At 71.4% G+C, this 53,773-nt stretch carries 52 protein-coding genes, 2 tRNA genes and 2 pseudogenes; 29 read left to right on the top strand and 27 right to left on the bottom strand.

What is annotated here, in order from left to right; all coding sequences use genetic code 11:
- The 4 genes from Q8W71_RS24230 to Q8W71_RS24215 form a co-directional block, all read right to left on the bottom strand.
- Positions 1-193, bottom strand: a 193-nt coding sequence (locus Q8W71_RS24230; protein ID WP_305527973.1) for a transposase, incomplete at its 3' end; no start/stop codon positions are given.
- 63 nt (positions 194-256) lie between these two features.
- Complete coding sequence (locus tag Q8W71_RS24225; RefSeq protein ID WP_305527972.1) at positions 257-481, bottom strand: hypothetical protein; 225 nt, start codon at positions 479-481, stop codon at positions 257-259.
- Positions 481-693: a hypothetical protein gene (locus Q8W71_RS24220; protein WP_305527971.1), complete on the bottom strand. Its 213-nt coding sequence runs from the start codon at positions 691-693 to the stop codon at positions 481-483. The genes Q8W71_RS24225 and Q8W71_RS24220 overlap by 1 nt, the downstream gene beginning before the upstream one ends.
- Positions 694-1,168: 475 nt before the next feature.
- Positions 1,169-1,336 (bottom strand): hypothetical protein, encoded by a 168-nt coding sequence (locus Q8W71_RS24215; RefSeq protein WP_305527970.1) that lies wholly within the window; start codon positions 1,334-1,336, stop codon positions 1,169-1,171.
- Between the two features lie 205 nt (positions 1,337-1,541).
- Here Q8W71_RS24215 and Q8W71_RS24210 point away from each other — a divergent pair, with 205 nt between their 5' ends.
- Together Q8W71_RS24210 and Q8W71_RS24205 are read left to right on the top strand one after the other, a co-directional pair.
- The gene (locus Q8W71_RS24210) at positions 1,542-1,796 is read left to right on the top strand and encodes a hypothetical protein (RefSeq protein WP_305527969.1); all 255 of its coding nucleotides are present in this window, start codon (positions 1,542-1,544) and stop codon (positions 1,794-1,796) included.
- A 602-nt stretch (positions 1,797-2,398) separates the two neighbouring features.
- Positions 2,399-3,049, top strand: coding sequence for a PAS domain-containing protein (locus Q8W71_RS24205; RefSeq protein WP_305527968.1), 651 nt, complete (start codon positions 2,399-2,401; stop codon positions 3,047-3,049).
- A 14-nt stretch (positions 3,050-3,063) separates the two neighbouring features.
- On the opposite strand, the pseudogene Q8W71_RS24200 reads toward Q8W71_RS24205, so the two are convergent.
- Positions 3,064-3,525 (bottom strand): annotated as a pseudogene (locus Q8W71_RS24200) (IS5 family transposase); the annotation flags it as partial.
- Here Q8W71_RS24200 and Q8W71_RS24195 point away from each other — a divergent pair.
- Positions 3,430-3,777 (top strand): hypothetical protein, encoded by a 348-nt coding sequence (locus Q8W71_RS24195; RefSeq protein ID WP_305527979.1) that lies wholly within the window; start codon positions 3,430-3,432, stop codon positions 3,775-3,777. The pseudogene Q8W71_RS24200 and the gene Q8W71_RS24195 sit on opposite strands and share 96 nt — an antisense overlap.
- Positions 3,778-4,135: 358 nt before the next feature.
- On the opposite strand, the gene Q8W71_RS24190 is transcribed toward Q8W71_RS24195, so the two are convergent.
- From Q8W71_RS24190 to Q8W71_RS24180, 3 genes and pseudogenes are all read right to left on the bottom strand, one after another.
- On the bottom strand, positions 4,136-4,789 hold the full coding sequence (locus Q8W71_RS24190) for an IS630 family transposase (protein WP_305527978.1): 654 nt from the start codon (positions 4,787-4,789) through the stop codon (positions 4,136-4,138).
- A pseudogene (locus tag Q8W71_RS24185) lies at positions 4,723-5,199 on the bottom strand (helix-turn-helix domain-containing protein); the annotation flags it as partial. The gene Q8W71_RS24190 and the pseudogene Q8W71_RS24185, both read right to left, overlap by 67 nt.
- A gap of 84 nt (positions 5,200-5,283) precedes the next feature.
- Complete coding sequence (locus tag Q8W71_RS24180) at positions 5,284-5,622, bottom strand: hypothetical protein (protein ID WP_305527967.1); 339 nt, start codon at positions 5,620-5,622, stop codon at positions 5,284-5,286.
- A 288-nt stretch (positions 5,623-5,910) separates the two neighbouring features.
- On the opposite strand from Q8W71_RS24180, the gene Q8W71_RS24175 reads away from it, so the two are divergent.
- Together Q8W71_RS24175 and Q8W71_RS24170 are read left to right on the top strand one after the other, a co-directional pair.
- Positions 5,911-6,135 carry a helix-turn-helix domain-containing protein gene (locus Q8W71_RS24175; RefSeq protein WP_305527966.1) on the top strand — a complete coding sequence of 75 codons (225 nt, stop codon included), beginning with the start codon at positions 5,911-5,913 and terminating at the stop codon, positions 6,133-6,135.
- A gap of 123 nt (positions 6,136-6,258) precedes the next feature.
- Complete coding sequence (locus Q8W71_RS24170) at positions 6,259-8,298, top strand: ATP-binding protein (RefSeq protein ID WP_305527965.1); 2,040 nt, start codon at positions 6,259-6,261, stop codon at positions 8,296-8,298.
- Positions 8,299-8,402: 104 nt separating this feature from the next.
- Here the strand turns inward: Q8W71_RS24170 and Q8W71_RS24165 are convergent, their stop codons facing one another.
- Together Q8W71_RS24165 and Q8W71_RS24160 are read right to left on the bottom strand one after the other, a co-directional pair.
- Complete coding sequence (locus tag Q8W71_RS24165) at positions 8,403-10,175, bottom strand: site-specific integrase (RefSeq protein ID WP_305527964.1); 1,773 nt, start codon at positions 10,173-10,175, stop codon at positions 8,403-8,405.
- A gap of 92 nt (positions 10,176-10,267) precedes the next feature.
- Positions 10,268-10,357 (bottom strand) — tRNA-Ser (locus Q8W71_RS24160).
- A 198-nt stretch (positions 10,358-10,555) separates the two neighbouring features.
- On the opposite strand from Q8W71_RS24160, the gene Q8W71_RS24155 reads away from it, so the two are divergent.
- Positions 10,556-10,629 (top strand) — tRNA-Gln (locus Q8W71_RS24155).
- A gap of 419 nt (positions 10,630-11,048) precedes the next feature.
- On the top strand, positions 11,049-13,973 hold the full coding sequence (locus Q8W71_RS24150) for a bifunctional [glutamine synthetase] adenylyltransferase/[glutamine synthetase]-adenylyl-L-tyrosine phosphorylase (protein ID WP_305527963.1): 2,925 nt from the start codon (positions 11,049-11,051) through the stop codon (positions 13,971-13,973).
- A gap of 13 nt (positions 13,974-13,986) precedes the next feature.
- On the opposite strand, the gene Q8W71_RS24145 is transcribed toward Q8W71_RS24150, so the two are convergent.
- From Q8W71_RS24145 to Q8W71_RS24115, 7 genes are all read right to left on the bottom strand, one after another.
- Entirely contained in the window at positions 13,987-15,726 is a 1,740-nt protein-coding gene (locus Q8W71_RS24145) for a DEAD/DEAH box helicase (protein ID WP_305527962.1), read from the bottom strand.
- 160 nt (positions 15,727-15,886) lie between these two features.
- A complete protein-coding gene (locus tag Q8W71_RS24140; RefSeq protein WP_305527961.1) occupies positions 15,887-16,174 on the bottom strand; it encodes a hypothetical protein in 288 nt (95 codons plus the stop codon).
- A 75-nt stretch (positions 16,175-16,249) separates the two neighbouring features.
- Positions 16,250-16,486: a DUF6894 family protein gene (locus Q8W71_RS24135; protein ID WP_305527960.1), complete on the bottom strand. Its 237-nt coding sequence runs from the start codon at positions 16,484-16,486 to the stop codon at positions 16,250-16,252.
- Positions 16,487-16,597: 111 nt separating this feature from the next.
- Positions 16,598-16,855: a hypothetical protein gene (locus Q8W71_RS24130; protein ID WP_305527959.1), complete on the bottom strand. Its 258-nt coding sequence runs from the start codon at positions 16,853-16,855 to the stop codon at positions 16,598-16,600.
- Between the two features lie 118 nt (positions 16,856-16,973).
- Positions 16,974-17,693, bottom strand: a complete 720-nt coding sequence (locus Q8W71_RS24125) for an FAD-binding oxidoreductase (RefSeq protein ID WP_305527958.1) — start codon at positions 17,691-17,693, stop codon at positions 16,974-16,976.
- Positions 17,686-18,291, bottom strand: a complete 606-nt coding sequence (locus Q8W71_RS24120) for a sulfite oxidase-like oxidoreductase (protein WP_305527957.1) — start codon at positions 18,289-18,291, stop codon at positions 17,686-17,688. The genes Q8W71_RS24125 and Q8W71_RS24120 overlap by 8 nt, the downstream gene beginning before the upstream one ends.
- 55 nt (positions 18,292-18,346) lie before the next feature.
- Positions 18,347-19,207, bottom strand: coding sequence for a DMT family transporter (locus Q8W71_RS24115; protein WP_305527956.1), 861 nt, complete (start codon positions 19,205-19,207; stop codon positions 18,347-18,349).
- 260 nt (positions 19,208-19,467) lie between these two features.
- On the opposite strand from Q8W71_RS24115, the gene Q8W71_RS24110 reads away from it, so the two are divergent.
- The gene (locus tag Q8W71_RS24110) at positions 19,468-19,770 is read left to right on the top strand and encodes a hypothetical protein (protein WP_305527955.1); all 303 of its coding nucleotides are present in this window, start codon (positions 19,468-19,470) and stop codon (positions 19,768-19,770) included.
- On the opposite strand, the gene Q8W71_RS24105 is transcribed toward Q8W71_RS24110, so the two are convergent.
- The 3 genes from Q8W71_RS24105 to Q8W71_RS24095 form a co-directional block, all read right to left on the bottom strand.
- Positions 19,740-20,690, bottom strand: coding sequence for a DMT family transporter (locus Q8W71_RS24105; RefSeq protein ID WP_305527954.1), 951 nt, complete (start codon positions 20,688-20,690; stop codon positions 19,740-19,742). The genes Q8W71_RS24110 and Q8W71_RS24105 overlap by 31 nt on opposite strands.
- A gap of 1 nt (position 20,691) precedes the next feature.
- A complete protein-coding gene (gene infA, locus Q8W71_RS24100; RefSeq protein WP_305527953.1) occupies positions 20,692-20,964 on the bottom strand; it encodes a translation initiation factor IF-1 in 273 nt (90 codons plus the stop codon).
- 263 nt (positions 20,965-21,227) lie between these two features.
- Positions 21,228-22,352, bottom strand: coding sequence for a branched-chain amino acid ABC transporter substrate-binding protein (locus tag Q8W71_RS24095; RefSeq protein ID WP_305527952.1), 1,125 nt, complete (start codon positions 22,350-22,352; stop codon positions 21,228-21,230).
- Positions 22,353-22,619: 267 nt separating this feature from the next.
- On the opposite strand from Q8W71_RS24095, the gene Q8W71_RS24090 reads away from it, so the two are divergent.
- The 3 genes from Q8W71_RS24090 to Q8W71_RS24080 all read left to right on the top strand — a co-directional run bounded on the left by Q8W71_RS24090 (position 22,620) and on the right by Q8W71_RS24080 (position 27,227).
- Positions 22,620-23,825 carry an amino acid aminotransferase gene (locus tag Q8W71_RS24090; protein WP_305527951.1) on the top strand — a complete coding sequence of 402 codons (1,206 nt, stop codon included), beginning with the start codon at positions 22,620-22,622 and terminating at the stop codon, positions 23,823-23,825.
- A gap of 136 nt (positions 23,826-23,961) precedes the next feature.
- Complete coding sequence (locus tag Q8W71_RS24085; protein WP_305527950.1) at positions 23,962-25,593, top strand: ABC1 kinase family protein; 1,632 nt, start codon at positions 23,962-23,964, stop codon at positions 25,591-25,593.
- 272 nt (positions 25,594-25,865) lie between these two features.
- Positions 25,866-27,227 (top strand): sensor histidine kinase, encoded by a 1,362-nt coding sequence (locus Q8W71_RS24080; protein WP_305527949.1) that lies wholly within the window; start codon positions 25,866-25,868, stop codon positions 27,225-27,227.
- A 24-nt stretch (positions 27,228-27,251) separates the two neighbouring features.
- On the opposite strand, the gene Q8W71_RS24075 is transcribed toward Q8W71_RS24080, so the two are convergent.
- Together Q8W71_RS24075 and Q8W71_RS24070 are read right to left on the bottom strand one after the other, a co-directional pair.
- Positions 27,252-27,593 (bottom strand): Hpt domain-containing protein, encoded by a 342-nt coding sequence (locus Q8W71_RS24075; RefSeq protein ID WP_305527948.1) that lies wholly within the window; start codon positions 27,591-27,593, stop codon positions 27,252-27,254.
- A 188-nt stretch (positions 27,594-27,781) separates the two neighbouring features.
- Positions 27,782-27,994, bottom strand: a complete 213-nt coding sequence (locus Q8W71_RS24070; RefSeq protein ID WP_305527947.1) for a hypothetical protein — start codon at positions 27,992-27,994, stop codon at positions 27,782-27,784.
- Between the two features lie 153 nt (positions 27,995-28,147).
- On the opposite strand from Q8W71_RS24070, the gene Q8W71_RS24065 reads away from it, so the two are divergent.
- From Q8W71_RS24065 to eda, 3 genes are all read left to right on the top strand, one after another.
- A complete protein-coding gene (locus Q8W71_RS24065) occupies positions 28,148-29,269 on the top strand; it encodes an asparaginase (RefSeq protein WP_305527946.1) in 1,122 nt (373 codons plus the stop codon).
- Between the two features lie 166 nt (positions 29,270-29,435).
- Complete coding sequence (gene edd / locus Q8W71_RS24060) at positions 29,436-31,259, top strand: phosphogluconate dehydratase (RefSeq protein WP_305527945.1); 1,824 nt, start codon at positions 29,436-29,438, stop codon at positions 31,257-31,259.
- A gap of 15 nt (positions 31,260-31,274) precedes the next feature.
- Positions 31,275-31,898, top strand: coding sequence for a bifunctional 4-hydroxy-2-oxoglutarate aldolase/2-dehydro-3-deoxy-phosphogluconate aldolase (eda, locus tag Q8W71_RS24055; RefSeq protein WP_305527944.1), 624 nt, complete (start codon positions 31,275-31,277; stop codon positions 31,896-31,898).
- Between the two features lie 65 nt (positions 31,899-31,963).
- Here eda and Q8W71_RS24050 read toward each other — a convergent pair whose 3' ends face one another.
- The 3 genes from Q8W71_RS24050 to Q8W71_RS24040 form a co-directional block, all read right to left on the bottom strand.
- Positions 31,964-32,263, bottom strand: a complete 300-nt coding sequence (locus Q8W71_RS24050; protein WP_305527943.1) for a hypothetical protein — start codon at positions 32,261-32,263, stop codon at positions 31,964-31,966.
- Between the two features lie 173 nt (positions 32,264-32,436).
- Positions 32,437-34,545: an ABC transporter ATP-binding protein/permease gene (locus tag Q8W71_RS24045; RefSeq protein WP_305527942.1), complete on the bottom strand. Its 2,109-nt coding sequence runs from the start codon at positions 34,543-34,545 to the stop codon at positions 32,437-32,439.
- Positions 34,546-34,721: 176 nt separating this feature from the next.
- The gene (locus Q8W71_RS24040; protein WP_305527941.1) at positions 34,722-35,039 is read right to left on the bottom strand and encodes a hypothetical protein; all 318 of its coding nucleotides are present in this window, start codon (positions 35,037-35,039) and stop codon (positions 34,722-34,724) included.
- Positions 35,040-35,319: 280 nt separating this feature from the next.
- On the opposite strand from Q8W71_RS24040, the gene Q8W71_RS24035 reads away from it, so the two are divergent.
- The 6 genes from Q8W71_RS24035 to Q8W71_RS24010 all read left to right on the top strand — a co-directional run bounded on the left by Q8W71_RS24035 (position 35,320) and on the right by Q8W71_RS24010 (position 42,136).
- The gene (locus Q8W71_RS24035) at positions 35,320-35,952 is read left to right on the top strand and encodes a 2OG-Fe(II) oxygenase family protein (RefSeq protein ID WP_305527940.1); all 633 of its coding nucleotides are present in this window, start codon (positions 35,320-35,322) and stop codon (positions 35,950-35,952) included.
- 64 nt (positions 35,953-36,016) lie between these two features.
- On the top strand, positions 36,017-36,718 hold the full coding sequence (locus tag Q8W71_RS24030) for a peptidase inhibitor family I36 protein (protein ID WP_305527939.1): 702 nt from the start codon (positions 36,017-36,019) through the stop codon (positions 36,716-36,718).
- Positions 36,719-36,883: 165 nt separating this feature from the next.
- Positions 36,884-38,050 carry an FIST signal transduction protein gene (locus tag Q8W71_RS24025; protein ID WP_305527977.1) on the top strand — a complete coding sequence of 389 codons (1,167 nt, stop codon included), beginning with the start codon at positions 36,884-36,886 and terminating at the stop codon, positions 38,048-38,050.
- A gap of 80 nt (positions 38,051-38,130) precedes the next feature.
- The gene (locus Q8W71_RS24020) at positions 38,131-39,393 is read left to right on the top strand and encodes an ATP-binding response regulator (RefSeq protein WP_305527976.1); all 1,263 of its coding nucleotides are present in this window, start codon (positions 38,131-38,133) and stop codon (positions 39,391-39,393) included.
- 473 nt (positions 39,394-39,866) lie between these two features.
- A complete protein-coding gene (locus tag Q8W71_RS24015) occupies positions 39,867-41,261 on the top strand; it encodes an MFS transporter (RefSeq protein WP_305527938.1) in 1,395 nt (464 codons plus the stop codon).
- 77 nt (positions 41,262-41,338) lie between these two features.
- Complete coding sequence (locus tag Q8W71_RS24010) at positions 41,339-42,136, top strand: SDR family NAD(P)-dependent oxidoreductase (RefSeq protein ID WP_305527937.1); 798 nt, start codon at positions 41,339-41,341, stop codon at positions 42,134-42,136.
- 96 nt (positions 42,137-42,232) lie between these two features.
- Here the strand turns inward: Q8W71_RS24010 and Q8W71_RS24005 are convergent, their stop codons facing one another.
- The gene (locus Q8W71_RS24005) at positions 42,233-42,601 is read right to left on the bottom strand and encodes an SWIB/MDM2 domain-containing protein (RefSeq protein ID WP_305527936.1); all 369 of its coding nucleotides are present in this window, start codon (positions 42,599-42,601) and stop codon (positions 42,233-42,235) included.
- Positions 42,602-43,064: 463 nt separating this feature from the next.
- Between Q8W71_RS24005 and Q8W71_RS24000 the strand changes: the two genes are divergently transcribed.
- Both Q8W71_RS24000 and Q8W71_RS23995 read left to right on the top strand, forming a co-directional pair.
- A complete protein-coding gene (locus Q8W71_RS24000) occupies positions 43,065-43,550 on the top strand; it encodes a DUF2721 domain-containing protein (RefSeq protein WP_305527975.1) in 486 nt (161 codons plus the stop codon).
- A 58-nt stretch (positions 43,551-43,608) separates the two neighbouring features.
- Positions 43,609-44,043: a PRC-barrel domain-containing protein gene (locus Q8W71_RS23995; protein ID WP_305527935.1), complete on the top strand. Its 435-nt coding sequence runs from the start codon at positions 43,609-43,611 to the stop codon at positions 44,041-44,043.
- A 7-nt stretch (positions 44,044-44,050) separates the two neighbouring features.
- On the opposite strand, the gene Q8W71_RS23990 is transcribed toward Q8W71_RS23995, so the two are convergent.
- Positions 44,051-44,446, bottom strand: a complete 396-nt coding sequence (locus Q8W71_RS23990; RefSeq protein WP_305527934.1) for a hypothetical protein — start codon at positions 44,444-44,446, stop codon at positions 44,051-44,053.
- Positions 44,447-44,747: 301 nt separating this feature from the next.
- Between Q8W71_RS23990 and Q8W71_RS23985 the strand changes: the two genes are divergently transcribed.
- From Q8W71_RS23985 to Q8W71_RS23955, 7 genes are all read left to right on the top strand, one after another.
- Positions 44,748-45,443, top strand: coding sequence for a PRC-barrel domain-containing protein (locus tag Q8W71_RS23985; protein WP_305527974.1), 696 nt, complete (start codon positions 44,748-44,750; stop codon positions 45,441-45,443).
- Positions 45,440-46,861, top strand: coding sequence for an MFS transporter (locus tag Q8W71_RS23980; protein ID WP_305527933.1), 1,422 nt, complete (start codon positions 45,440-45,442; stop codon positions 46,859-46,861). The genes Q8W71_RS23985 and Q8W71_RS23980 overlap by 4 nt, the downstream gene beginning before the upstream one ends.
- 233 nt (positions 46,862-47,094) lie before the next feature.
- Positions 47,095-48,864 carry an ABC transporter ATP-binding protein gene (locus tag Q8W71_RS23975; RefSeq protein WP_305527932.1) on the top strand — a complete coding sequence of 590 codons (1,770 nt, stop codon included), beginning with the start codon at positions 47,095-47,097 and terminating at the stop codon, positions 48,862-48,864.
- Positions 48,865-48,977: 113 nt separating this feature from the next.
- The gene (locus tag Q8W71_RS23970; RefSeq protein ID WP_305527931.1) at positions 48,978-49,907 is read left to right on the top strand and encodes a glutaminase; all 930 of its coding nucleotides are present in this window, start codon (positions 48,978-48,980) and stop codon (positions 49,905-49,907) included.
- 70 nt (positions 49,908-49,977) lie between these two features.
- Entirely contained in the window at positions 49,978-51,393 is a 1,416-nt protein-coding gene (locus Q8W71_RS23965; protein ID WP_305527930.1) for an MFS transporter, read from the top strand.
- 32 nt (positions 51,394-51,425) lie between these two features.
- Positions 51,426-51,986: a Uma2 family endonuclease gene (locus Q8W71_RS23960; RefSeq protein WP_305527929.1), complete on the top strand. Its 561-nt coding sequence runs from the start codon at positions 51,426-51,428 to the stop codon at positions 51,984-51,986.
- Positions 51,987-52,055: 69 nt separating this feature from the next.
- Complete coding sequence (locus Q8W71_RS23955; protein ID WP_305527928.1) at positions 52,056-53,069, top strand: adenosine kinase; 1,014 nt, start codon at positions 52,056-52,058, stop codon at positions 53,067-53,069.
- Positions 53,070-53,773: the final 704 nt, after the last annotated feature.

Raw genomic sequence — 53,773 nt, 5'->3', positions numbered from 1 at the left:
CCACCGCCGCCCGCTGTTCAGCCAGGACCGCGCGGCGCCAGCGAAACAGCAGGCTGGAATGCAGCCCGTGCCGGCGTGCCACCGCCGAGGCCGACGTGCCCGGCTCGTCCGCCTCGGCCAGGATCGCCCGCTTCTGCTCCGGCGACCACGCCCGGCGCGTGCCGGCGACCACGACGTGCGAGGGAAAAGTCATAGATCCAGACCCAGGGCCGATACAGCGCCATCCGACGCCAGCACCTGTATCCAGAGCGCGCCACTATCCGCGCAAGGCAGCCGTCACCGAGCGCTTACCCAGGTCCCTGCGCGCGGCCTCGATCGCGGCCTCGATCAGCGCACAATCGGCCTGGACGAGCGCACCGTCGCTGTCCCGGCGGTCGAGTAGGCGCTTGAGCGCCGCCAGCCGGACATCCAACGTGTGCAGGCTGGCCTTGGCGGCGCTTTCGATGCCGGTCCGGCCCTTCGCCTCATCGTCGCTGGTCATCAGGCTTGGCGCGTCTGTACGGAGCCCAGCGGCGGCATCTCCGACAACTCCAGCAGCACGCGCGCGCCCTTGATCGCGGCCAGCGTCGTCGCAGGCGCTCCATCACGGCGGGCTTCCGCGTCCAGGCAGTCGAGGTGGTCGCCGACCTCCACTGCCCGCTGCCGGTTACGATCCGATGGCATGTCCCCAAGCAGGTCGATCAACTGCGCCATGAACCGGCACGGGACGGGGTCGACCTGGGCGTTTGACAGCATGCGCAACGTGGGCCTCGGTGTCGAAGGGCGGCCCCTCTACCCGGCCTCGGTTCCGGTCGCAGTCACATGGATCACTCACCCTGCCGATATCGCCGGGGCGCTGCTGCGACGCTCGGCGAACGTGCCACCATGATGCTGGGGCCTGCGGCCCTAGCCGGACTTCTCGGCTGATGGTGCTATCTGAGCACAGCGTTCGCAACGGCGCGACGCTACACCTCAAGCAACTCGCCGGGAGGGCCCCGATCAGCCCACCGGGCCGAGCCGCGGCCTCACGGTTCGCGGGGCTTCGTCGTCCAGGTCATCCACCGTGACGCTGCCCTGCGCGTGCCGCCGTGGCTCGCTGTCACGGCTGAGGTTATACGCCTTCCTCTTCCTCCAGAGAGACCACCTCAAACCCGCTCGGCAGTCTGCCGTGGCGGGTCTTTTTGAGGCTTCACGCGTCGTCGACCCGAAGCGGACGAATGGACGGGCGGCGAACCCACACGGTCTCGCGGGTCCACCCGCCCTCGGCATCGGGGTTGCGAAGCTCGCGCCCGCGCGGGGCGTGGCCGTCGATCAGGCAGATCATCAGGGTCAGGGCGAGCCAGATCTGGGCACGCATGGACACAACACCTCGAACGCGACAAGCGGGCGGTGTGCGCCGGAATGGTTGTCAGGATCTTGTTCTACGGCTGCGCTTGGGTCAGGGCGGCCATGCGCCGCCCGGCGGCCGATCCTGGGCCGGACCTGCTACGTGCCCGGTCCACCCGCCCCACTCGCCGGTCATGGGGCTCGTTCAGTCGCGTCAAGTCGCCGAGGCACAGCCCATGAGGAAGCTCCTCGCGATCACGGTAATGATGCTCGCGTGTACCGCTCCAGCCCTCGCCCAGGCCGATCGGCTCGACCGGGCCTGCGACCCGCAGACGACGGGCTCGCTGCACGTCGGGCCGCAAGGTCCACATCCGATGGGTGCGAGGACGGACAAGATCGAGGTGACCCCGCCGGAGGAGAGTTGGCAGGAGGAGGCTCAGGAGGAAGCTGAACGGCGCAGGCAGCATCTCATCGAATGCGGCGTGGACTGAAGCTCGTGCGCGGTTCACCGCATGGCGCTGCCGCTGGGCGACGCTGCTCAAGCAGAAGGCGTCAGGCGAACTCTTCGGCGGCCCCTACGCTCGATCTGGTGAAACCGGTTTCACTGGCCGACATCAACTCCGGGAGCTGCGTGGCACCGGAAGACGCACACCGGCTGTTCGTCCCTGCCTGATGAGATGCACGGAATGAGAGCCACCGCGCTCTGCGTCGTATCTCGATCAGCGCAGGTCTGGCGGATCTACGGAGGTCCCTGCCGCACGGGACCGGCCGCTACTTCTTCGGGGGCGTGGCGTCCGCTTGCTGCGGCTGCTCCTCCTGCTCCGTCAACCTCTCGCCCTCAGCCGGTCCGAAAAAGGAGGCGACTGGCACGCTCAACACATCGGCGATCCGGCGGAGGAGGCGCGCTGAGCGCACCTGCTCAGCGACCGTCCGTCCATCGTCAACTGCGTCGGTGGGGCGATACTCGGACATGGCATACCAAGTTGTGGCCGAGCGCGGCCGTTCCACGCTGAGGTTGCGCGCCGCAGTTTGGAACAATCTTAGTGCACGCAGTTAACGCAGGTTGGGATCTGAGCTGCCGGATAGGACCATTGTGACGATCGAACCGACGCCGTCCATCCGGCCCTATGTGCCCGCGGCGCTTGCTGCATCCAAAGTCGGGACTTGGGAGTACGATATCCCTGCCGATCGGTTCCACATGGACGCGATCATGGCCCCCCTCTACGGGCTGACCTTGGAGGAAGGTGAGCTGGGCGTGCCCATCTCCCGTATCCGGACGGCCATCCATCCCGAGGACCTGCCCCGCCACCTCGCCCGCTGCGCGGAGATGTTCCGCCACGGGGGCCTGTTCATCATGGAGTACCGCACCCGGCCTTGGCCCGGGACGGAGCACTGGTTGATGCTACGTGGCAGCTACGAAGCAAACGCGAGGGGTCAGGTGGTGATCGGTCGCGGCATCGCCATCGACATGACCGAGAGCAGGCAGGACGGCTACGCCGAGGGTCAGGCGCACTTCATGTCCCCGAGTTTGAGGGAAGGCCTGGGAAACCCGCTCGATCAGCTCGCGGAGCATGCGCTGCAAGCCCGCTCCGCGACCGATCGGGTCGGCGGGCGGGTGGGTGCGCTCCTACGCCCTCTCGTGGATGCGCTGCTGTACGGCATCGGGCGGCAGCTCGCTGCGCGGTTCGATGGGCCGGAAGATGTGCAGGACGAACCGGAGCGTAAGTCTGGGCGTCCGCACTAAGAGTCTGTCTGGGATCATATTGTTGTCTGACAGAGCTTTCGGGTCATGAGGCGGATGGAGGCCAGCAGCAAGAAGGCGCGCGCGGTGCGCGAGGGGCACTCCCAGTCCTTGGCCAGACGCCGACAGCGGTTGAGCCAAGCAAACGTCCGCTCGACGATCCAGCGCTTGGGCAATACGACGAACCCCTTGGCCTGGTCGCTGCGCTTGACGATGGTCAGCTTGAGCCGGCGGCAGACCCGGCGCAGCCCCGCCCTGAACGCCGGTCCCTGGTAGCCGCCATCCGCATACAGCCGCAGCAGGAACGGATAGAGACCGAACAGCGTGGCCATCACCCACACGCCGCCGGTGCGGTCCTGCTCGCTGGCCGGATGGACCAGGGCGTGCATCAGCAGGCCCTGCGTGTCGACGAGGATGTGCCTCTTCTTGCCCCGGATCTTCTGGCCCGCGTCGTAGCCCGGCGGGTCGACGGCACGCCCCCTTTTTCCGCCCCCTTCTGCGAAGTGAAGATCGACGGGATGTGGCAACCAATCGACATGAAGGAGGCGGCCGGGCGTTTCCGGCTCGCGCCCAAGCGCTGCCCGGTCTGTCACGGGCCGGTGATGACGACGAGCACCTACGTCCAGCCCGTCCAATACCGGGTGACCCACCGCAGGGCGCACACCGGCTGCCCGCTCATTGGCCCCCGGTACGTCGGCACGCCCTCACCTCACCCGGACGCGCTTACCTGAAAAATTGGGCTCGGCCCCGCTCGGATCCGCTCACCGGGCGGGGGAGCCCTGACTCTCACCAGCTTCGAGCCCAGACCGTTACGCGACGCGGCTCACCCCTGACGATGCTGGGGCCGGGTTAAGACGGTGGTCGAACGCGGCCATGGTCCCCGTCCCGAACCGGGAGGGGATCGACAAACGGCTACGCTCGGCTACACGGCGGCCATGCGAATGCTCTGCCTCGCCCTGGTCCTCGCCGCCCTGACCATGCCAGCGGTGGCGCACTGGGGACGACCCGGGTGTCCGGCTCCGGCGGGCTTGAGCGGCTGGTGAAACCGGTTTCACCGGAGAGCTCCCACCTCATACCATTTCCGGTTGATTAGTTCGGTATCGGCCGCTGTGGCCACCAGCGGAAGAGGGTGTTGGCCCGTACGGTGTCTTGTTGGGCTTCGAGGTCGCGGCAGCGCTGCTCGATGCGGTCTTGGATCTCGGCCAAGCGGTCGAAGTGGTGGTTGACGATGGGTTCGTCGACGAGGCGCCAGAGGTGCTCGGCGGGCTGGAGTTCGGGGGTGTAGGGCGGCAGGTAGACGAGCCGCAGACCGTCCGGCACGCGCAGTCCGGGTTCGGTGTGCCAGCCGGCGCCGTCGAGCAGCAGGATGATGGTGCGCTGCGGGCCTGCGCCAGCCTCGCGGGCGAACAGCGCGAGCAGGCCCTCGAAGAGCGGCTTGGAGACGCCGTTGCCGACGTACCAGTGGCTCTCGCCGGTGGCGGGTGCGACGAAGGCGGTGACGTAGAGCCACTCGTAGCGGTGATGGCCGAGCGCGGCCGGCCTCTGCCCGCGCGGAGCCCAGACGCGGCGGATGATCGGCTTCAGCCCGATGCGGTGCTCGTCCGTGCAGAAGAGCGCGACGGGGCGGTCGGGATGGCGCGCTTCTTCCTCGGCGAGCGTATCGGCGAGTTTTTTTTGAAGGCGGCCTGCGCCTCGGGGCTGGCGGCGGCCGGGTTCTTCGGGCGCGGCGCCTGGATCGACCAGCCGATCGCCTGCAACGCGTCCCAGGCCCGCTGCGGGTAGACCGAGACGAGCCCGAGTTCGCCCGCCATCCAGGCGGCGATCTTGGTCGTGGTCCAGACCCCGCCGTCGGGCGGCGGCGTCTCCAGGCGCGTGCGCAAGCGATCCAGCAGTTCGGGCGTCAGAAGCCGGGCCTTCGTGCCGTTGTGCCGACGCCGGTCACCCAGCGCGTCCGGGCCGAACTGGTTGTAGCGGCGAGCCAGTTGCTCAAGCCAGCGCGGCACGAAACCGGTCACGGCGGCGACCTCCGACACCGTCTGTCCCTGGGCCAAAAGCCAGATCGCCTGGTAGTGCCGCGCCGCGCAGGCGTCTGCCTGCGTGCGAGCCCGCCGGCCCAGTTCCTCGACGCTCAGATGCTCGGCGATGTGAGCCATGTCCGCCTCCGTAAGACGATGCGCAGGCTAACCCCAAGACGCCTCAACGGGAATCCGCCACGAATCAATCAGCCGGAAACAGTATCACTCGTCAGCTTCGATCGGCCTTGCAGACATGCCGACATAACCCTCCTGAACGTCGAAACTCATTTGATAGCCTCCGAAATCCTCCAGGCCGCTCCCTCGCGCGTAACTCTCGCCCCGAGCTTTTGCCGTCACGAACTCCTTCTTGGCGGTCAGAGACATCGTCTTAATACGCTTCTCAATCTGAGGTGCGCTCAACGCAGGATCGAAAGATTTTGCTAGAGCCCTCGAAAATGCAAGCCATCTGGTCGCAGTCACTTCTCCTTTTCCGCGGATAGTCCCGTTCAGGCTTGTGATGAGACCATTCTTGCAGTCGGCAATCAAATCGATGTCGTCCATGCCGGAGATCTCGAAAGTGACCTTTTCCGTCCGCTGAAAACTGATCGGTGGGAGCAAGCGTGTCTTAGCCGCTTCAGCTATCAGGCGCTCCTTCCACTGATCGCATGCGACTGGTGAGGGTTTCGCTGTTACCGGTTGCACCGCCCCAAGCGCCATTGCGACTGACACGGCGGTCGCACCGACCCAATACCAACCCATCGACCCGTACCCTCCCCGCGGCGCTTCCCGCACCGTTTATTACTCATAGTCTATGGATGGATCGCGGCCAAGCTCGCTTCCGTCCTTGGCATGGACGCGCGGCGAAGGGTGGGGCTGAACATCCAACGGATCAGGCGCAGCCGTGGCCTGTCGCAGGAGGAGTTGGCGGCACGAGCGAACGTGCACCAGACCTACCTTAGCGGCGTCGAGAGCGGCAAACGCAACCCGACCGTGCTGGTGCTAGACCGCTTGGCGAGCGCCCTGTCGGTCGACCTGGCAGACCTGACGGCGCTGCCGCATCTCCCGACAGGGTAGTGGAGCCAGGCCGGCGTCGAGCCCGCAACGCGTCTGTGCGCCGCGCGATTACGACCGGTGCTTGGTATGGGAGGCGATCAATTGTTCCTATAGGGTTCCGCCCCGGCGATCGGGGCGGAAGCGATGACTGTGGGAACCGGGGTACGGACCGTCCCTGTCGAAATTCAGGACGACTTTGTTGAGCATCAGGCTCGCGCCGCCCCGTTGCAGGCCCTGGCGGAGTTTGTGTGGAACGCCCTCGACGCCGACGCGACTGAGGTCGACATCGCGCTTGATCGTAGCGAGTTGGGGCTCACGCACATCACGATCCGCGACAACGGTACAGGCATTCCGTACGACGACGCCCCCAAGCTGTTTAGCCATCTTGGCGGCTCGTGGAAGAAGATGCGTGGTACGACACTGCGGGATGGGCGAGCACTCCACGGGCGAGAAGGGCGGGGGCGCTTCAAGGCGATCGCGCTCGGCGGCGCCGCAGACTGGCACGTCACCTACGAGCACCCAAATGCCAAAGAACTACGCAGTTTCAGTCTTGCTCTGCTCGCCTCTCACCCGAAACAGATACGCCTTACAGAGGAAAAGCCGGCGATATCACCTCGATCGGGCGTTGAAGTTGTAATAACTGAACCGAAGCAAGACTTTCGATCTTTGCAATCAGAAGATACGGCTCAAGATCTCGCCGAGATATTTGCGCCTTATCTAAAAAACTATCGAGCGGTGACGATCTCTTATCAGGGTGTCAAGCTCGATCCAGGATCTGTCACGACTGGAACTAAAGCTTATAATCTCAATGATATTGATGTTGAGGGAAAAACCTATTCCATCCGGCTGGAGATAGTCGAATGGCGCAGGATGAACAAGCGAGCTTTGTATCTCTGCAACGGCAAGGGATTTCCTTTAGCGACCGCCGATGCTCGTTTCCACGTTGGCGGGTATTTCTTTTCTGCATACTTAATTTCGTCTTATATTGAAACGTTACATGACAACAACATGCTTCAATTGGGCGAAATGACGCCCGGTCTAAGTGGAGCTATCGATCAAGCCCGCGATCAGATTAAGGATCACTTTCGGCGACGATCAGCGGAGGCTGCTCGTGGCGTTGTGGAAACATGGAAGGCCGAACGAAGCTATCCGTATGTGAACGCTCCACGGACCGCCCTGGAGGAAATCGAGCGCCAGCGATTTGATATTGTGGCTGTCACAGCCAGCGAGCACGTACCAGAATTTCTAACAGCTACGCCAAAAGCGCGGGCGTGGCACTTGCGCCTTCTGCGACAGGCGATCGAACGCAGTCCCGATGATTTACAGCTGATCTTTAGCGAAGTGCTCAAGCTGCCCCAACGTAAGCAGGAGGAGATGGCAAGCCTGCTGAGGGAGGCGGAACTAACATCGATCATTGGTGCAGCTCACGTGGTCGCTGATCGATTAAAGTTCCTAGCGGGCATCGAGGCTATCTTGTTTGCTCCTGACCTCAAACCGCACCTCAAAGAACGTTCGCAGCTTCATCGCATCGTCGCCGAGAATACTTGGCTGTTTGGCGAAGAATTTAACCTAATGGTAGATGATCGTAGCCTGACGGAATGCTTGCGGCAGCACGCCAAGAGCTTGAAGAAGAAACTTGTTATCGACGCACCAGTCAAGCACCCGACGAAAGCTCGCGGTATCGTCGACCTAATGCTGTCAAAGCAACGCCGATTGCATCGAGTATCAGATGTGGAACACCTTGTTGTGGAGTTGAAGGCCCCAACTGTTCCGATTGGTCGGAAAGAAGTTGTGCAGATCGAGGAGTATGCTCAAGCAATAGTATCTGATGCGCGTTTTGATGTAACAAACACTAAGTGGAAGTTTTGGGCGCTGTCGAACGAGGTTGATGAAGCTGCGCTAGGTATGCGTCAGATCCCAAACGCGCCTGAGGGAACTATCGTTGACAACAATGGTGTGACGATTGTAGTTCGCCGCTGGGGGCAAATTATTAATGAAAACAAGGCTCGCCTTCAGTTTTTTCAGGAGCGACTCAATCACAGCGTCGATAAAGCATCTGCCCTCAAACATCTTCGCGAGCGTTACGATACTATTCTAACGACTACTGTGACTGAGGATGCGATCGAGGCCGCCGAATTGGCTGAAGCGACTGCGGGCGATCTTTCAGAAGACGCACATGTATAGAAGTGTGTGGTGTTGGCTGCGAAGGGCTGGTCCCGCAGTGAAACCGGTTGCACTGGAAAACGCCTATCGCTTCCCATGCCCCATGGCGGCAGCACCGCACTTAGTCAGGTTGTGAGATGTTCCAAGTCGAGCCCGTCATACCGGATGCGCTGCATATGCTCTTTGAGTACGGACGCGGTGATCCGACCGCTTCCATAGTGCTCCTCCATCCCTCCGCGGACCCAACCGCCTAGCGCCGTCACCACGTCGGGCGGCACGCTTGCCTCGCGCATCGCATCTCGGAAAGTGTGCCGGAATGAGTGGAAGGCGTTGCGCTCACGCTTGACCCCGGCGTCCGCTAGGAACCGCGAGAACCACTTCGAGAACGGACTGAAGTATCCATCGGCGCCGCGGACGATGTCCGGGAACAGCCGCTCGGCGCCGGCCTTGCGCATCCGCTCAACATGCTGGGCGAACCCGATCCGCACCAGCATCGGGTGCACAGGAATGTACCGCTCACCAGCCTCGGTCTTCACACGCTTGCGGTCGGCCTCGTCAACGTCGTCGCCGTCGGCCGAGATGAAGATGCAGAGGACGCCCTGGAACAGGCGCACGTCCTCCGTGCGAAGCTGCGCGATCTCCCCTTGGCGCATACCGGTATAGAGCCCCACCAGCGGGATCCAGAACCGCCCCCGCCGTGGCCGGTTCGGTCCCGGCTTCGCATACCCGTTCTCGTCATCCTGACAGCCGATGTAGAGCAGTGCCTGAAAGATTGCGGTGAGTTCGGCGACAGTGAACGGGTCGCGCCGATGGCGTTTCTTCACGCCCTTGAGGGCGAGGCGCTTCGCGGGGTTCTGCGAGATCCAGCGCTCGCTCTCGGCGTAATTGAAGAGGGTCGCCAACGAGTCGATGTAGTGGTTGATCGTGGACGGCCGAAGACGGTCGGCCTCCGGCAGACCGAGCTTCGACACATCGACAAGCGACTTTCCCGGGAACCGCTTCGTCGCATTCGGTGGCAGAGCTTGGACGATCGCCCGGAACGCTTTGCAATCCTCGCGAGAAACGTCGCGGATTGGCTGGTCGGCTCCAAATAGCTCAATAGCGAGGCGGAAAACCGCGTCATATGTCTGCTGGAGCTTCGTGATCTGGCCCGCCCGCTCCGGCTCTGCGCGAAAGGCAGCGATCACCTGGGCCAGCGTTTTACCCTTCGGTTCGCCACTCGGCTCGAAGACAGGATCGAACGCGACCGCCCGATAGTTGCCCATCAGGCGGGCTCGGCAGCGTTTGATGTCTTCTAGCTGTCCACGGCGCAACATCGCCAGCAATCGGCGAAACTGGGCCGACGCCGCATCCTCTTTGGCCACCACGAATGGCATCCGGGAAACGGCAGCCCGGATTGGATCGAGCTGGCGCCGGACGAGGCGCACATTGTTTGCCCGAAGCAGGCGGACCGCAATTTGATAGGCTGCATCGAGGCCGAGGTCGTTCGGATCATCCAGCGCGGCTTCGTCCTGAGCCAAGTGAATGAGGGCTTCGTCTCGATCCAACGGGACCGCCATCTCGTGCCGCCGTTTTCCCTCTTCGTTTGCGGTCTCGAACCACGCGATGGCCATTTCATCGATGGCAGCATCTTCGAGCGAGGTCAGGGCTACGCTGCCGATTGTATCTAGGGGATCCGTTGCCACCCGATCGCGGAGGGCCCGGCACTGACGGTCGAATGCGTCCGCTTCATCGCGCACTCGGCGCTTTGCCTCCGCGAGATCGGTTGTGCGGAGGGACTTCCACACCTGCTCTCGCCCGAAGGTAGCTACGAGATCGCGTGGGACTTTGGCCTTGAAGTACCAGTTCGCGCTGCCCTTGCGCTGCGCGAGATAGGTGTGGCGGCTCACGTCGCTCATGCTCCCGGATAGCACCACGGGGTAGCAATCGCCTAGTCGTAAGCCGTTGATTTCGGTGAGCTTCGTGGTGGATCAGCCACTTAGCGAAGCGCTGGCGGAAGGGGTGGGATTCGAACCCACGGTGGAGTCGCCCCCACGGCGGTTTTCAAGACCGCTGCCTTAAACCACTCGGCCACCCTTCCCGGCCCCGCGCCCCGGTCTTGGGCCCGGCACGGAGCGCCGTCAACACCGGACCGCGAATTGCCGGGCCTCGCTGGGCCGCACGGACCGGACACGGTTGACCTGCCCGGGCATTCCGCCTATTCGACCCCCGCACCGGACGCCGCGCCTTGCGCAGCACGCAGCGCGCCCGGTCGACACGGCGCGATGTCGCCGCGGATTGGGGGATAGTTTAACGGTAGAACGGTGGACTCTGACTCCTCTAGTCCTGGTTCGAATCCAGGTCCCCCAGCCACCGCCTGACGCTTTACACACAATCGAATCGCCGCTCACAAAACGAGCGCGTGACGTCTGCTCCCGCTGATGACGCGATGATGCCTTGCGTCGGCTTCCGTCAGGGTTCTTTGGCTACACGCCATCCCGCAATCCGGCCGCGATCGCACGCCGAAGGCCTTCGACGATTCACTCGATCTGTCGAGGTCGATCGCGGGCGAGGCCGCCCGATCGCGCCCCCCATCTCGCGTGACCACGACAGGCGACCTTCATCCGGCACCGCGCGGGTCCGCATCATCGCTTCATCCGGAAATCCGACCCACCCGCGGTGACGTGCGAACCGGCCCGGGAGACGCTTATATCGCTGCCTGAGACGGGCTGTCGGCCGGCCGATCCGCACGGCGGCCGGACGGCGGGGCCCGGATGGACGGGGATATGAGCATGCGGATCGACGGCGCCCTGCGCGAGAGGCTGCAACCTCGCATCCATCCGACCCCTTCGCCGCTCGCGGAGGCGCGGTTGGCCGAGATCGAGGCGGCCTTCGCGCCCGGCCTGCTGACCCCGCCGCTGCGCACCCTGCTGCTCGGGCTCGCCGACCACTCCCCGTTTCTCTGGCAGGCGATCGTGCGGGCACCCGAGCGGCTGGCCGCGCTGGTGACGCAGCCGCCGGAGGCCGCGAGTGCGGCGCTCATCGCCCGCCAGCGCGCGGCGGGCGCCGCCTGCGCCACGGACCGCGATCTCGTCGAGGTCGGGCGCCGGCTCCGGATCAACCGGACGGAGCACGCGCTGCTCGTCGCGCTGGCCGATCTCGGCGGCTGCTGGGACCTCGATGCGGTGACGGCCGCGCTGTCGGACTTCGCCGACGCCTCGGTGACGGCGGCGCTCGACGCGCTGATGCGGGGGGCGACCGCCGCGGGCCGCCTGCGCCCGGGGGATCCGGACGCGCCGGCCCGCGGGTCGGGGCTGTTCGTCCTCGGCCTGGGCAAGCTCGGCGGGCGCGAACTCAACTACTCCAGCGATATCGACCTCGTGATCTTCTACGATCCCGAGCGCGCGGCCGCCCTGGCCGGGGCCGAGGCCAAGCCGGTCTTCGTCAAGCTGGCGCAGGGCCTCCTGAAGCTCCTCGCCGAGCGGAACGCGGACGGCTACGTCCACCGCGTCGATTACCGGCTGCGGCCCGATCCCGGATCCACCGCGATCGCGCTCTCGACCGCCTTCGCCTTCGACTACTACCAGTCCATCGGCCAGGACTGGGAGCGGGCCGCCTTCATCAAGGCCCGGCCGATCGCCGGGGACATCGAGGCGGGCGAGGCCTTCCTCGCCGAGCTCAAGCCGTTCATCTGGCGCAAGCACTTCGACTTCGCCGCGATCGCCGAGATCCATGCGCTGAAGCGCCAGATCCACGCCGTGCGGGGCTACGGCGAGATCGCGGTCGCTGGCCACGACATCAAGATCGGCCGCGGCGGGATCCGCGAGATCGAGTTCTTCGCGCAGACGCAGCAGCTCGTGTTCGGCGGCCGCCAGCCGCTGCTGCGCGGCCGCCGGACGGTCGAGACGCTCGGCGGCCTCGTCGAGGCGGGCTGGATCGACGCCCGCGCCCGGGACGAGCTGACGGATGCCTACACGTTCCTGCGCACCGTCGAGCACCGCGTGCAGATGGTGCGCGACGAGCAGACGCAGCGCCTGCCCACGGAGCCGGAGGCGCTCGCGGCCTTCGCGCAGTTCTGCGGGTTCGCCTCGCGCGCCGCCTTCGACGCGGCTCTGCTCGGCCACGCCGCCCGCGTGCAGGCGCATTACGGCCTGCTGTTCGAGGCGGGTCCCGGCGAAGGGCCCGAGGACGGCCTCGTGTTCGGCCCGAGCGAGGCCGAGGCCGCCACCGTCGCGGCGCTCGGGCGGCTCGGCTTCCGGGAGGCCCAGCGCGCCTACGGGATCGTGCAGGAGTGGCATCTCGGCCACCGTCCGGCGCTGCGCGGCGGGCGCGCCCGCGAGGCGCTGATCGACATCCTGCCGAGCCTGCTGCGGGCGCTGTGCGGGACGCCCGATCCCGACGGCGCGCTGCTCACCCTCGACCGGGCGTTCGCGCGGATGCCCGCCGCCGCCGAGCTGCTGTCGATCCTGCGCTCGCACGAGCGGCTGCGCCTCCTGTTCGCGGACCTGCTCGGCGCGTCCCCGCGCCTCGCCGACGCCGTCGGCCTCAGCCCCCACATCCTCGACGCGGTGCTGGAGCCCGACTTCGTCGCGCCGGCCCCCGATCCGGGCGACGTGCGCGAGCCCTACCGGGCGCTGGTGGGCGAGCCGGAGACCCACGAGGAGTTCCTCGATCGATGCCGCGACGCGACGCGGCGGATGACCTTCGTCACGGGCGCGCGCCTCGTGTCCGGCCTCATCACCCCGCGGCAGGCGGGCGCGGCGTATACGGGGATCGCCGAGGCGACCATCGGACTGGTGCTGGAGGCGGAGGAGCGGCGGTTCGCCCGGGAGCACGGGCGGGTGCCGCGGGGGCGGTGCTGCGTCCTGGCGCTCGGGCGGCTCGGATCGCGCCAGCTCGCCGCGTCCTCCGACCTCGACCTCGTCGCCCTGTACGACTTCGACCCGGAGAACCGCACCAGCGACGGTCCGCGCCCGCTCGACGCCGTCGTGGCCTACAACCGGCTCGCGCAGCGCGTCCACGCGGCGCTGACGGTGCCGACCCGGCGGGGCCGCCTCTACGCGGTGGACCTGCGCCTGCGCCCCTACGGCAGTCACAGCCCGCCGGCGGTGCAGCTCCAGAGCTTCGTCACCTACTACCGCGACGACGCCGAGCCCTGGGAGCACATGGCGCTGACCCGAGCCCGCGTCGTGGCCGGCGACGCCGGCCTCCGGGCCGCGGTCGAGGCGGCGATCGCCGAGCGGATCGCGCAACCCCGGGATCCCGGGACGGTCTGCGCCGAGGCCGGCACGATGCGCGCGCTCGTGGCGCGCGAGCGCGGCTTCGCCGGCCCGCACGACCTCAAGCTGGCGCCCGGGGGGATGTTCGACCTCGATTTCCTGGCGCAGGCGATCGTGCTCGGTGCGGGCGCCGCCGATTGCACCGGCCTCGACGGCGCCACCGTCCTGCGGCGGGCCGGCGCGCGGGGCCTGATCCCCGCGGAATGCGCGGAGCCGCTCGCGGAGACCTACGACGTCCTCGACGCCGCCTACCACTGGCAGCGGCTGGTGCTCGACGACCTGACCAAGCCGCCGCCGGAGAACGCGGCGCGGCGGATCGCCCGGGCGATGGGCCTGCCGGACGCGGGCGCACTGGCCGCCGAGCTGCGGCGGCATCGCCGGACCAGCCTCTCGCTGCTCGCCCGGATCAAGGCGTCCGTGACCGCGCCGCCGCGCTGAGCCGACGCGCGGCTCAGCCCCGGCCGGACTCGCGGTGCGGCCGGGGACCGGCCCGGTCGGCCTGCCGCCGGTGCCGGTCCGCGCGCGGGCTGCCGAACCCCTTGCCGCCCCCGGGGCGGCCCGCGCGGGGGGCGGGCGCGGCGTCCGCGCCCAGGGCCTCCACGTGGATATCGGGCGAGCCGTTGCGGGCGAACGCCTCGGCGAAGCGCTGCGCCGCGTTGCCGCGCACCTCGAACTTGGTCTCGCGCTCGAAGATGCGGATCGCGCCGATCTCCTGCCGGTCGAGGCCGCCGCGGCGGCTCAGCATCGGCAGCAGGCGGCGGGGATCGGCGTTGTCGCGCCGGCCGACGTTGAGCCGGAACCACACCGCCGGGCCCATCGCGGCGATGCGCTCGGGCGCCAGCGGGTCGTAGGGCGCCCGCTCGGGTCGGACGCGGCCCTCGCCCGGATCCGTCACCTCCTCGGGCGCGGGCAGGCGGGTGCGGTAGACGCGGGCGAGCAGGGCGGCCAGCTCCTCGGGAGTCTTCTGGGCGAGCAGCGCCTCGGCGAGCGCCGCATCCTCCTCGGCCGGCGGCTCGGTGAAGAGCGGGTCGGACAGCATGCGCTCGCCGTCGAGGCGGCGGATCTCGTCGGCCGAGGGCGGACCGCCCCAGTCCGGGCTGACCTTGGCGATGGCGAACATCTGCTCGGCCCGGCGGCGGCGGGCATTCGGCACCAGCAGCACCGAGGTGCCCTTGCGGCCGGCGCGGCCGGTGCGGCCGCTGCGGTGCTGGAGCACCTCGGCGTCGTGGGGCAGGTCGGCGTGGATGACGAGGCTCAGCGAGGGCAGGTCGATGCCGCGGGCGGCGACGTCGGTGGCCACGCAGACCCGGGCCCGGCCGTCGCGGAGCGCCTGGAGGGCGGCGTTGCGCTCCCCCTGCCCCAGCTCGCCCGACAGGGCGACCACGGAGAAGCCGCGCTCGGTCAGGCTCGCCTGGAGATGGCGCACCGCGTTGCGGGTGTTGCAGAACACGATCGCGGTCGGCGCGTCGGCCTCGCGCAGCAGGTTGAGCACCACGTGCTCGGTCTCGCGCGGCAGCACCCGCACCGCCCGGTAGGCGATGTCGGCGTGGCCGCGCGTCTCGCTCTTCACGGCGAGCCGCAGCGCGTCGCGCTGGTAGCGCTCGGCCAGCGCCTCGATGCCCTTCGGCAGCGTCGCCGAGAACAGGTAGGTCGCTCGCTCCGGGGGCGTCGCCGAGAGGATGAACTCGATGTCCTCGCGGAAGCCGAGGTCGAGCATCTCGTCGGCCTCGTCGAGGACGACGGCGCGGAGCGCGCTTGGGTCGAGGTTGCGCCGCTCCAGGTGGTCGCGCAGGCGGCCCGGCGTGCCGACGACGATGTGGACGCCGTCGGCGAGCCAGCGCGCCTCGCGGCGCGGGTCCATGCCGCCGACGCAGGCCATGACCCGGCCCCCGGCCGGCCCGTAGAGCCAGAACAGCTCGCGCTGGACCTGGAGCGCCAGCTCGCGCGTCGGGGCGATCACGAGGGCGAGCGGCGCGCCCGGCGGCGGCAGCGCTTCGGCCTCGCCGACCAGGGCGCCGGCCATGGCGAGCCCGTAGGCGACGGTCTTGCCCGAGCCGGTCTGGGCGGAGACGAGCAGGTCGCGGGTGCCGGCGGCGGCCTCCAGCACGGCGGCCTGGACCGGGGTCGGCTCGGCGTAGCCGCGATCGGTGAGCGCCCGCGCGAGGGGGGCGGGCAGGGTCGGGAACGGCAAAGGATTCTGGCTTTCGACGGCCGCGCCCGGCGCGAGGATGCGGCGAGTCGGGCGGCGGATTCCATTCGGATCGCCGTTATTTACTCTCTCCGGCGCCCGGTGACCACAGCCGCGGCGGCATGGGGCGGTTGCGCGGGAGAAGCGGCCGGGCGGGGCCGGCTCACCACGGCTTCGGGATGATCTGGTAGAAGGCGATCCAGTACGGGGCGGCGACCGGGGCGGCCCGCCACAGCGGCCAGCCCCAGTGGCGCCACGTCAGAGCCAGGACCAGCACGCCGACGACGAGGTTGCCCGCGAGGCTGGTGAAGCCGGCGAGCACGAGGAAGGCGACGTAGCCGACGACGACCACCGGCGCCCACAGCCAGGGCGGCGCCCATTCCGCACCGATCCACCGGTTGGTGACCAGCATCTCGCACAGCCCGACGCCGAACAGGCACGCGGCGGCCACGCCCCGCCCCCAGGACCGTCCCCCCGCGCCCGACGCGGACCCGCGGCCCGTCGAGTCCTGAGGTGCGGCCACGCGCTAATCGACCGGATCGGGATCGAGCGACATCCGGAGGCGCAGGCGCACCGCCCCGCCCGCCTCGCGCACGGCGACCACGTAATCCTCGCGGCCGGCTGCGTGCGAGAAGCCCTGCGCCACCCGCGTCAGGATCCGCACGGCCGTGGCGCGGGCGGCGTCGAGGTCGGGCAGATCGTGTCCCTCCCGGTCGCGCACGAGGTGCGCGCCGTCGTGGAGGTCGATGAAGTAGCGGGGCACGTTCGAGAACTCCGCGGGCGCCGTCCCCGCGGGTTCGCTTCTACGTTGATTCTACGCAGTCGTCATGGCGCGACGGCGTCGCGGGCCACGATCGCCGGCCCCTGTTACGGCTCAGAAGGACCGGCCGTAATACGGCTTCGAGACCGGGCGGTAGCGGTCCGAGACCGGCCAGTCGTAGGGCTGCTGCGGCCCCGAGACGCGCGTGTTGGCGGAGTAGTGCGGCATTGCCATCTTGCCGGCGCCCTTGCCGGCACTCTTGCCGAAGCCCTTGCCCTTGAAGCCGGGATCGGCGTCGCGGGCGGACGCCGCACCGGCCATGGCGAAGCACGTGAGCGCCGCGAGACAGACGCGGCCGAGAGTACCGTTCATCAACGCCTCCTGCCCCGGCCCAGGTGCCGAGACATGGTGAACGGCAGCGCTTGCCCGCGGTTCCCGGACCGGGCGCGGTCGCGAAGGCCGGGGTGGGCCGACGGTCCGGGGCGCGGCCTCAGGCGCCGAAGCGCTCGGTGCGGATCAGCCCCGGCGCGACGCCCGCGGCGACGATCAGGTCCGAGGCGGTGCCCACGAACCGGTTCGAGCCGCAGATGAACACTCGGCCCGGGGGCCCGAGGCGCGCCATCGCCGCGGCGACGAGATCGGCATCGACGCGCCGCGCCCGGTCCTCGCGGGTGGTCGTCAGGTGCAGCGAGAAGCCAGGCTCGGCGCGGTCGCGCGCCTCCAGCTCGGCGAGGGCGATGGCCTCGGCGCGGGTGCGGGCCGAGTAGATCAGGGCGGCCGGGATCTCCGGATACGCCTGCGCCCGGCGGCGCAGCATGGCGAGCAGGGGCACGACCCCCGAGCCGCCGGCCGCGAGCAGGAGGGGGCCGCCGTCCGGCCCGTCCCAGGAGAACGAGCCGCCGATCGGCCCGCGCAGCTCGACCGTGTCGCCGACCGCGGCGACCTCGGAGAACCAGCCCGAGACCTCGCCGTCGGGCAGGCCCTCGACCATCAGCTCGAAGGTGCCGCTGCCGTCCGGCACGGAGGCGACCGAGTAGCTGCGCTGCGCCCGGTAGCCGTCCTCGGCCGTGAGACGCACGTCGACGTGCTGCCCGGCCCGGTAGCTCTTGGCGAGATCGCAGGCGAGCCGGACGCTCTTCACCCAGGGGGTGAGGGCCTCGACCGCCGTGACGACGGCCGGGTGCCAGCGGAAGACGACGGGCTCAGTCACCGATGTACCGCTGCTCGCGCCAGGGATCGCCGTACATGTGGTAGCCGCGCAGCTCCCAGTAGCCGGCGGTGTCCTCCTGCGTGAAGCGCAGGCCCTTCACCCACTTCGCGCTCTTCCAGAAGTACAGGTGGGGCACGAACAGCCGCGCCGGGCCGCCGTGGTCCGGGTGGATCGGCTCGCCCCGGTAGCGGGTCGCGACCATGGCCCGGCCGCCGAGGAGGTCGGCCACCGGCACGTTGGTCGAGTAGTCGTCGTAGGATTCGGCGAGCAGATACCCGGTCGGCGCCGCGATGCCGGCAGCGGCCAGCAGGTCGTCGATGCTGACGCCTTCCCAGTCCGTGTCGAACTTCGACCACTTGGTGACGCAGTGGATGTCGCCGTGCCACGCGGTGCGCGGCAGCGCCTCGAACTCCGCCCAGGTCCAGGACGTGATCGGCCGGGCGCCCTCGCGGAGCGTGAAGCGCCACGTGGCGAGGTCGACCGCCGGGTTCGGGCCGATCTGGAGGATCGGGAAATCCTGCGTGAGGTACTGCCCCGGCGGCAGGCGCGCGCCGGTCTCGGGCGGCTGCCTGCGCCCGACGAAGCCCCGTGTCACCATCTCGGTCTCCCTCACCCGCCCGGTTTCGGGCGCGGCGGGGGCGGCGTCAAGCCGGTCAGGCGAAGCGCTTCGCGCCGGCCACGCACAGCACCACGAGCCCGGTCGCGGCGAGCATGGTCCAGGCGACCGGCTCGCCGAGGATGAGAGCGGCGAGCGCCAGCCCGAAGAATGGTTGCAGGAGCTGGAGCTGGCCGACGCCGGCGATGCCGCCGAGCGCCAGACCGCGATACCAGAACACGAAGCCCACCAGCATGCTGAACACCGACACGTAGGCGAGCCCGACCCAGGCCGGCGCGCCGACCGCGCCGAGATGCGCCGGCAGCGTCGCGAGCGCGAGCGCCGCCATGGCCGGCGCGGCGAGCACGAGGGCCCAGGAGATCACCTGCCAGCCGCCGAGCCGGCGCGACAGCACCGCCCCCTCGGCGTAGCCGAGCCCGCACAGCAGGATCGCCGCGACCATCAGGGCGTCGCCGACTGGCGAGGCGGTGCCCCCCTGCCCCAGCGCGAAGCCGGCGACGGTGGCGGCGCCGACCGCGGAGAACAGCCAGAAGGCCGGGCGCGGCCGCTCGCCGCCCCGCAGGGTCCCGAACAGCGCGGTGGCCAGCGGCAGCAGGCCGACGAAGACGACGGCGTGCGCCGCCGAGACGTGGCGCAGCGCCAGCGCCGTCAGCAGGGGGAAGCCGATCACCACCCCGAGCGCGACGATCCCGAGGGGCACGAGATCCGCCCGCGCCGGCCGCCGCTGGCGCAGGCCCCACAGGAGCAGGAGGCCGAGGGCGGCGGCGATCACCGCCCGGGCCGAGGTGAGGAACAGGGGCGAGAAGCCGCCGACCGCGACCCGGGTCGCCGGCAGCGAGCCGCTGAAGATGATGACGCCGAGGAGCCCGCTGCCCCAGCCTTCCGTCGTCCGCCCCATCGCGTCCCGCCCCAATCAGACCGACCAGCCGTAGGACGCCGCGCGAGCCGGGGTCCAGGCACGGTCCATCCCCCGTGCGCCGGACCGTACGGCCCCGGCGACCCGGACGGCCGAAGCCTCCTGAACCGATCGGGCTCGGCGAGCGGGTGCTCGCCGCATCGGTCGTGCCGGCCGTGCGCCGAACAATCGCCCAAAATCTCGGCTGTTCTGGCCCTATCGCGACGGGCAATCCGCGCGGCTCGCAACCCAGAGGGGGACAGATGCGAACGATACGTGCGACGGCCCTGGTTCTCGCCGGGCTCACCGCCCTCGCCCCGGCCGCGCAGGCCCGCGACGGCATCGGCGCCGGCGGCGCGGCGGCCCTCGGCGTGCTCGGCGGCCTCGCGGTCGGCGGCGCCATCGCCTCGGCCAACAACGGCTACTACCCCGGACGGCCGGTCTACAGGGCCCCGCCGCCGCCGGTCTACGTCGAGGAGTACGGCCCGGTCTGCCACTGGGAGCGGCGCCGCTCGATCGACCCCTACGGCGACGTCTACATCCGCCGCGTCCGCGTCTGCGAGTAGGCGCCGGTCGCCTCCGGGGGCGGGGCGGGCTTCAGGCGCTCGGCGCAGGCGATGCCGCCGAGCACGAGTGCCAGGGCCGCGGCCTCCGTCAGGCCGAACCGCTCGCCGACCAGGGTGACGGCGAGCCCCGCGCCGAAGATCGGCACGAGGTTGACGAACAGCCCGGCCCGGTTCGGGCCGATCAGCTCGACCCCGCGCATGAACGAGAGCTGCGACAGCAGCGAGGGCCCGAGGCCGACGAAGGCGATCATCAGCCAGCCCTCGCGCGAGGGCCAGATCGCCCGGCCCGCCGCCCATTCCGCGGCGAGCAGCGGCAGCGACGTGACGAAGGCGGCGAGCGCCATCGCCGTGAAGAAGGTCAGCCCCGAGACCTTCGGCCGGGTCGGCAGCAGGATCGTGTAGCCCGCGTAGAGCACGCAGCCGAGGAAGATCAGCACGTCGCCGCGGTTGAAGGCGAGGCCGGTGAGCACCGCGAGATCGCCGTGCGTGGCGGCGAGAGCGGCCCCGCACAGGGTCAGCGCCACGCCGAGCGCCGGCCCGGTGCCGACGCGGGTGCCGTAGACGAGGCGGTTGAGCAGGATCACCAGGACCGGGATCGCCCCCTGGAACAGGGCGAGGTTGACCGCGCTGGTATAGGCGCCGGCCGCGTAGAACAGGCTGGCGAACACGGTGTAGCCGAGCCCGCCCATCAGGGTCACCCGCAGCCAGTGCGGGCGCAGCACCGTCCACTCGGCCGCGAACCGGCGGCCCGCGAGCGGCAGCAGCAGACCGCAGGCGATCGCCCAGCGCAGGGTGGTGATGACCTGGGGCGAGACGTGGCCCGGTGCCCAGCGGCCCGCCACGGCGTTGGCCGCCCACAGGAAGGCGGTGAAGGTCAGCAGACCGTAGGCGGTCGCCGCGGCGGCGCCGCGCGGGGTCACGTCAGCGGCGGCGGAACTGACCGCCGCGCACCGGCGGCCGCGGGCCCGAGCGCTCGTCCTTGTGCCGGAACACGAGGCGGCCCTTCTCCAGGTCGTAGGGCGACATCTCGACCGTCACCCGGTCGCCGGCCAGGGTCTTGATGCGGTTCTTCTTCATCTTGCCGGCCGTGTAGGCCACGATCTCGTGGCCCTGATCGAGCTGCACCCGGTAGCGGGCGTCGGGCAGGATCTCGATCACGAGACCGTCGAACTGCATCAACTCTTCTTTTGCCATCCACCTTCTCCAGTCGGACCGTCCGGCAGCAGGCGTTCCGGCAATCTTTTCGGGGTTGCAGTCGTGTCGCGGGGACGCGCAGGGACGAGCAGGTCCGATCCGAGATCGGTCCCGTCAGCCCGGTTACGCCGCCCGCATTTAGTCGTCGCGGCAACCGGCGGCAAGGCGCCGGGCCGCGCGGGCGGCCGTCATCGACATGAATCCGTACCGCGGAGCAATCCGTACCGCGAGGCGGACGGGTCGGCCCACTCAGGCATCCGCCCTCACAGCGCCGGCTCGTTGCCGGCGTAGTCGAGGCGGCCGTCGGCGCCGCGGCGCCAGACGCGCAGGGTCACCGGCTCGCCGACCTGATCGCCGCGGGCGTCGAAGCTCACCGGGCCGAGCAGCGTGCGCAGCGGCGCGCCCCGCAGCGCCTCGGCGACCTTGCGCCCGTCGACCCGCCCGGTCCGCGCCTCCACCGCGCGGGCGCGCTCGGCCGCCTGCGCCAGGAGCTCGACCGCGGCGTAGGCCGCGGCCGCGACCGACTCGCCCTCCGGCGTCCGCGGCGCCGCCCGGCCGCCGCGGGTCTCGGGCAGGCGCGGCGGATCGGCGGGCAGCGTCATCACCGTGCCCTCGCCGGCCGACCCCGCGCCCGCCGCGAAGACGGGATCGAGCACCCCGTCGCTCGCCACCAGCACGGCGCCGGAGCCGGCCTCGCGCAGGGCGCGGGCGAGGCTCGCCGCCTCGGGGGCGAGCGCGCCGACATACACCGCCGCGACCCCCGCCGCCTTGAGACGGCCGACGAGATCGCCGAGGTCGCGGCTGCCGCGGTCGAACCCCTCGAACACGGCCTCGTGCGCGCCGGCCTGCCTGAGGCGCGCCGAGACGGCCTCCGCCAGCCCGCGGCCGAAGGTGCTGCGGTCGTGCACGATCCCGATCGGCCTGCCCGCGAAGGCGCGGGCGAGGTAGGCGCCCGCCGCCCGCCCCTGCTGGGCGTCGCTCGCAGCGAGACGGAACAGGGTGCCGAGGCCGCGGCCTGTGAGCGGGCCGTAGGCCGCGCCCGGCGTGATCGCGACCGCGCCGGCTTCGTCGTAGACCGGGCTCGCGGCGGCGACCGACGAGGATTCGAGCGGGCCGACCACGAGCCGGATCCCCTCCCCCGCGAAGCGCTTGGCCACCGCCGCCGCCTGCCGCGCCTCGCCCGCGTCGTCGGCCGTCACCAGGGCGTAGCGCCGCCCGCCCCCGGCCCGGTTGAGATCGGCGACCGCCTGCTCGGCGCCCAGGCGCAGCCCCTGCCCGTAGGCCGCGTCCGGTCCGGTGAGCGGGGCCGACAGACCGATTCGGACCGGCGCCTGCGCGGCGGCCGGCGTCGCGAGCAGGAGGGCGGCGAGCAGGGCGGCGGGGCGCATCGGGTCCGGTCCGGAAGTCGGGCCCGCGCGCGGCGGGTTCGTGGGGGTCTGGCTAGGGGGAGTCTAGCCCGCACAGCGGCGCTCCCGGAAGACCCGTGTAGAAGACCCGCACCATCCGTCGCCCGCACGATCCGGCCGCAGACGTGTCCCGCTCCGCGCACGGGTCGCGGTCCGCGGCGATGTGCGCGATAAGGCGCGCGGCCCGGCGCGGGCGGCCATCACCGTCCCGTCCCCGCCGCGCGCCCGACGTTCTGGGACTGAAGATCGATGACCTCGCTGTTCGCCGGCATCCAAGACGCGCCGCTCGACCCGATCATGCGCCTGTTCGAGGCGTTCAACGCCGACACCCGGCCCGGGAAGCTCAACCTCGCCATCGGCGTCTACACCGACGCGGAGGGCAAGGTGCCGCGCCTGCGGGCCGTGCAGGAGGCCGAGCGCCGCTGGATCGACAAGGCCCTGCCCAAGACCTACCGGCCGATCGAGGGCACCAAGCCGTTCCGCGACGCGGTCCAGGCGCTGCTGTTCGGCTCCGGCGCGGCGATCCTCGGCGAGAGCCGCGCGGCGACGCTCCAGAGCGTCGGCGGCACCGGCGCGCTCAAGATGGGCGCGGACGTGCTCGCCCGGCTCAAGCCCGGCGCCACCGTGGCGGTGAGCGACCCGACCTGGGAGAACCACCGCGCCCTGTTCGCGCAGGCCGGCTTCACGGTCGTCGACTACCCGTACTTCTCGGCCGACACCGGCGGCGTCGACTACGGGGCGATGCGCGCGGCGCTGGAGCGGCTGCCCGCGGGCGCGATCGTGGTGCTGCACGCCTGCTGCCACAACCCGACCGGCGCCGACCTGACGGCGGAGGAATGGGCCGACCTCGTGCCGCTGATGGCCGAGCGCGGGCTGATCCCGTTCCTCGACATCGCCTACCAGGGATTCGGCCTCGGCCTCGACGCGGACGCCGCCCCGGTCCGGCGGTTCGCCGAATCGGGCCAGGAGTTCCTCGTAGCCTCCTCGTTCTCGAAGTCGTTCTCGCTCTACGGCGAGCGGGTCGGGGCGCTGACGATCGTCGCGGCCGATTCGAGCCTGCGCGCCAAGGTCGAGGCGCTGGCCAAGCGGCTCGTGCGGGCGAGCTACTCGAACCCGCACACCCACGGCGCGGCGATCGTCGAGACCGTGCTCACCGATCCCGCGCTCCGCGCCGACTGGGAGCGGGAACTCGCCGAGATGCGCGAGCGCATCCAGGCGATGCGGGTGCGGATGGCCGACAGCCTCCAGCAGCGCCATCCGGATCGCGGTTTCGCGGCGATCAAGGTGCAGAAGGGCATGTTCTCGTACACGGGCCTGACCCCCGACGAGGCGACCCGCCTGCGCGAGGACCACGAGGTCTACGCCCTGGAGACCGGCCGCGTCTGCGTCGCGGCGCTCAACGCCCACAACATCGACCGGGTGCTCGACGCGATCGACGCGGTGGCGAGGCGCTGATACCCGCAGCCGTTGCAGGCGTGCACGCCCGCCGCCCGGCCGCGGGCGTGCGCGCAGTTCGGTCCGCGGCGGTCCCAAAAAAGTCCGGAAGATCGGGCTGTCCCCGTTCACTCGCGTTCAGGGATCGCCCGGCACCATGCTGAAGACCGCCTTCGTCGCAGCCCGCGATCGTCAGCGCCTGTCTGAGATCGCCTCGATCCTGATCGGCTTCGGCGTCACCCGCGTGGTCGATCGCCTCGGCCTGCGCGCGCTGCCGCTGCTGCCGCGCCGCCAGCCGCGGCTCGACGTGACCCGCCTGTCCGAGCCCGAGCGCCTGCGCCGGGCGATCGAGGCGCTCGGGCCGACCTTCATCAAGTTCGGGCAGGTGCTCGCGAGCCGGCCCGACCTGCTGTCCCCCGCCTGGACCGAGGAGTTGCAGAAGCTCCACAGCCAGGTGGTGCCAGTGCCGTGGGAGCAGATCCAGCCCCACCTCGAACAGGATCTCGGCGGGCCCGCCACGGAGGTGTTCGCGAGCTTCGACATCGAGCCGATCGCCTCGGCCTCGATCGCGCAGGTCTACCGGGCGCGGCTGCACAGCGGCGAGGACGTGATCGTCAAGGTCCTGCGCCCGAACCTGCGCAAGATCATCGAGGCCGACCTGCGGCTGATGGCGCACGGCGCGCGCATCGTCGAGAACGAGTGGCCGGACATGGCCCGCTACCAGCCGCGCGAGCAGATGCGCCACCTCGCGGACGGGCTGAACGGCGAGCTCGACCTGCTCAACGAGGCCCGCAACTGCGAGCTGCTGGCGCAGATCTTCGAGGACCGGGACGACATCGTCTTCCCGAAGATCCACTGGGATTACTGCTCCGAGCGGGTGCTGGTGCAGGACTTCATCCACGGCATCCCGCCGAACGACGAGGCGGCCCTCCAGGCGGCGGGCATCGACAAGAAGCTGCTCGCCCAGAAGGGGACCGACGCCTTCCTCCAGATGGCGCTGATCGAGGGCGTGTTCCACGCCGACCCGCATCCCGGGAACATGCTGGCGCTGCCCGGCAACCGGATCGGCTTCATCGATTTCGGCATCATCGGGCGGCTGTCGCAGCGCCGCCGCTCGCAGCTCCTGATCCTGATCGGCGCGATGCTGAAGCAGGACGCCGACGGGCTGATGGCGGTGCTGCTCGACTGGACCGGCGCCAGCAACCCCGACCTGACCAAGCTCCAGGTCTCGGCCCAGGCCTTCGTGGAGAGCCATTCCACGATCCCGCTCAACCTGGGGCTCGTGCTCACCGACTTCATGAACATGGCCCGCGAGAACGACCTCGCGATGCCCACCGACCTCGCGATCCTGTTCAAGGGCCTCGTCACCGCCGACGGGGTGATGCGCTACCTCGACCCGAACTTCGACCTGTTCGCCGCCGCCGGGCCGACCGTGCGGGCGACCATGAAGACGCAGTTCTCGCTCGCGGGCCTCAAGCAGAAGGCCGAGGCGCTGGGCGTCGGCCTCTACGGCGCCGCCTCCGAGCTGCCGACCCTGATCCACCTGATGCTGGTGCGGCTCAAGCAGGGCCGCGTCACGGTGGAGATCGAGATCAAGGGGCTCGACAAGATCACCCGCGGCATCGAGCGGGCCGCCGCCCGCGTCGCCGTCGCCCTGGTGGTGGCCGCGTTCGCGACCCAGCTCGCCCCGCGGCTGATCGACCTCGGCACGCCCGTCTTCGTGTCGATCGGGCTCGTCGTCTTCATCCTCGGGATCGGCTGGCTCGTGCTGCTCATGCGAAACAAATGATGCATTGCGCCGTAACGCCGCAACGGTTTCGTAGTTTTCGTGGGGAACCGAATACACGCAGGTCTTGCGATCCGGCGGCCGCGTGGTAGCGTGATCGGACCCATCGAATCGCGAGGATGCGGGCGAGGGTGCGGCCGAGAAGCGGGATGACCCGCCGGGGCGCGCCCGAGCATCGACGACCCATCGCCGCGCCTCGCCCTCGGCGGGTCGACGCGACGGCGCGCGCCCTCACGGCGGCGTCCCGCTCGGAACGAGCTGGAGGGGGCCGTTCGATGAGTGCTGGCATCGTGTTGCCGGGAGCGGACGCGACCGCGGGTCGCCTCGACCGGCTGGAGGCCGAGAACCTGTACCTGCGCACGCTGCTGAGCCGGGCGACGTCGCACGCCGACGCCGAGTCCGAGCGCAGCCGCCGCCTCGGCCGCATCGTGGAATCCGAGCGCAGCGCCATCCGCCTGGAAGCGGAGCGGTTCGCCGCCGAGCGGCTGGTCGCGGAGGAGAGCGTGGCCACGTTCCGGCGCGACCTCGCCGACGGCGCGGCGCGGCTCGCCGACGCCGAGGAGCTGAACGCGCAGCTCCGCGCCAGCGAGGAATTCACCCGCCGCATCCTCTGGACCACCACGGATTTCGTGAAGGTGCTCGACCTCGACGGCCGGCTGATCACCGTGAGCGAGAACGGCCCGGCGGTCCTCGGGGCCACCAACTTCGCCGGCCTGATCGGCCGGTGCTGGGCGGATTTCTGGACCTGTCCCGAGAGCCGCGCCGGGGTGCTCGCGGCCCTGCACGCGGCGCGGCTCGGCCGCCCGAGCCGGTTCCAGGCGATGCTCGACGGTGTGGGATCCGGCGCGGGGACCACCACGTGGTGGGATATCGCGGTGACGCCGATCGACGGCGCGGACGGCCGGCCGGAGCGCATCCTGGCGGTCTCGCGCGACATCACCGAGCTGAAGCAGACCGAGGCGCGCCAGACCCTGCTGATGCAGGAACTCGCCCACCGGATGAAGAACACCCTGGCGCTGATCCAGGCGGTGGCGGCCCAGACCCTGCGCAACGCGGGCTCCCTGGAGGCGGCCGGCGAGGCGCTGGCCGCGCGCCTGCTGGCGCTCGCCCAGGCCCACGACGTGCTGCTGCAAGGCTCCTTCGCCAGCGCCTCGCTGACCGCCCTGGTCGACGGCGCGGTGGCGCTGCACGGCGACGGCGTGCCCGGCCGCTTCCGGGTGACGGGACCGGACCTGACGCTCGGGCCGCGCCACGGGATGACGCTGGCGCTCATGCTGCACGAACTCGGCACGAACGCCGCCAAGTACGGGGCCCTCTCCTCGGCGGCCGGGCACGTGGCGATCACCTGGGCGGTGAGCGACGCGGAGGCGGCTGGCGGAGAGCCTGCCGCGGCGCCCGGGGTGGACGAGGCGCCCGAGGGCCCGCGGCTGCGGTTCCGCTGGGAGGAGGTCGGAGGTCCGACCGTGACCCCGCCGACGCGGACGGGCTTCGGCAGCCGGCTGATCGCCCGCAGCCTCGCCCACAGCTTCGGCGGCACGGTGCGGCTGAGCTACCCGCCGACCGGAGCGGTGCTGACCATCGAGGCGCCGTTGGACGCGGTCGCCGTCGATCCCGCCGGAGCGGCGCGCGGGGCGTGACGTAGCGCCCCGCCGACGCGCCCATCAGCGCGCGGGACCCGCCTCCGCCCGCATCGCGCGCAGTTCGGCGACCGTCCGGTCGCGCAGGGCGCGCAGGGCTGTCAGCGGCGCGGAGACGTCGCCGCCGGCCTTGGCCTGCTGCTCCAGATCGCGACAGGCCTGCGACAGGGCCTCGCAGCCGAGCATGCCCGACATCGAGATCAGGGTGTGCGCTTCCCGGGCGCACGCATCGCCCGACCCGGCCGGGCCCGCGAAGGCCGAGCCGAGGCTCTCGACGAAGCGATCGACCAGGCGATCCAGCTTCTCCCGGCCGATCACGTCGGCGAGTTCGTCGAGGGTCGAACGGCTGACGAGCGGCAGGGACACCGTAAGAGCCTCCGGGCATCGCGCGCGAAACCGCGCACCGTGAGCAAAGCCCTGTTCGGCGACGGCGTCCAGACCGGCCGTGCGATTCGGAGAGGGCACGGCGCATGCGCCCGTCGATCGAGCGCCGCGCGGGCGGACTGACAGGCCCTCCTGACAGGCCCTGCCGCCCCGAATAAGCGGCGGGCGTATCAGGCCCGCAGGGCGGCTTCCGCCGCGTCCACCGCCGGGACCGTCGTCTCCGGGGGCGCCTTGCGCGAGACGTAGTACAGGTCGACGGCGTGCCAGAAGGCGCCCTGCTCCTCGGTGCTCCGCCGGGCGAGCGCGGATTCCAGCATGGTCATCGCGGCGCGGGCGGGCTCGCTGCGCTCCAGTTCGTCGAGCAGTCCGGCGAGGTGCAGCATGAGTCGAGCCTCCCAACGGGAACCAGCATACAGAACGGCCCAAGCTTGGCGAAGATCCGCCGGGAGCCCGCGCACGCGTCTTGCGAGCCTTGCCGGCGCCGCTACGTTCGCGGGCGCAAGCCCCGCTTCGAGCCCCATTCAGAGGATCCTTCGATGCTCGCCAGCCGCTCCGGCGCGTCCGGCCGCCTCCGCGCCGCCGCCCTCGCGCTCACCCTCGCCGGTCCCTTCGCGGCGGGTCCCCTGGCCGCGCGCGAGATGCCCGACGCGGCGACCCAGGCGCCGGCGCGCAAGCCCAACGTCGTGATCCTCGCCACCGGCGGCACCATCGCGGGCGCGGGGGCGGACGCGGCCAACAGCGCCACCTACACGGCGGCCAAGGTGCCGGTCGACAAGCTGATCGCGGCGGTGCCGCAGATGGCCAACGTCGCCAACGTGCGCGGCGAGCAGGTCTTCCAGATCGCCTCCGAGAGCTTCACCGACGTGCAGCTCGTCCAGCTCGCCAAGCGCGTGTCGGCGCTCCTCAAGCAGGACGACGTCGACGGCGTGGTCGTCACCCACGGCACCGACACGCTGGAGGAGACGTCGCTGTTCCTCGACCTCGTGATCAAGAGCGACAAGCCGATCGTGGTGGTGGGCTCGATGCGGCCGTCCACCGCGATCTCCGCCGACGGCGCCCTCAACCTGCTCGACGCGGTGACGGTCGCTGCCAGCAAGGAGGCGGTCGGCCAGGGCGTGACGGTCACGATGAACGACTACATCCAGTCCGGCCGCGACGTGACCAAGCGGACCAACGTCGTGCCGAGCGCCTTCTACAGCCAGTGGGGGCCGCTCGGCATGGTGGTGGAGGGCAAGACCTACTTCTTCCGCTCGCTCACCAAGCGCCACAACATGACGTCCGAGTTCGACATCGACCAGATCGACAGCCTGCCGCTGGTGGCGATCGTCTACGGTTCGGGCAACATGCTGGCGGCCTCCTACGATGCGGTGGTCCAGGCCGGCGCCAAGGCCGTGATCCACGCCGGCACCGGCAACGGCTCGGTGGCCGGCTACATCGTCGACAAGCTCAAGGAGATCCGCGCCAAGGGGATCCCGATCATCCGCTCGGCGCGGGTGCCGGACGGCTTCGTGATCCGCAATGCCGAGCAGCCCGACGACACCTACGATTGGGTGGCCGCCCACGACTTCAATCCGCAGAAGGCCAAGATCCTCGCCGCGGTCGCGCTGACCAAGACCAGCGATGCGAAGGAGCTGCAGCGCATCTTCTGGCAGTACTGATCTCGCCGTCGGGCGCGGGTCGGCCCGGTCCTGTCTGTCACGGCCGCGGCGGCGGGGGCGGTTTGCGATCGCGGCGTCCCACCCTAGACTCTCTCCAATCGCCCGGCCGCGATGCCCTCGCGGACGGGCGCGGCGAAGCGGCCGCAGGCCGCTGCGGAGAGGATCCATGACCGAGCTTCATCCCGAGGTCGCGGCCGTCACGGCCCGCGTCGTCGAGCGCTCGCGGGGCAGCCGGCGCGCCTATCTCGACCTGATCGCGCGGGAGCGCGAGTCCGGCGTGCACCGTCCGAGCCTCGCCTGCGGCAACCTCGCCCACGGCTTCGCCGCCGCCGGCGAGGACAAGCCGGCGATCCGGGCGGGCAAGACGATGAACATCGGCATCGTCACCGCCTACAACGACATGCTCTCGGCCCATCAGCCCTACGGGCGCTATCCCGACCAGATCAAGCTGTTCGCCCGGGAGCGCGGCGCCACCGCCCAGGTCGCGGGCGGCACCCCGGCCATGTGCGACGGCGTCACCCAGGGGCAGCGGGGCATGGAGCTGTCGCTGTTCTCCCGGGACACGATCGCGCTGTCGACCGCGGTCGGCTTGAGCCACGGGATGTTCGACGGGGCGGCGCTGCTCGGCATCTGCGACAAGATCGTGCCGGGCCTGCTGATCGGGGCGCTCCGCTTCGGCCACCTGCCGACCATCCTGATCCCGGCCGGGCCGATGCCCTCGGGGCTCGCCAACAAGGAGAAGCAGCGGATCCGCCAGCTCTACGCCGAGGGCAAGGTCGGCCGCGAGGAACTGCTCGAATCCGAGTCCGCCTCCTATCACGGGGCCGGAACCTGCACCTTCTACGGGACCGCCAATTCCAACCAGATGATGATGGACATGATGGGCCTGCACATGCCCGGCGCGTCGTTCATCAACCCCGGCACCAAGCTGCGGCAGGCGGTGACCCGGGCGGCGATCCACCGGCTCACCGAGATCGGCGCCGCGGGCAACGATTACCGGCCGCTCGGGCTGTGCGTCGACGAGAAGGCGGTCGTCAACGCGGCGGTGGGGCTGCTCGCCACCGGCGGCTCGACCAACCACGCGATCCACCTGCCGGCCATCGCCCGCGCCGCCGGAATCCTGATCGACTGGGAGGATCTCGACCGCCTGTCGGCGGCCGTGCCGCTGATCTGCCGCGTCTACCCGAACGGCGCGGGCGACGTGAACCACTTCCACGCCGCGGGCGGCATCAGCTTCGTGATGGCCGCCCTTCTCGACGCGGGGCTCCTGCACGACGACATCCTCACCGTCGCGGGCTCCTCCCTGCGCGACCACGCCCGCGATCCGAAGCTCCACGGCGACGACCTCGCTTTCGAGGACGCGGTGCCGGAGAGCCTCGACGACGGCATGATCCGCCGCCCGGACAACCCGTTCCAGCCGGACGGGGGCATGCGCCTCGTCAAGGGCAATCTCGGCCGGGCGACCTTCAAGACCAGCGCGGTGGAGGAGCACCGCCGCACGATCGAGGCGCCGGCCCGGGTGTTCTCCGACCAGGACGACGTGCTGAAGGCCTTCAAGGCGGGGGAGCTGGAGCGCGACGTGGTGGTGGTGGTGCGCTTCCAGGGGCCGCAGGCCAACGGCATGCCGGAGCTGCACAAGCTCACCCCGCCGCTCGGCGTCCTCCAGGACCGGGGGCACAAGGTGGCGCTCGTCACCGACGGACGGATGTCGGGCGCGTCGGGCAAGGTGCCGGCGGCGATCCACCTGACCCCGGAGGCGCTCGGCGGCGGCGTGATCGGCCGGATCCGCGACGGCGACGTGGTCCGCCTGTCGGCGGCCGAAGGCCTGCTGGAGGTGATGGTCGACGACGCCGAGCTCGCCGCCCGCGAGCCTGCGCCGACGCCCACGCCCCAGCCCGGGACCGGCCGCGAGCTGTTCGCCTTCATGCGCCACGGCGCCGACGCGGCCGAACGGGGCGCCTCGGCGCTGCTCGCCGCCGCCGGGCTCTGATTCGGAGACACCACGATGACCGGTATCGATGCGCTGATGCGCGCCAACCCCGTGATCCCGGTCCTCGTGATCGAGGATCCGGCCCACGCCGAGCCGATCGCCCGGTCCCTGGTCGCCGGGGGATTGACGGCCCTGGAGGTCACGCTGCGCACGCCCGCGGCGCTGGAGGTGATCCGGATCATGTCCCGGGTCGAGGGGGCGGTGGTCGGCGCCGGCACCGTGCTGAACGCCCGCGACCTCGACGCGGCGATCGACGCCGGCTCGCGGTTCATCGTCAGCCCGGGCCTCACCGCGCCGCTCGCCGAGGCGGCGATCGCCTCCGGCGTGCCCTACCTGCCGGGGGTCGCCAACAGCGCCGACATCATGCGCGGCCTCGACCACGGGCTCGACCGCTTCAAGTTCTTCCCGGCCGAGGCCGCGGGCGGGATCAAGGCGCTGAAGGCGCTGACAGCCGTGTTCGGCAAGGTCCGGTTCTGCCCGACCGGCGGCATCACCGAGGCGACGGCGCCCGAGTGGCTGGCGCTGCCCGCCGTGCTCTGCGTCGGCGGGAGCTGGGTCGTGAAGGCCGGGACGCCGGACCCCGCGGCGATCGAGCGGGCGGCGCGGGCGGCCTCGGCGCTGCGCAGGGCTGCGGGCTAGCTCTCACGGACGCGCCCGCCGCGGCGGGGCCGGGCGGGCGCGAAACACGCTGGGTACGGCTTGGATCAGCAGTCGTTGCCGCCCTTGGCCGCCTGGGCCGCGGTGGGCTTGCCCTCGGACTGGCGCTGCACGTCGCCGGGCGAGGTCGGCGTGGCGGAGCCGGCGTTGTTCATCGCGCCGACCGTGCCGGGGGACTCGGACTTCGCGCCCGGCGTCGTGTTGGCGGTGGCGTTCGGGTCGACGGTGGAGGACTTGCTGGCGTCGCTGCTGCGGTTGACGGTGGTGCCGGTCGAGCACGGCGCGGCGAAGGCGGCCGTCGACAGGAGCAGAAGGGCGGCGCCCGCGAGGGTCGTGGTCTTGGTCATGCGTTCCTCCGTATCGTTGAGCGCCTTACAAACGGAGGTTGCCGTCACATGTTCCGCACCCGGTCAAATTCGGCAAGGCCGGCCGATATTTCTCCCGGCGCCGCGGCGGGCGCCGCGTTCGAGCGCTGCCGGGCGTCGCGCCGCCCCGCGCGCGAACGGCGCTCGAACGCCGGCTACTCGGCCGGGACCGCCCGCCGCTCCCGCGGCACGAAGCGGTCGCCCTCGGGCTCCAGCACCACCCGACGGTCGTGGAAGGCGTCGAGCGTCGAGCGGTGCCCGATCGAGACGATCGTCGTGCCGGGCAGCCGCTCGCGGAGCATCCGGTAGAGGGTGGCCTCGGACGGCTCGTCGAGGGAGGCGGTCGCCTCGTCGAGGAACAGCCATTCCGGCTTGGCGAGCAGCGCCCGGGCGATCGCGAGCCGCTGCTGCTCGCCCCCGGAGAGGCGGCGCTCCCAGGTGTCGGTCTCGTCGAGGTGATCGACGAGGTGCGGGAGCTGCGCGGCGGTGAGCGCCTCGCGGATCGCCGCGTCGGTGAACTGGTCTGCGCCGTTCGGGTAGACCACCGCGCCGCGCAGGGTGCCGAGCGGGATGTAGGGGCGCTGCGGCAGCAGCAGCGCCGACTGCCCGGCGGGCACGTCGATGCGGCCCCGGCCGAACGGCCAGATCCCGGCGATCGCCCGGAACAGGGTCGATTTGCCCGAGCCCGAGGGCCCGGTCACCAGGGTGGCGGCGCCCTTGGGCAGGGCGAGCGCGTCGGCCTGGATGATCTCGCGGCCCCCCGGCAGGGCCAGGGCGAGGCCCTTGGCGGTCACGTCGCCCGCCGTGTCGTTGCCCTGCGCGAGACCGTAGCCCGCCGCGGCCAGCGCCTCGGCCTTGGTCATCGCCCGCCGGAAGGAGCCGAGACGGATGGTGTTGGCCTTGTAGGCCGCCAGCGTCGTGTAGGCGTTCACGAAGAAGGACAGCGAGTTCTGCACGTTGCTGAACGCGTCGCCGGTCTGTTGCAGTGCGCCCAGGGTGATCTTCTTGGCGAAGAACGACGGCGCGGCGATGATCAGCGGGAAGACCACGCTCAGTTGCCGGTAGCTGAAGGTGAAGGCGATCAGCTTGATGCGGCGATAGATGATCTGGACGTAGTTGGCGATGATCGCGTGGAACAGCCCGGCCAGGCGGCTCGACTCGGCGCGCTCGCCGCGCAGCAGCGCGATCTGCTCCGAGTAGATGCGGTTGCGGGCGAGCGAGAAGCGGAAATCCGCCTCGACCTTCTCCTGCCTGAAGTCGAGCCCGATCAGGGGCCGGCCGATGATGTGGGTGAGCCACGTGCCGACCACCGCGTAGGCGATGACCAGCCACACCAGGAAGCCCGGCACCACCGTGTCGGTGAACGGCAGCACGAAGTCGCGCGACAGCGTCCACAGGATGACGATGAACGAGACGAGCTGCGCCGCCTGGGAGAGCAGCCGGATCGACAGGCTCGCGGTCTGCTGGATGAAGGCGTTGACGTCCGCCTGGATGCGCTGGTCGGGGTTGTCCGCCTCCTCGTCGGTGAACGGGATGCGGTAGTGGGTCCCCTGTCCCAGCCAGCGCTCGTACAGGCTGTGGGTCAGCCACGTCCGCCAGCGGATGTGCAGCGAGGAATCGACGAACAGGTCGAACATGCCGATGGCGATGTTGAGCGCCGCCAGCGGCACGAAGATCCACAGGAGCTGGTGCCAGAACGCGTCCGCGTTGTACTCCTGCAGCGAGTTGTACATGTCGCGGTAGAAGAAGTTGAACCGCAGGGTCAGCGCCACGTCGGCGAAGTTCACGAAGATCGACAGCGCCACGAGGTTGCGGCCGATGCGGCCCTCGGTGGTGCCGAACAGGCGGAACAGGCCGATCTCCTTGGTCGGCTTGTCGCGGTTGGCGAAGTACGGGTCGGCGATGGCGGTGATCGCGCGGATCGGCTCCAGGAACGAGATGCCGAACACGATGCCGGCGAACACCACCGCGCCGGTGGCGGCGAAGGCCGGGGGCAGCAGCGCGGCGATCACCGGCGGCAGCAGCCCCATCGCGGCGAGCGTCTTCGTGCCGGCGAGCAGCAGGTAGCCGACGCCGTAGACCGAGACGAACACCTTCAGGTAGGCCGAGATGGAGTTCGCCGCGATCAGGATGCCCGCCATCGCGAAGCCGGCGAGCGAGACGTAGAGCGGCGGGCTCGGGATGCCGGGCATCGCCAGCAGGATCAGCGCGGCGAGCGCCGTCAGAACGGCCTGGATGCCGAGCCCGGTCCGGATTGACGCCACGCCTCACCCCCACGCCGATTCGTGGCCGCCGCGCGGGCGACCCGACCCGCCGGCAATGGCCGCGGGTCGTGGCGAGATAGCGGCACCGGCCGCCGCCTGTCGCGTGAAACTTCGGTCAGATGCCTGCGGGTGCGGCGATTTACGCGAGGCGGTCCGGCCCCCGGGTCCGCCGGGTGCTACCAGTTCCACTCCTCGAAGCCCGGCTCCCGGCAGCGGTAGCCGATCGGGCATTGCGGGTTGTCGCGGGTCGGCACGAAGCGCAGCTCGGCGATCTCGGACAGGTCGCACAGGCTGCGGTCGCGCACGAAACGCTCCGGCGCGGCGCCGGCCGCGATCACCACGTCGCCCTCGCGCCGCACGATGTTCATCGCATCGGCGCAGGTCATCCGCGCCGTGGCCGAGCCGCGCGCGGCGCGCGGCTGCGCGAGCGCCGCCGCCCCGACCGCATCGACGGCGAGGTGGACACACAGCAGGGCGAGGACCAACGGCCTCATCGCGGATCGACCGGATCTCGAAAACGCACGCGCCGGGGGCCCCGGACAGGCGGGCATCCTGCACAAGCCCGGGGTCCGCGACTGTCACCGGAATGCGCCACCCCCGCGCCTTTCGCCCCGCAGGCGCCGCAATCGCGGGGTTTTGCATTCTGCGCAGGCACGGCAGGGTTAAGATCCCGTCACCGGCATCCGCTTGCGGGGCGCGCCGGCCCGTGCTTCCCGTCGGATCCACAGGTTCCGGGCCCCGTGCCCGCGCAAGCGCCAAGGGACGATCACGCCGATGTCCGCCCTCTCGATTCTCGACATCCAGGCGGTGCGGGCCGCGCCCGTCGCCCGGGAGCCCTATCCCTACGCGCTCGGCACCAACGTCCTGAATCCGGCGGCGATCGACGAGATCCGCCGCGATTTCCCCGACATCGCCAAGCCGGGCTACCTCACCGTCGACGAGGTGGCGCTGAAGGGGCGGTTCAAGGCGCTGATCGACGAGCTGGAGAGCGATGCCTTCTCGGCGATCCTCGGCGAGAAGTTCGGCATCGACCTCGTGTCCTGCCCGCGCCTCACCACGATCATGAAGCGCAGCCAGCTCAAGTACGGTTCGATCCACACCGACGGGCCGTCGAAGGTGCTGACCCTGCTGGTCTACATGAACGACGCCTGGGACGCGCCGACGGCCGGCCGCCTGCGGGTCCTCTACGACGGCAGGAACTACGAGCCGTTCGCCGTCGAGGTGCCGCCGACGATGGGCACGATGTTCGCGTTCCTGCGCGCCGACAATTCCTGGCACGGCCACGAGCCGTTCGAGGGCGAGCGCCGGGTGGTGCAGGTGGCGTGGCTCAAGGACGCGGCCGAGCTGGAGCGCAAGCGCAAGCGCAACCGCACGGCCCAGTTCCTCAAGGGGATCTTCGGGCGCTGACACCGGCGGCCCGGCGCGCGAGCCGGGCCCGCGGCGGGCGGAACGGGATGGGGGGAGGCTGACGATGGGGGCGATCGTACTGGCCGATCCGGGCCTGCGGCCGGTCGCGGGCCCGCGCCGCTACGCGGTGCCCGCCGTGCTGATCGCCGGCTGGGGCGGCCTGTTCGCCTACAGCGCCGCCTACCTCACCGAGGACCTGCCCTTCCGCCCGGCACCGGCCGGGGCGGTCCAGCGCGCCGACCTGACCGTGGGCTTGCCGGCCGACGACATCCCCCGGCGGATCGTGGTGCTGCCCGCCCCGGAGGCCGCGGCGCCTCAGGCTCCGGTGTCCCAAGCCCCCGCGCTCCAAGCCCCCGCACCCCAAGCCCCCGTGGTCCAAGCCCCGCCCCGGCCCGCGGTCGCGGCGTTGCCCGATGCGCCGGCAGCGCGCGCGGTCATCCCCGCCCCGCCGCGGCCGGCCACCCCGCTCGCTCCGGACTTCGTCGGCGTGTGGGGGCCGACGCCCGCCGCCTGCGGCGCCCGCTCCCGGCGCCGGGGCTACCTGCCGGCGACGATCACCGCCGATCGCGCGAAGGCCGGGCGGACGGTGTGCAGCTTCCACGACGGCCGCCGGGTCGGCAACGCCTGGGTCACCGCCGCCGAGTGCAGCGACCGCGGCCGACGCTGGTCGTCCCAGGTCCACCTCGTGGTCGACGGCGACCGCCTCACCTGGTCGAGCAGCCGCGGCACCGCCGCCTACACCCGCTGCGCCCGCAAGGCCGGCTGAGGCCGCGGACGCGACGCGCGGCGTGACCGGGGATGCGCCGCCTCGGCGGCCTGCCCGTTGCACGGGTCAATCGCGCGCGACATACTCCGGCGGTTGTCCTGTCGAAGAGCGGTCCTCAAGGCTGCCGCGGACGTCCGGGGATGAGACGTGGCCCAAGCAGCGCGCATGCGCCGCCACCTGTGCGGCATCCGGACGGCCTGGACCGAGGCCGCGCGCCCCGACGAGGCCGCCGACGCCGTGGCGCAGGCGGTCGGCGACGGCGCGTTGTCGCAGATCGTCGCGTTCTTCTCCGCCGACTACGATCCCGAGACCCTGGCGGACGCCCTCGGCGCACGGTTTCCCGGCGTGCCCGTGGCCGGCTGCTCGATGTCGGGCGGCCTCGCGCCGACCGGCGGGCTCGACCGCGGCCTCGTGGTGATCGCCTTCCCCGCGGAGCGCTTCCGGATCGTCTCCACGGTGCTCGACGCGATCGATCACCTCGACGTGGAGCGCACCGCCTCCGCCGTGCGGGCCCTGCGCCGCACCCTCGACCCGCACGGGCCCGAGGACACCGCGGCGGCGGGCCGCTTCGCCCTCTCGCTGATCGACGGCCTGACCAACGCCGAGGAGACGGTGGTCTCGGCCATCGCCTGGGCGCTCGACGGCATCCCCCTGGTCGGCGGCTCGGCCGGCGACGACCTGCGCTTCCGCGACGCGGTGATGCTGCACGGCGGCCGCATCCACCGCAAGGCCGCGGTGCTCGTCCTCGTCGAGACAGATTACCCGGTGGAGATCTTCAAGAGCGACAACTTCGCCCCGACCGCGACGAAGTTCGTGGTCACGGCCTCGGACGGCGAAGCCCGCGTCGTCCACGAGCTGAACGCCGAGCCGGCGGCGCGGGAATACGCGATGGCGATCGGCCTCGATCCCGAAGGCCTGTCGCCGATGAGCTTCGCCGCCTACCCGCTCGCGGTGAAGGTCGGCGGCGAGTATTTCTGCCGCTCGATCCGGCGGATGAACGCGGACGGGTCGCTGAGCTTCTTCTGCGCCGTCGACGAGGGCGTGGTGCTGACGCTGGCCGAGCCGCGCGACATCGTCGCCGCGACCCGGACGGAGCTGGCGCGCCTCGACGCGGCGCTCGGCGGCGTCGATCTCATCATCGGGTTCGAGTGCGTGCTGCGCCGCCTCGACGCCGAGAGCCGGCAGGTGCGCCACGAGGTGGCGGACCTCTACCGCCGCTACGGCGTCGTCGGCTTCGAGACCTTCGGCGAGCAGTACCGGGCGATGCACCTCAACCAGACCTTCACCGGCATCGCCATCGGCCGGGGCGGCGCCGGGACCGCCGCGTCGTGAACCTGCCCGCCCGCGGCCTGGAGGGCGAGGCGTCGCTGCACCGCCGGATCGAGAAGCTGGAGCGGATCAACGCCGCGCTGATGGCCCATGTCGAGCGCAGCATGGACCAGCGCGGCAGCGCCTACTCCCTGTTCCAGACCGCGATCATGCTGGAGGGGCGCGTCCGCACCCGGACCGAGGAGCTGACCGGGCTGATGCGGCGCCTGGAGCGCTCGAACGAGGCGCTGGTGGCGGCTAAGGAGGAGGCCGAGACCGCCAACCGCTCCAAGACCCGCTTCCTCGCCGCGGCGAGCCACGACCTGCTGCAACCGCTCAACGCCGCGCGGCTCTCGCTCTCGGCGCTCGGCGACCTCGCGCTGCCGGCCGAGGCCCGCACCATCGCGGGCCAGGTGGAGCGGGGCCTCCAGACCATCGAGAACCTGATCAAGACGCTCCTCGACATCTCCAAGCTCGACGCCGGCATCGTCCGGCCCGAGCCGAGGCCGGTGCGCCTCGCCGACCTGCTGGAGGATCTGGCCGACAGCTTCAAGCCGTTCGCCGAGCGGAAGGGTCTCCGGCTGGCGGTGCGCTGCGGCGAGGCGACGGTGACCAGCGACGCGATGCTCCTGCACCGCATCCTCCAGAACCTCGTCTCAAACGCCGTCCGCTACACCGGGCGCGGCGGGGTCGTGCTGGCCGCCCGCCCGCGCGCCGGGGCGGTGCGGGTCGACGTGATCGACACCGGCTGCGGGATCGGCCCCGACGAGCGCGACCTCGTCTTCGACGAGTTCTACCGCGGCGGGAGCGGGCGCGGCAGCGCGGAGGAGCCGGGCCTCGGCCTCGGCCTGTCGATCGTCCGCCGCATGGCCCACGCCCTCGACCACCCGCTGGCGCTGGCCTCCCGGCCCGGCCACGGCACCCGCGTCTCGCTCACCCTGCCGCTGAGCCGGATCCCCGCAGTCCCGGCGCCGCCGGCCCCGCCCGCGACCAAGCTCTCCGGCGCCCGCGTGCTGATCGTCGAGAACGACGCCTCGACCGCCGACGCCCTCGCGCGCCTGCTCCACAATTGGGACGCGCAGGTCGCCGCCCATCGCGACCTCGGGAGCGTGCGCGCCGCCGCCGAGGCCGGGGTGGAAGCGCCTGACATCCTGATCCTCGACTACCATCTCGACGACGGCGCCTGCGGGCTCGACACCGCCGCCTACCTCCGCGACCGCTGCGGCGCGGACCTGCCGGTCATCGTCACCACCGCCGACCACACGCCGGAGATCGAGGCGCGGGTCGTCGCGATCGGCGCGGAGCTGGTGCGCAAGCCGATCAAGCCGGCACAGTTGCGCGCGCTGCTGACCCACATGCTGGCCTGAATCCCGCGTCGGGTCGGGGGCGTGTCAGATCGAGCGTCCTCCGCTGAAGTGGCGGCCGGTTCGGCGAAGGAGAGCGCGTCAGAGCAAGGGCTTAGAGCCGCTCCGGATTGCAACGCTCACGGTACATGACAGTTCGGCGTTTGCGTCGGCCGATCCCACCAACCCCCTCATCCTGAGGTGCCGGAGCGAAGCGGAGGCCTCGAAGGAGCCCTCCAGCCAGCCGCGCGATCCCTGGAGGTCTCCTTCGAGGCCCGCTGCGCGGGCACCTCAGGATGAGGTGGAGGGTCGGAAACGCCCCTCGGCTCGCCGCGTCGTGTACCGTGGGCAACGCGATCGGGAGCGGTTCTAAGGACACGCTCGCCCCCTCGACGGCCGGCTCCGTCTGCGCGACAGGGAGCGCGGCCGCCGGGCGCGTTCCTGGCCCCATTACCGACAGCGCGGGCCGGACGGCGGCCCCGAGGAGCGCGCGAAGCATGGCGCAGATCCCGGCCGGGGCCGGCCCGGTTCCCACCCACGACGGGATCCCCCCGCGCGAGCGCCTGCTGGCGATGGCGGCGATCGGGCTCGCGATGACGATGGCGGTGCTCGACGGGGCGATCGTCAACGTGGCGCTGCCGGTGCTCGCCAAGGACCTCGCGGTGCAGCCCGCGGACGCGATCTTCGTGGTCAACGCCTACCAGGTCGCGGTCACCGCGAGCCTGCTGCCGTTCGCCTCGCTCGGCGACATCTACGGGTTCCGCCGCGTCTACCTGCCGGGGCTCGCGGTGTTCGTCGTCGCCTCGCTCGCCTGCGCGCTGGCGCCCGGCCTGTGGTTCCTGATCGCCGCGCGGATCGTCCAGGGGCTCGGGGCGGCGGCGATCATGAGCGTCAACATCGGCTTCGTGCGCTTCATCTACCCCCACCGGATGATCGGCAGGGGCGTGGCCAACGTCGCTCTCGTCGTCGCCACCGCCTCGGCGGCGGGCCCGACCGTGGCGGCGGCGATCCTGTCGGTGGCGCACTGGCCGTGGCTGTTCCTCGTCAACGTGCCGGTCGGCCTCGCCGCCCTGGCGGTGGCCTCGCGGACCCTGCCGGCGACGCCTGAGAGCGGCCGGCGGTTCGACCGGCTGAGCGCCGTCCTCAACGCCCTCACCTTCGGCCTCCTGATCATCGGCATCGACCGCCTCGGCGAGCGCGGCGGCCACGCGCTGGCGCTGGCCGAGATCGCGGGCGCCCTCGTCATCGGCACGGTGTTCGTGCGCCGGCAGATCCGGCTGCCGGCGCCGCTGCTGCCGGTCGACCTGCTGCGGATCCCCGCCTTCGCCCTGTCGATGGCGACCTCGGTCTGCTCGTTCGGCGCGCAGATGGTGTCCTACGTCGCCCTGCCGTTCTACTTCCACGACGTGCTGCGCCTCTCCAGCACCCAGACCGGCTTCCTGATGACCCCCTGGCCGATCGCGGTGGCGCTGATCGCCCCGATCTCGGGCCGGCTCGCCGACCGCTACCCGCCGGGCCTGCTGGGCGGTCTCGGCCTCGCGACCCTGGCGGCGGGGCTCGTGCTGGTGGCGCGGCTGCCGGCCGAGCCGCACACCCTCGACATCGTCTGGCGCCTGACCCTGTGCGGCCTCGGCTTCGGCCTGTTCCAGTCGCCCAACAACAAGGTGATCGTCACCGCCGCGCCCCGGGAGCGCAGCGGCGGCGCCAGCGGCATGCAGTCGACCGCGCGGCTCACCGGGCAATCCCTCGGGGCCGCCCTGGTCGCCGTGATCTTCGGCCTGACCCACGGGCTCGGCGTCGAGCGGGCGGTGTCCCTGTCCCTCGGCTGCGCGGTGGCGCTCGCCGCGATCGGCGGCTGCGCCAGCGTCCTGCGGCGCGGGGCGGCGGGCTGAGGCCACGCGCCGATGCGACGGCGGCGGCGCCCGCGCGTTGGTGCCACGGAACCCACGCCGCAGGGAGCGCGCCGCGCATGGACCTCGACCTCTCCGGAAAGACCGCCCTCGTCACCGGCTCGACCGGCGGCATCGGCTACGCCATCGCCCGGGAACTCTGCGACCTCGGCGCCGCGGTCGGCGTCAACGGCCGCACCGCCGAGCGGGTCGAGGCCGCGCTGGAGACCCTGCGCGGCGAGGCCAAGGCCGGCCGCTGCTTCGCCGCCGCCGGGGACGTGGCGACCCAGGCGGGCGTGGACGGGCTCGTCGCGGCGCTGCCGGCGGTCGACATCCTCGTGAACAACACCGGCATCTTCGAACCGAAGCCGTTCTTCGACATCCCGGACGGCGACTGGCAGCGCTTCTTCGAGGTGAACGTGATGAGCGGCGTGCGGCTGTCGCGCGCCTACGCGCCGGGGATGGCCGAGCGCGGCTGGGGCCGGGTGATCTTCATCTCCAGCGAGTCGGCGCTCAACGTGCCGACCGAGATGGTCCATTACGGGATGACCAAGACCGCGCAGCTCGCGATCTCCCGCGGCCTCGCCCAGACGGTCGCGGGCAGCGGCGTCACCGTCAACAGCGTCCTGCCCGGCCCGACCCTGTCGGAGGGGGTGGCGACCTTCATGAAGCAGATGGCGGGCGGCGGATCCGACCTCGATCTCGACGCCCTGGGCCGGCAGTTCGTGGCCGATCACCGGCCGTCCTCGCTGATCCGGCGGCTCGCGGCCGTCGACGAGGTGGCGAGCCTCGTCGCCTACCTGTGCAGCCCTGCCGCCAGCGCGACCACGGGGGCGGCGTTGCGGGTCGACGGCGGCGTCCTCCAGGGACTCGCCTGAGGCCAGGAACTTGCCTGAGGGAAGGCCCGCCCCGCGGGGCGCGACGGCGGCGCGCGCCGTCGCCCGTGGCGGGGCTGCGCGCCTCGGTCGTCGATCTCAGGACTTCAGGTGCGCGGCGAGGTGCTTGTTCATCTCGAACATCGAGCACTTGTCCTTGCCGAAGATCTTCTTCAGCTTGTCGTCGGCGACGATCTCGCGCTTGTTCTCCGGGTTCTGGAGGTTGTGCTTCTTGATGTAGTCCCACACCTTGCTCACCACCTCGCCGCGCGGCAGCGGGCTGGTGCCGACGATCGCGCCGAGCTCGGCGGACGGCTTGAGGGGCTGCTGCAGGGCGTTGGGCTTCGTGCCGGCCGCCTTGGTCGCCGCCTTGGCGGCGGGCTTCTCGGCCTTGGCGGCAGCGGCCTTCGGCGCGGCCTTGGTGGGCTTGGCCGCCTTCGGCGCAGCCTTGTCCGTCTTCGTCGCCATGGACTTCCTCCAGTTCTCGCGCCGCGGGCAGGAGCGTGCATCGCCCGGCGGCCGCGTCAGCATAGCAGCAACAACTAAGCGGTGCGGCAGCCGTTCCAAGGGGAAATCGACCGCGCGGGCGCCTCATCCACAGGGCAGGACCGCCGCTGTGCAAGCCGGGACGCGCGCGGGCGGGATTCGGCGCAGATCTCGTCCCTGTTCGGCGCCGCGAAACCTGATCTTAACGCTGTCGCGCGATAGCGGCTGCGATGTTCGCGTCCGCCCTCACCCTCTCGCTGGCGCTCGCCGCCGGCCTGATCCTCACCCTCGGTCTCGGGGCCCGCGGTGAGCCGTCCGCCGGCAGCCGGACCGGTCGCGGGCTCGTCTGACGGGCCGGACCCGGCGGATGCGGTCGCGCCGCGCGAGCGGCCGCGGGCGGCCGGGCGGCATTGCCGCGCGGCGCGGGCCGGTGCATGCGTCCGGGATGATCGACCCGAGCCCCGGCGGAACCCTCGAGAGCACCGCGCACGTCGTCCAGATCGCCCTGACCCCGGTCTTCCTGCTCTCCGGCATCGCGACCCTGCTGAACGTGTTCGGCGCCCGGCTCGCCCGCGTCGCCGACCAGGCCGACCGCGTCTCCACGCTCCTGACCGGAGCGGGCGACGCGGAGCGGGCGCGGCTCGGGCGGCGCCTCGACCGGCTTCATCTCCGCTCCCTCGCCCTCGACGGCGCGGTGGGCCTCGCCGCGCTCGGCGGCGTGGCGACCTGCGGGGCGGTGCTGACCCTGTTCGTCGGGGCCCTGAGCGACAGCACGGTGGAGGCCCTGCTGTTCGGCCTGTTCGGCATGGCTATCCTGTGCACGCTTCTGGCGCTCGTCGCCTTCGGCTTCGAGATGCTGCTGGCCAGCCGCGCGGTGCGCGACCGGATCGCGGAGCGCCGCGCGGAGGCCGGCCTGCCGTCGGGGTCGTGACCTCAGGAAACCCGGACCGGTCCGCGCGTTGGGCCACAGATCGTCAACAGGAGGCAGTATGCCCACGGATCTCCCGAACGAGCGCGCCGTCAGGAAGCCGGGATCGCTGGAGCTCGATCCCACGGGCGAGGGCATCGCGATCGACGAGACCGCACGTCTGATCGCGTCCAACAAGGTGGAGGGCACCGCCGTCTACGACCGCGGCGGCCGGCATCTCGGCGCCGTCCACAACTTCATGGTGGACAAGGTCTCGGGGCAGGTCGCCTACGCGGTGCTGGCCTTCGGCGGCTTCCTGGGGCTCGGCGAGAATCACCACCCGCTGCCGTGGCGGGCGCTGACCTACAGCACGGAACTCGGCGGCTACGTCGTGGACATCGATCCGGGGGTGCTGGCCGGCGCCCCGAGCCACGCGGCGGGCGAGGACGGCTTCGCCGATCCGGCCTACGGGGGCCGGGTGGACGATTTCTACGGACGCCGCGCGCCGACCGCCTGAGCCGCGCTCAGAACTTCCCGCCGAGACCGACGCCGCCGCCGGAGGACATGGTCGGGCTCATCGAGCCGCCGCTGCTGCTGCGGACCTCGTTGCCCTCGATGTCCTCGCGGCGGATGCGGCGCTCGCCCGCCTCGGCGGTGCGGCTCCCCGCGCCGGCGCTCTTCGGCAGGGCGAGCTGGCGGGTCGGAGCGGTCTGGAGCGGGCGGCCCTCCTGGTCGACGGTCGCGGTGCGCGCCTCGCGTCCCGGGATCGAGCCGCGCAGGGAGGGGGGCAGGCCGACGTCGGTGGCCGGCATCACCCCGCCGCCGCCGCCCAGCGCTTGGCAGCCGGCGAGCCCGGCGCCCGCGAGCGCGGCGGCCAGGGCGAGGGCGCAGGTGCGTCCTGAGGGCGGGGTTGCGGGCATGTCTGAAGTCCTCGAACGGAGGCCGCGGTGGCATCCGCGGCTCGCGTGGTTGTCCGGGCCTCTACGCGCGGCTTGCGGCGAAAAACAGACGTCCGGCGCGGGATCACCCGCATGAGTGGTGCGCCGGGGCGCGATGAGGCGCGGAACTTGCGGACCGTTGCCCGCGGTCCACAATTCGCCCAGGTCGGCGGGCAGGGTCGCCGCGGCGGCCGGCACCGGGACCGGTCTGCCGCGGCGACGCCGGCATCCGGTCCGACCGGGCGCCCCTTCCAGAGGTCGACACGTGCTCAGAACCAGTCGGATGATCGCGGCCGCGAGCCTCGCCCTGTGGGCGTCGGGCACTGCGGCGCAGACCCAGCCGCCGGGCGGCGAGGGTCCCTCCGGCTCGCCGACGCCCGCACCGGTGGCGCCCGCCGCTCCGGTCGCCCCCCCTGCCCCGGTCGCGACCCCGGCCCCGGCCGTGCCGTCCGCGCCTCCCGCGGCGGCGCAGCAGGGGACGCCGGCCACCGTCCTCGACACCCAGGATTACGAGAGCCTGCTCGGCCGCAGCGTGCGCAGCGCCGGCGGCGACGAGCTCGGCCGCGTCATCGACGTGATCATCGACAAGGAGGGACATCCGCGGGCCGCCATCATCGATTTCGGCGGCTTCCTCGGGGTCGGCTCGCGCAAGATCGCCGTCGACTGGCGGGCCCTGCGCTTCACGGCCGACAGCGGCAAGGAGCGCCGCCTCTCCGTCGCCCTGACCCGCAACCAAGTCCGCGTCTCGCCGGAGTACAAGTCCGGCGAGCCGATCGTCGTCCTCGGCCCGGCGAGCCCGTCCGGCCCGCCACCGGAGGGCGAGGCCGCCGCCGCGACGCAGGCGGCCCCCCAGCAGGCCCCCCCGGTCCAGGCCCCTGCCCAGTCGCCGCCCCAGGCCGCCCAGGCGACGCCCGCGCCCGCCCCGGCCGCCCCCGCGCCGGCCCAGAAACCCGCGCCCGAGAAGGCGCCCGATAAATGACGGTGGCCCGGTTGAAGCCGCGTCCCGTCCCCGCGCCGCGCGAGCGCGACGTGTCCCGCCAGGAGATCCGCGCCCGGCCCGCGCGCCTGAAGGAGCCGCCATCCGAGGCGACGCGCGAGGCGGGTCACGGGCCGTGGCCCGGGCCCCGCGCCGCCGCGGCCGGGCAGGCGGTCTCGCTCGGCAGCCGCCGCGGCCTGGACGCGTTCGCCTTCTTCGTCGCCAACCTCCAGACCGGCTTCGGGCCGTTCCTCGCCGTCTACTTCTCCCAGGCGAAGTGGACCCAGTCCGACATCGGTTTCGCGCTCACCGTGGGCAGCCTCGTCGGCCTGCTGGGGCAGGTGCCCGGCGGCGCCTTCGTCGACGCGGTGCGATCGAAGCGGTTCGCGGCCGGCGTCGCGGTGGTCGGCATCTCCGGGAGCGCCCTCGCGCTCGCCGTCTGGCCGAACTTCCTGGTCGTCCTGCTGGCGATGGCGCTGCACTCGGCGGCGAGCTGCGTCCTGACGCCCGCGATCGCCGCGATCAGCATCGGCCTCGTCGGCCATGCGCGGGCCGGCGAGCGGCTCGGGCGCAACGCCAGCTTCCAGGCGCTCGGCAACGCGCTCGCCGCCGCCGGCATGGGCGCCTGCGGCTACTACCTCTCGAACGGCGCGGTCTTCTACCTCACCGCTGCGCTGGTCGTGCCGACGATCATGGCCCTGTCCGCGATCCGCGCCGACGAGATCGACGCCAATGCCCGCGCCGGGGAGACGCCCCGCGCCGAGGAGCGTGTCCGCGCGCAGGAGGCGGAGCACGCCCCGGCCGCGCGGCCGGCGACCGGGCGCGACGCCCTGCGCGCCCTGCTCGGCAACCGCGGCCTCCTCGCCTTCGGCGGCTGCATGGTGCTGTTCTTCCTGGCCAACGCGGCGATGCTGCCGCTGGTCGGCAGCGTCCTGACCCTTCGGGCGAGCGAGACCGCCACCGCCCTGGTGGCCGCCTGCATCATGGTCCCGCAGGCGGTGCTCGCCCTGCTCGCCCCCGCGGTCGGGCGGGCGGCCGAGCGCTTCGGGCGCTACCCCGTCCTGCTCGTGGGCTTCGCGGCCCTGCCCCTGCGCGGGCTGCTGTTCGCCTACACGACCAACCCCTACGGCCTCGTCGCCATCCAGATGCTCGACGGCGTCTCGGCCTCGGTGCTCGGGGTGATGGTGCCGCTGATCGTCTCGGACCTCACCCGCGGCACCGGCCGGTTCAACCTCGCGCTCGGCGCGGTCGGCACGGCGATGGGCATCGGCGCGGCGCTCTCGACCTCGTTCGCGGGCGTCATGGCGGACCGGCTCGGCAGCCACAGCGCCTTCCTCGGCCTCGCGCTGGTCGGATTCGCCGCCTTCCTGCTGGTGGCCCTGATCATGCCCGAGACCCGCGCGGAGCCGGACGAGGCCTGAACCAGGCGGCCCCGGACCGGCTTGTCCGTCGAGGGCCCGTGCGACGCGGTCCTTGCGGGGACGGCTTCAAGCGGCGTTCAGCTTGAGCGGATAAAAGCGCGCGCGGCGGGCGCGCGGGTGCAACATATGGCAACGCTGTCGCGTTGGCGCTGCGGATCGGTGCGTCCCTCGTCGCAGGCGCACACCCCAGCCGCCGCCCGCCAGTGCAGCGTGAACACGGAATGGTCACCGCGATGGAAGAGCTCCACCGATACGCCGATAGGCCCTTCGCCTTCGTGGGTCGGTATCTCCGGCGCCGCTGGCTGCCCCATCTCGTGATCCTGCTCTCCGTGCTCGGCGCGGTCGGCTTCTCCGTCTCGACCGACTACGCCCTCAAGGGCGTGGTCGACGCCCTGACCAAGGGCCCCGGCCCGGCCAATACCGGGATCTGGAGCGCGCTCACCGTCCTCATCATCTTCATCGCGGTCGATAACATGCTCTGGCGCGTGGCGGCGCTGACCGGGGCCTTCACCTTCGTGGGCGTGACCGGCGACATCCGGCGCGACCTGTTCAGGCACCTCACCGGCCACTCGCCGACCTTCTTCTCGGACCGGCAGCCCGGCACCCTGGCCTCGCGCATCACGGCGACCTCGAACGCGATCTTCACGGTCGAGAACATGTTCGTGTTCAACGTGATGCCGCCGACGGTCGCCGCCTTCGGCTCGATCGCCTACATCGCCACCGTCAGCCTGCCGATGGCCGGCATCCTCGCCGGCGTGTTCGCCGCCGTGGTCGTGCTGATGTTCAAGATGGCCTCGGCCGGCAAGCCGCTGCACCACGACTTCGCCGCCAAGGCCGCGAGCGTCGACGGCGAGATGGTCGACCTCGTCGGCAACATGTCGCTCGTGCGCGCCTTCTCGGCCTTCAAGCGCGAGGGCGTCCGGTTCGAGGGCACCATCGCCACGGAGATGCGGGCCCGCCGCTCCTCGCTCCTGTACCTGGAGAAGCTGCGCATCGTGCACGCGGTGCTCACCGTGCTGGCGATCCTCGGGCTGCTCTACTGGTCGATCCGCCTGTGGGAGGCCGGTCAGGCCACCAACGGCCAGGTCGTGCTGGTCTGCACGCTCGGCATCCGCATCCTCGCCGCGACCCGCGACCTCGCCGTGGCGCTGGTCGATGCCACCCAGCACACCGCACGGCTCTCGGAGGCGCTGCACACCCTGCTCCAGCCGCACGACCTCGTCGATCACCCGGAGGCGGAGCCGCTGACCGGCCAGGGCGCCAAGATCGACTTCGAGCACGTCGCCTTCAGCTACCCCGACGGCCGCAGCGTGTTCACCGACTTCGACCTCTGCCTCGAACCGGGCCAGCGGGTCGGGCTGGTCGGCAAGTCGGGCGGCGGCAAGTCGACCCTGTTCTCGCTGCTCCAGCGCTTCTACGACGTGCAGTCGGGCACGATCCGCATCAACGGCCAGGACATCGACCGCGTCACCCTCGACTCCCTGCGGGAGGCGATCACCGTCGTGCCGCAGGACGTGTCGATGTTCCACCGGACGCTGCGCGAGAACATCCGCTACGGCCGCCCCGACGCGACCGACGAGGAGGTCTGGGCGGCGGCCGAGGCGGCGCACTGCACCGACTTCATCAAGGCCCTGCCCGAGGGCTTCGACACCATCGTCGGCGACCGCGGCGTCAAGCTGTCGGGCGGCCAGCGCCAGCGCATCGCCATCGCCCGGGCGATCCTCAAGAACTCGCCGATCCTGCTCCTCGACGAGGCGACCTCGGCGCTCGACGCCGAATCGGAGGAGGCGATCCGCCACGCGCTCGCCAACCTGATGCGCGGCCGCACGGTGATCGCCATCGCCCACCGCCTCTCGACGCTTCAGGACTTCGACCGGATCGTGGTGCTGGAGGGCGGCCGCATCGTCCAGGACGGCTCGCCGGAGAAGCTGACCCATCTCGACGGCTTCTTCCGCGAGCTGATGAAGAAGGAATCGATGTCGATGGCCCGGGCCGCCGCCTGATTCCCTTTCGGAACCGGACCGGGGCGTCCGGCGGTTCCGGCGCCATCCTTGCCTGTCGGGCGGCATATGCCGCCGCGGCCCGAGCCGGTGCCGCCTCCAGAACGAGCCGAGCCGTGCCCGACCTCGACAGCGTGGTCCGAGAGATCTCGGAGGAGATGGCCGCCCGCGCCGACCGCGGCGCGGTGGCCGACTACATCCCCGAACTCGCCCACGTCGATCCGGGCCGGTTCGGCCTCGCGGTGATCGACGCCGACGGGCGGCTCTCGGCGGGCGGCGACAGCGAGACCCTGTTCTCGATCCAGAGCATCTCGAAGGTGTTCACCCTGACGCTGGCGCTCGGCATGGTCGGCGACCGGCTGTGGAAGCGCGTCGGCCGCGAGCCGTCCGGCAACCCGTTCAACTCCATCGTCCAGTTGGAGCGGGAACGCGGCGTGCCGCGCAACCCGTTCATCAACGCCGGCGCCATTGCCGTCACCGACGTGATCCTCTCCGGCCACGAGCCGCGGGAGGCGCTCGGCGAGATCCTGCGCTTCATGCAGTTCCTGGCACAGGACCAGACGATCACCATCGACGCGACGGTGGCGGCCTCCGAGAAGCGCACGGGCTTCCGCAACACCGCGCTCGCCAACTACATGCGGTCGTTCGGGGTGATCGAGAACCCGGTCGACTACACGCTCGGCGTCTACTTCCACCACTGCGCCATCGCCATGACTTGCCGCCAGCTCGCCGCCGCCGGCCGGTTCCTGGCGCACAACGGCCGCAACCCCTCGACCGGCCATTCCGTGGTCTCGCCGGAGCGGGCGCGCCGCATCAACGCGATCATGCTGACCTGCGGCCACTACGACGGCTCGGGTGAGTTCGCCTACCGGGTCGGCCTGCCGGGCAAGAGCGGCGTCGGCGGCGGCATCCTGGCGGTTGCCCCCGGCCGCGCCTCGATCGCGGTCTGGTCGCCGGGCCTCGACGAGGCGGGCAACTCCCATCTCGGCCGGATCGCGCTGGAACGGCTGACGCAGCGCATGGGCTGGTCGGTCTTCGGCGCCTGAAGCCCCGCTCGCGTCGGGGCTTGCGGAGGCCCGCGTTCCGCGGCACTGGCGCTGCCGGGAGGCGGACACGATGGACGGGACGACGATGGCGGCCGCGCGGGGACCCGGGGCTGAACGCGATCCCGGCGCGATCGTCGCCCGCCTCGACCGCCTGCCGCCGACCCGCACCGTCTGGCGGCTGGTGGCGCTGCTCGGCCTCGGCTTCTTCTTCGAGCTCTACGACCTGCTGTTCACCGGCTTCGTCGCCCCCGGCCTCGTCAAGGCCGGGATCCTGACGCCGACCACCCCCGGCCTGTTCGGCGCGAGCGGGGTGGCCGGCTTCGTCGCCGCCCTGTTCACCGGCCTGTTCATCGGCACGATCGCTTGCGGCTGGCTCGCCGACCGGTTCGGGCGGCGGGCGATCTTCACGTGGTCGCTCCTGTCCTACACCGCCGCCAACCTCGTGATGGCCTGCCAGACCGACGCCTTCGGCCTCAACCTGTGGCGGCTGATCGCCGGCATCGGCCTGGGGCTCGAGATGGTCACCATCGGCAGCTACCTGTCCGAGCTGGTGCCGAAGGCGATCCGCGGCCGCGCCTTCGCCCTGTGCCAGGGCATCGGCTTCTGCGCGGTGCCGACCGTCGCGTTCCTGTCCTACCTGCTGATCCCGGCCGCGCCGTTCGGGGTCGACGGCTGGCGCTGGGTGGTGCTGATCGGCGCCTCCGCGGCGGTCGGGGTCTGGTGGATCCGGCGCGAACTGCCGGAGAGCCCGCGCTGGCTGGTCGAGCGCGGGCGGATCGCGGAGGCCGAGGCGGTGATGGCCCGCCTCGAAGCCCGCGTCGCCGCGGAGTACGGCAAGCCGCTGCCCGCCCCGGCGCCGCCGGAACCGCCGCGGCCGCGGAGCACCTTCGCCGACCTGTGGGTGCCGCCCTACCGCCGCCGGACGCTGATGATGGCGGGCTTCAACGTGTTCCAGACGGTGGGATTCTACGGCTTCGCCAACTGGGTGCCGACCCTGCTGATCGCGCAGGGCATCACCGTCACGTCGAGCCTCGCCTACACGGCGCTGATCGCGCTCGCCGCCCCCGTGGGCCCGCTGCTCGGGCTGCTGATCGCCGACCGGTTCGAGCGCAAGCACATCATCGTCGCCGCCTGCCTCGTCTACATCGCCTGCGGCCTGTCCTTCACCCTGACGCGGGACGTGACCGCCATCGTCGCCCTCGGGATCGGGCTGACGCTCGCCTCCAACACGCTCTCGTTCAACTACCACACCTACCAGGCCGAGCTGTTCCCGACCGCGATCCGGGCGCGGGCGGTGGGCTTCGTCTATTCCTGGAGCCGGTTCTCGGCGATCTTCACGGGCTTCATCATCGCCTTCGTCCTGCGCGAGGGCGGCACGTCGGCCGTGTTCCTGTTCATCTCGGCGGCGATGCTGGCCGCCGGGACACTCGTGGGCCTGCTCGGGCCGCGCACCCGCGACGTCGCCCTGGAGAAGATCGCGCACTGACGGGACGCGCCGGCCCGTGCTAGGCTGAGGTCATGACGGCGGATCCGATCCCGAAGGCGCGGATGACGGTCGACGAGTTCCTCGTCTGGGCCGAGGGCAGGCCCGGGCGCTACGAGCTGCTGGATGGTGAGGTGATCGCGATGTTGCCGGAGCGGGCGCGGCACGCGCTCGTCAAGTTCGCGGCGCAGTCGGCGCTTCACGCCGCCATCGGCCGCGCGGCCCTGCCGTGCCGCATGTTCCCCGATGGCATGACCGTCCGCATCGACGCCGCCAAGGCTTACGAACCGGACGCCCTCGTCCATTGCGGCCCGCCCGTCGATCCCGACGCGGTGGAGATCCCGAATCCCGTCATCCTCCTCGAAGTCCTCTCGCCCACCACCCGGGCCGTCGATCTCGGCTCGAAGCTCGTCGGCTATTTCGGGCTCCCGAGCGTCGAGCACTACCTGATCCTCGATCCCGTGGGGCGCCGGGTGATCCACCACCGCCGCGGCGCGGGGGATCTGATCGAGACGCGCATCGTCGGCGACGGCACCCTCGCCCTCGATCCCCCCGGCCTGACCCTGCCGGTCGCCGCGCTGTTCGCCGACGCCTGACCCGGCCTTGATCCCGCCCGGCCCCGGTGCCACAGGCGGCGCGACCCCGACCCGAATCAGGACCGCCGGATGACCGCCTCCCTCGACCTCCTCGTCCTCGGCAACGCCATCGTCGACGTGATCGCCCGGACCGACGAGGGCTTCCTCGCCGCGCAGGGGGTGACCAAGGGGGCGATGCAGCTCGTTGACGAGGACCGCGCCGAGGGCCTGTTCCGGGCGATGGGCCCGGCCACGATCGTGTCGGGCGGCTCGGGGGCCAACACCGCCGTCGGCGCGGCGATGCTGGGTGCCAAGACCGGCTTCGTCGGCAAGGTCCGCGACGACGAACTCGGCGGCCTGTTCAGCCACGACCTGACGGCCACCGGCGTCGGCTTCTCGGTGCCGCCCGCGGCCGAAGGGCCGGCCACCGCCCGCTGCTTCGTCCTCGTCACGCCGGACGGCGAGCGGACGATGAACACCTATCTCGGCGCCTGCCAGGGGCTCGGCCCGGACGACGTCGACGCGGCGCTCGTGGCCAGCGCCCGGGTCGTCTACCTCGAAGGCTATCTCTGGGATCCGCCGGCCGCCAAGGACGCGTTCCGCAAGGCGGTCGAGATCGCCCACAAGGCCGGCAACGCCGTGGCGCTCACCCTCTCCGACGCGTTCTGCGTCGGCCGCTACCGGGACGAGTTCCTGGGGCTGATCCGCGACGGCAGCATCGACATCCTGTTCGCCAACAGCGGCGAGTTGCAGAGCCTGTACGAGACCGACGACGCCGACGCGGCGGTGGCGCGCCTGCGCGACGAGCGCAACGGCCGCGGCCGGCACCTGCTCGGCCTCGTCACCCGCTCCGAGCAGGGCGCGCTGGTGGTGCAGGGCGGCGAGGTCCGCTCGGTCCCGGCAAGCCCGGTGCGGGCGGTGGTCGACACCACCGGCGCGGGCGACCTGTTCGCCGCCGGCTTCCTCGCCGGCCACGCCCGCGGCCTCGACCACGTGACCAGCGCCCGGATCGGCGCGCTCGCCGCGGCCGAGGTGATCCAGCACATCGGCGCCCGCCCGCAGGCCGACCTCGTCGGACTGGCCAAGGAGCGCGGGCTGCTCTGAGGGGGCGGCGGCGCGCCGCGCCCTCCCCGGAAGCGCCCCTCCCACCAGCCCCCCTCATCCTGAGGTGCCCGCGCAGCGGGCCTCGAAGGAGCCCTCCAGCCGGCCGCGCGATCCCTGGAGCCCTCCTTCGAGGCCGCTCGCGCGGCACCTCAGGATGAGGTCGTTTTTTGGGATGGGCCGGGTCTGCGCCGCAGCCCGCCTTCCGGACACGCGTTCTCGCCCCCACCCGCTTGCGCGCCGGGGACATGGCCCAATTGGAACAGGGGACGCGGGACGCCGCGCGAGCCCTGGTCGTGTGACACACGCGGAAGCCGGCCCCCGCGGCGCCCCGTGGCCGACGCCCCCCGTCACCGGGGCCGCCGGCCATCTTGTCGTCGCGGTGTCTTCCAGCCCGCCCGGTCTACGCCCGCACGTGAGCGGTCTCGGCCAGGGCGCCCGGCCCAGGAAGCATCGCTGCTCCCGGCTCGCGCCCCCGGAACCCGCATCGTCGCTGGGGCTTTGCAGCCCGGCCCGTGCCCGTAGTGGCATGCGGGCCCGCAGTCTTACCTCAGGATCGGCCCAGGATGGGGTCCGGGCGCGGCTCATTTGGTGCCGCGCCGGGCGCGTACGCCCCTGCCTCCATGCCCGCACCCGAGCCGTCCCGCACCGGACGCGCCGCCCGGGGCGGCGACGACCGAAGTCGCCGACGCGGGCACCGCCCCGCC

It is taken from the genome of Methylobacterium amylolyticum (assembly GCF_030700245.1).
GTDB lineage: Bacteria > Pseudomonadota > Alphaproteobacteria > Rhizobiales > Beijerinckiaceae > Methylobacterium.
The sequence above is the reverse complement of the archived record's forward strand: the minus strand, read 5'-3'. Positions and strand labels throughout refer to the sequence as shown.

Bases quoted from the DNA above. Each gene is read 5' to 3' on its own strand.
- Q8W71_RS24180 (WP_305527967.1), bottom strand. From the start codon at position 5,622: ATGGACGACATCGATTTGATTGCCGACTGCAAGAATGGTCTCATCACA.
- Q8W71_RS23975 (WP_305527932.1), top strand. From the start codon at position 47,095: ATGGAAGAGCTCCACCGATACGCCGATAGGCCCTTCGCCTTCGTGGGT.
- Q8W71_RS24225 (WP_305527972.1), bottom strand. From the start codon at position 481: ATGACCAGCGACGATGAGGCGAAGGGCCGGACCGGCATCGAAAGCGCC.
- Q8W71_RS23980 (WP_305527933.1), top strand. From the start codon at position 45,440: ATGACGGTGGCCCGGTTGAAGCCGCGTCCCGTCCCCGCGCCGCGCGAG.
- Q8W71_RS24080 (WP_305527949.1), top strand. From the start codon at position 25,866: ATGAGTGCTGGCATCGTGTTGCCGGGAGCGGACGCGACCGCGGGTCGC.
- Q8W71_RS24115 (WP_305527956.1), bottom strand. From the start codon at position 19,207: ATGGGGCGGACGACGGAAGGCTGGGGCAGCGGGCTCCTCGGCGTCATC.
- Q8W71_RS24005 (WP_305527936.1), bottom strand. From the start codon at position 42,601: ATGGCGACGAAGACGGACAAGGCTGCGCCGAAGGCGGCCAAGCCCACC.
- Q8W71_RS23965 (WP_305527930.1), top strand. From the start codon at position 49,978: ATGGACGGGACGACGATGGCGGCCGCGCGGGGACCCGGGGCTGAACGC.
- Q8W71_RS24130 (WP_305527959.1), bottom strand. From the start codon at position 16,855: ATGAACGGTACTCTCGGCCGCGTCTGTCTCGCGGCGCTCACGTGCTTC.
- Q8W71_RS24025 (WP_305527977.1), top strand. From the start codon at position 36,884: ATGCGCCGCCACCTGTGCGGCATCCGGACGGCCTGGACCGAGGCCGCG.
- Q8W71_RS24150 (WP_305527963.1), top strand. From the start codon at position 11,049: ATGCGGATCGACGGCGCCCTGCGCGAGAGGCTGCAACCTCGCATCCAT.
- Q8W71_RS24015 (WP_305527938.1), top strand. From the start codon at position 39,867: ATGGCGCAGATCCCGGCCGGGGCCGGCCCGGTTCCCACCCACGACGGG.
- edd (WP_305527945.1), top strand. From the start codon at position 29,436: ATGACCGAGCTTCATCCCGAGGTCGCGGCCGTCACGGCCCGCGTCGTC.
- Q8W71_RS24050 (WP_305527943.1), bottom strand. From the start codon at position 32,263: ATGACCAAGACCACGACCCTCGCGGGCGCCGCCCTTCTGCTCCTGTCG.
- Q8W71_RS24220 (WP_305527971.1), bottom strand. From the start codon at position 693: ATGGCGCAGTTGATCGACCTGCTTGGGGACATGCCATCGGATCGTAAC.
- Q8W71_RS24165 (WP_305527964.1), bottom strand. From the start codon at position 10,175: ATGAGCGACGTGAGCCGCCACACCTATCTCGCGCAGCGCAAGGGCAGC.
- Q8W71_RS23995 (WP_305527935.1), top strand. From the start codon at position 43,609: ATGCCCACGGATCTCCCGAACGAGCGCGCCGTCAGGAAGCCGGGATCG.
- Q8W71_RS24040 (WP_305527941.1), bottom strand. From the start codon at position 35,039: ATGAGGCCGTTGGTCCTCGCCCTGCTGTGTGTCCACCTCGCCGTCGAT.
- Q8W71_RS24020 (WP_305527976.1), top strand. From the start codon at position 38,131: ATGGCCCATGTCGAGCGCAGCATGGACCAGCGCGGCAGCGCCTACTCC.
- Q8W71_RS24010 (WP_305527937.1), top strand. From the start codon at position 41,339: ATGGACCTCGACCTCTCCGGAAAGACCGCCCTCGTCACCGGCTCGACC.
- Q8W71_RS24095 (WP_305527952.1), bottom strand. From the start codon at position 22,352: ATGCGCCCCGCCGCCCTGCTCGCCGCCCTCCTGCTCGCGACGCCGGCC.
- Q8W71_RS23985 (WP_305527974.1), top strand. From the start codon at position 44,748: ATGATCGCGGCCGCGAGCCTCGCCCTGTGGGCGTCGGGCACTGCGGCG.
- Q8W71_RS24110 (WP_305527955.1), top strand. From the start codon at position 19,468: ATGCGAACGATACGTGCGACGGCCCTGGTTCTCGCCGGGCTCACCGCC.
- Q8W71_RS24035 (WP_305527940.1), top strand. From the start codon at position 35,320: ATGTCCGCCCTCTCGATTCTCGACATCCAGGCGGTGCGGGCCGCGCCC.
- Q8W71_RS23990 (WP_305527934.1), bottom strand. From the start codon at position 44,446: ATGCCCGCAACCCCGCCCTCAGGACGCACCTGCGCCCTCGCCCTGGCC.
- Q8W71_RS24120 (WP_305527957.1), bottom strand. From the start codon at position 18,291: ATGGTGACACGGGGCTTCGTCGGGCGCAGGCAGCCGCCCGAGACCGGC.
- Q8W71_RS24210 (WP_305527969.1), top strand. From the start codon at position 1,542: ATGAGGAAGCTCCTCGCGATCACGGTAATGATGCTCGCGTGTACCGCT.
- Q8W71_RS24085 (WP_305527950.1), top strand. From the start codon at position 23,962: ATGCTGAAGACCGCCTTCGTCGCAGCCCGCGATCGTCAGCGCCTGTCT.
- Q8W71_RS24030 (WP_305527939.1), top strand. From the start codon at position 36,017: ATGGGGGCGATCGTACTGGCCGATCCGGGCCTGCGGCCGGTCGCGGGC.
- Q8W71_RS23960 (WP_305527929.1), top strand. From the start codon at position 51,426: ATGACGGCGGATCCGATCCCGAAGGCGCGGATGACGGTCGACGAGTTC.
- Q8W71_RS24065 (WP_305527946.1), top strand. From the start codon at position 28,148: ATGCTCGCCAGCCGCTCCGGCGCGTCCGGCCGCCTCCGCGCCGCCGCC.
- Q8W71_RS24170 (WP_305527965.1), top strand. From the start codon at position 6,259: ATGACTGTGGGAACCGGGGTACGGACCGTCCCTGTCGAAATTCAGGAC.
- Q8W71_RS23955 (WP_305527928.1), top strand. From the start codon at position 52,056: ATGACCGCCTCCCTCGACCTCCTCGTCCTCGGCAACGCCATCGTCGAC.
- Q8W71_RS24215 (WP_305527970.1), bottom strand. From the start codon at position 1,336: ATGCGTGCCCAGATCTGGCTCGCCCTGACCCTGATGATCTGCCTGATC.
- eda (WP_305527944.1), top strand. From the start codon at position 31,275: ATGACCGGTATCGATGCGCTGATGCGCGCCAACCCCGTGATCCCGGTC.
- infA (WP_305527953.1), bottom strand. From the start codon at position 20,964: ATGGCAAAAGAAGAGTTGATGCAGTTCGACGGTCTCGTGATCGAGATC.
- Q8W71_RS24175 (WP_305527966.1), top strand. From the start codon at position 5,911: ATGGACGCGCGGCGAAGGGTGGGGCTGAACATCCAACGGATCAGGCGC.
- Q8W71_RS24070 (WP_305527947.1), bottom strand. From the start codon at position 27,994: ATGCTGCACCTCGCCGGACTGCTCGACGAACTGGAGCGCAGCGAGCCC.
- Q8W71_RS24090 (WP_305527951.1), top strand. From the start codon at position 22,620: ATGACCTCGCTGTTCGCCGGCATCCAAGACGCGCCGCTCGACCCGATC.
- Q8W71_RS24000 (WP_305527975.1), top strand. From the start codon at position 43,065: ATGATCGACCCGAGCCCCGGCGGAACCCTCGAGAGCACCGCGCACGTC.